The organism is Streptomyces aurantiaciflavus (assembly GCF_049808595.1).
Taxonomy (GTDB): Bacteria; Actinomycetota; Actinomycetes; order Streptomycetales; family Streptomycetaceae; genus Streptomyces.
The window spans coordinates 1-56,737 of record NZ_JBNCAQ010000032.1 but is presented as its reverse complement, the minus strand read 5'-3'; the positions used below and the strand labels follow the sequence as shown (position 1 = coordinate 56,737).

General features: G+C 70.9%; 54 protein-coding genes, 1 pseudogene and 2 riboswitches (1 of these 57 cut by a window edge). Of the genes and pseudogenes, 35 read left to right on the top strand and 20 right to left on the bottom strand.

What is annotated here, in order from left to right:
• Positions 1-94: the final stretch of a HesB/IscA family protein gene (locus tag ACPT94_RS31665; protein ID WP_006135694.1), read on the top strand. It extends 263 nt beyond the left edge of the window; the window shows 94 of its 357 coding nt (coding positions 264-357); its start codon lies beyond the left edge, outside the window; the stop codon is at positions 92-94.
• Positions 95-166: 72 nt separating this feature from the next.
• On the opposite strand, the gene ACPT94_RS31660 is transcribed toward ACPT94_RS31665, so the two are convergent.
• Together ACPT94_RS31660 and ACPT94_RS31655 are read right to left on the bottom strand one after the other, a co-directional pair.
• Complete coding sequence (locus ACPT94_RS31660; RefSeq protein WP_425247390.1) at positions 167-1,984, bottom strand: hypothetical protein; 1,818 nt, start codon at positions 1,982-1,984, stop codon at positions 167-169.
• 157 nt (positions 1,985-2,141) lie between these two features.
• A complete protein-coding gene (locus ACPT94_RS31655) occupies positions 2,142-2,351 on the bottom strand; it encodes a hypothetical protein (protein WP_360338729.1) in 210 nt (69 codons plus the stop codon).
• Between the two features lie 182 nt (positions 2,352-2,533).
• Here ACPT94_RS31655 and ACPT94_RS31650 point away from each other — a divergent pair, with 182 nt between their 5' ends.
• Entirely contained in the window at positions 2,534-3,508 is a 975-nt protein-coding gene (locus ACPT94_RS31650) for a carbohydrate kinase family protein (RefSeq protein ID WP_360338726.1), read from the top strand.
• Positions 3,509-3,536: 28 nt separating this feature from the next.
• On the opposite strand, the gene ACPT94_RS31645 is transcribed toward ACPT94_RS31650, so the two are convergent.
• The gene (locus tag ACPT94_RS31645; RefSeq protein ID WP_360338723.1) at positions 3,537-4,913 is read right to left on the bottom strand and encodes a cysteine desulfurase/sulfurtransferase TusA family protein; all 1,377 of its coding nucleotides are present in this window, start codon (positions 4,911-4,913) and stop codon (positions 3,537-3,539) included.
• A gap of 293 nt (positions 4,914-5,206) precedes the next feature.
• Between ACPT94_RS31645 and ctaC the strand changes: the two genes are divergently transcribed.
• From ctaC to ACPT94_RS31625, 4 genes are all read left to right on the top strand, one after another.
• The gene (ctaC, locus tag ACPT94_RS31640; RefSeq protein ID WP_360338721.1) at positions 5,207-6,166 is read left to right on the top strand and encodes an aa3-type cytochrome oxidase subunit II; all 960 of its coding nucleotides are present in this window, start codon (positions 5,207-5,209) and stop codon (positions 6,164-6,166) included.
• A complete protein-coding gene (ctaD, locus tag ACPT94_RS31635) occupies positions 6,163-7,893 on the top strand; it encodes an aa3-type cytochrome oxidase subunit I (protein ID WP_360338719.1) in 1,731 nt (576 codons plus the stop codon). Before ctaC ends, ctaD begins: the two co-directional genes overlap by 4 nt.
• Positions 7,890-8,288 (top strand): cytochrome c oxidase subunit 4, encoded by a 399-nt coding sequence (locus tag ACPT94_RS31630; protein WP_360338716.1) that lies wholly within the window; start codon positions 7,890-7,892, stop codon positions 8,286-8,288. Before ctaD ends, ACPT94_RS31630 begins: the two co-directional genes overlap by 4 nt.
• Positions 8,289-8,419: 131 nt before the next feature.
• A complete protein-coding gene (locus tag ACPT94_RS31625; protein ID WP_360338713.1) occupies positions 8,420-9,676 on the top strand; it encodes a L,D-transpeptidase in 1,257 nt (418 codons plus the stop codon).
• Between the two features lie 47 nt (positions 9,677-9,723).
• On the opposite strand, the gene ACPT94_RS31620 is transcribed toward ACPT94_RS31625, so the two are convergent.
• Positions 9,724-10,125, bottom strand: a complete 402-nt coding sequence (locus ACPT94_RS31620) for a response regulator (protein ID WP_425247389.1) — start codon at positions 10,123-10,125, stop codon at positions 9,724-9,726.
• A gap of 191 nt (positions 10,126-10,316) precedes the next feature.
• Between ACPT94_RS31620 and ctaE the strand changes: the two genes are divergently transcribed.
• The 6 genes from ctaE (at position 10,317) to ACPT94_RS31590 (ending at position 17,698) form a co-directional block, all read left to right on the top strand.
• On the top strand, positions 10,317-10,937 hold the full coding sequence (gene ctaE, locus ACPT94_RS31615) for an aa3-type cytochrome oxidase subunit III (RefSeq protein WP_360338707.1): 621 nt from the start codon (positions 10,317-10,319) through the stop codon (positions 10,935-10,937).
• Positions 10,938-11,002: 65 nt separating this feature from the next.
• A complete protein-coding gene (gene qcrC / locus ACPT94_RS31610) occupies positions 11,003-11,815 on the top strand; it encodes a cytochrome bc1 complex diheme cytochrome c subunit (protein WP_360338704.1) in 813 nt (270 codons plus the stop codon).
• Complete coding sequence (qcrA, locus tag ACPT94_RS31605; RefSeq protein ID WP_360338701.1) at positions 11,812-12,870, top strand: cytochrome bc1 complex Rieske iron-sulfur subunit; 1,059 nt, start codon at positions 11,812-11,814, stop codon at positions 12,868-12,870. The genes qcrC and qcrA overlap by 4 nt, the downstream gene beginning before the upstream one ends.
• Positions 12,867-14,489, top strand: coding sequence for a cytochrome bc1 complex cytochrome b subunit (qcrB, locus tag ACPT94_RS31600; protein ID WP_360338698.1), 1,623 nt, complete (start codon positions 12,867-12,869; stop codon positions 14,487-14,489). Before qcrA ends, qcrB begins: the two co-directional genes overlap by 4 nt.
• 140 nt (positions 14,490-14,629) lie before the next feature.
• On the top strand, positions 14,630-15,694 hold the full coding sequence (gene trpD / locus ACPT94_RS31595) for an anthranilate phosphoribosyltransferase (protein WP_360338695.1): 1,065 nt from the start codon (positions 14,630-14,632) through the stop codon (positions 15,692-15,694).
• A gap of 74 nt (positions 15,695-15,768) precedes the next feature.
• Positions 15,769-15,885, top strand: a riboswitch (SAM riboswitch).
• A 436-nt stretch (positions 15,886-16,321) separates the two neighbouring features.
• Positions 16,322-17,698, top strand: coding sequence for an aminotransferase class V-fold PLP-dependent enzyme (locus ACPT94_RS31590; protein ID WP_360338692.1), 1,377 nt, complete (start codon positions 16,322-16,324; stop codon positions 17,696-17,698).
• 43 nt (positions 17,699-17,741) lie between these two features.
• Here ACPT94_RS31590 and ACPT94_RS31585 read toward each other — a convergent pair whose 3' ends face one another.
• Together ACPT94_RS31585 and ACPT94_RS31580 are read right to left on the bottom strand one after the other, a co-directional pair.
• On the bottom strand, positions 17,742-18,023 hold the full coding sequence (locus ACPT94_RS31585) for an Lrp/AsnC family transcriptional regulator (RefSeq protein WP_360338689.1): 282 nt from the start codon (positions 18,021-18,023) through the stop codon (positions 17,742-17,744).
• Between the two features lie 229 nt (positions 18,024-18,252).
• Entirely contained in the window at positions 18,253-18,990 is a 738-nt protein-coding gene (locus ACPT94_RS31580; protein WP_360338686.1) for a rhomboid family intramembrane serine protease, read from the bottom strand.
• Between the two features lie 171 nt (positions 18,991-19,161).
• Between ACPT94_RS31580 and ACPT94_RS31575 the strand changes: the two genes are divergently transcribed.
• The 5 genes from ACPT94_RS31575 to ACPT94_RS31555 all read left to right on the top strand — a co-directional run bounded on the left by ACPT94_RS31575 (position 19,162) and on the right by ACPT94_RS31555 (position 24,607).
• A complete protein-coding gene (locus ACPT94_RS31575) occupies positions 19,162-19,401 on the top strand; it encodes a hypothetical protein (RefSeq protein WP_014672226.1) in 240 nt (79 codons plus the stop codon).
• Positions 19,402-19,438: 37 nt separating this feature from the next.
• Positions 19,439-20,782, top strand: coding sequence for an NYN domain-containing protein (locus tag ACPT94_RS31570; RefSeq protein WP_360338683.1), 1,344 nt, complete (start codon positions 19,439-19,441; stop codon positions 20,780-20,782).
• Positions 20,783-20,996: 214 nt separating this feature from the next.
• Positions 20,997-22,031, top strand: coding sequence for a C40 family peptidase (locus tag ACPT94_RS31565; protein WP_360338680.1), 1,035 nt, complete (start codon positions 20,997-20,999; stop codon positions 22,029-22,031).
• Between the two features lie 257 nt (positions 22,032-22,288).
• Positions 22,289-23,305, top strand: coding sequence for a C40 family peptidase (locus tag ACPT94_RS31560; RefSeq protein WP_425247388.1), 1,017 nt, complete (start codon positions 22,289-22,291; stop codon positions 23,303-23,305).
• Positions 23,306-23,413: 108 nt separating this feature from the next.
• On the top strand, positions 23,414-24,607 hold the full coding sequence (locus ACPT94_RS31555) for a hypothetical protein (RefSeq protein ID WP_360338674.1): 1,194 nt from the start codon (positions 23,414-23,416) through the stop codon (positions 24,605-24,607).
• On the opposite strand, the pseudogene ACPT94_RS31550 reads toward ACPT94_RS31555, so the two are convergent.
• Positions 24,608-24,745 (bottom strand): annotated as a pseudogene (locus ACPT94_RS31550) (PadR family transcriptional regulator); the annotation flags it as partial.
• A 68-nt stretch (positions 24,746-24,813) separates the two neighbouring features.
• On the opposite strand from ACPT94_RS31550, the gene ACPT94_RS31545 reads away from it, so the two are divergent.
• Together ACPT94_RS31545 and ACPT94_RS31540 are read left to right on the top strand one after the other, a co-directional pair.
• On the top strand, positions 24,814-25,956 hold the full coding sequence (locus ACPT94_RS31545; RefSeq protein WP_360338671.1) for a glycosyltransferase family 4 protein: 1,143 nt from the start codon (positions 24,814-24,816) through the stop codon (positions 25,954-25,956).
• 256 nt (positions 25,957-26,212) lie between these two features.
• Positions 26,213-27,835 (top strand): GMC oxidoreductase, encoded by a 1,623-nt coding sequence (locus tag ACPT94_RS31540; protein WP_489686599.1) that lies wholly within the window; start codon positions 26,213-26,215, stop codon positions 27,833-27,835.
• Between the two features lie 13 nt (positions 27,836-27,848).
• Here the strand turns inward: ACPT94_RS31540 and ACPT94_RS31535 are convergent, their stop codons facing one another.
• Complete coding sequence (locus ACPT94_RS31535; protein WP_360351549.1) at positions 27,849-29,645, bottom strand: AMP-dependent synthetase/ligase; 1,797 nt, start codon at positions 29,643-29,645, stop codon at positions 27,849-27,851.
• A 315-nt stretch (positions 29,646-29,960) separates the two neighbouring features.
• Between ACPT94_RS31535 and ACPT94_RS31530 the strand changes: the two genes are divergently transcribed.
• From ACPT94_RS31530 to ACPT94_RS31505, 6 genes are all read left to right on the top strand, one after another.
• Complete coding sequence (locus ACPT94_RS31530; RefSeq protein ID WP_360351546.1) at positions 29,961-30,758, top strand: metallophosphoesterase family protein; 798 nt, start codon at positions 29,961-29,963, stop codon at positions 30,756-30,758.
• Positions 30,759-30,898: 140 nt separating this feature from the next.
• On the top strand, positions 30,899-31,339 hold the full coding sequence (locus ACPT94_RS31525) for an SRPBCC family protein (RefSeq protein WP_425247387.1): 441 nt from the start codon (positions 30,899-30,901) through the stop codon (positions 31,337-31,339).
• A gap of 239 nt (positions 31,340-31,578) precedes the next feature.
• Entirely contained in the window at positions 31,579-32,751 is a 1,173-nt protein-coding gene (locus ACPT94_RS31520; protein WP_425247386.1) for an ArsA family ATPase, read from the top strand.
• Between the two features lie 57 nt (positions 32,752-32,808).
• The gene (locus ACPT94_RS31515) at positions 32,809-33,336 is read left to right on the top strand and encodes a DUF5304 domain-containing protein (RefSeq protein WP_360351538.1); all 528 of its coding nucleotides are present in this window, start codon (positions 32,809-32,811) and stop codon (positions 33,334-33,336) included.
• A gap of 142 nt (positions 33,337-33,478) precedes the next feature.
• Positions 33,479-34,432, top strand: coding sequence for an ROK family glucokinase (locus ACPT94_RS31510; RefSeq protein WP_360351536.1), 954 nt, complete (start codon positions 33,479-33,481; stop codon positions 34,430-34,432).
• Positions 34,433-34,585: 153 nt separating this feature from the next.
• Complete coding sequence (locus ACPT94_RS31505; RefSeq protein WP_425247385.1) at positions 34,586-35,401, top strand: endonuclease/exonuclease/phosphatase family protein; 816 nt, start codon at positions 34,586-34,588, stop codon at positions 35,399-35,401.
• A gap of 11 nt (positions 35,402-35,412) precedes the next feature.
• Here ACPT94_RS31505 and ACPT94_RS31500 read toward each other — a convergent pair whose 3' ends face one another.
• Both ACPT94_RS31500 and ACPT94_RS31495 read right to left on the bottom strand, forming a co-directional pair.
• The gene (locus ACPT94_RS31500; RefSeq protein ID WP_425247384.1) at positions 35,413-36,081 is read right to left on the bottom strand and encodes a hypothetical protein; all 669 of its coding nucleotides are present in this window, start codon (positions 36,079-36,081) and stop codon (positions 35,413-35,415) included.
• Positions 36,074-36,853 carry an alpha/beta hydrolase gene (locus ACPT94_RS31495; protein WP_425247383.1) on the bottom strand — a complete coding sequence of 260 codons (780 nt, stop codon included), beginning with the start codon at positions 36,851-36,853 and terminating at the stop codon, positions 36,074-36,076. The genes ACPT94_RS31500 and ACPT94_RS31495 overlap by 8 nt, the downstream gene beginning before the upstream one ends.
• Before the next feature lie 159 nt (positions 36,854-37,012).
• On the opposite strand from ACPT94_RS31495, the gene ACPT94_RS31490 reads away from it, so the two are divergent.
• The 4 genes from ACPT94_RS31490 (at position 37,013) to ACPT94_RS31475 (ending at position 40,950) form a co-directional block, all read left to right on the top strand.
• Positions 37,013-37,804, top strand: coding sequence for a lysophospholipid acyltransferase family protein (locus ACPT94_RS31490; RefSeq protein ID WP_425247382.1), 792 nt, complete (start codon positions 37,013-37,015; stop codon positions 37,802-37,804).
• Between the two features lie 72 nt (positions 37,805-37,876).
• Complete coding sequence (gene macS / locus ACPT94_RS31485) at positions 37,877-39,121, top strand: MacS family sensor histidine kinase (protein WP_360351521.1); 1,245 nt, start codon at positions 37,877-37,879, stop codon at positions 39,119-39,121.
• A gap of 47 nt (positions 39,122-39,168) precedes the next feature.
• Positions 39,169-39,816, top strand: coding sequence for a response regulator (locus tag ACPT94_RS31480; protein ID WP_360351518.1), 648 nt, complete (start codon positions 39,169-39,171; stop codon positions 39,814-39,816).
• Between the two features lie 105 nt (positions 39,817-39,921).
• Entirely contained in the window at positions 39,922-40,950 is a 1,029-nt protein-coding gene (locus ACPT94_RS31475) for a 6-phosphofructokinase (protein WP_360351515.1), read from the top strand.
• Between the two features lie 72 nt (positions 40,951-41,022).
• On the opposite strand, the gene ACPT94_RS31470 is transcribed toward ACPT94_RS31475, so the two are convergent.
• Positions 41,023-42,945, bottom strand: coding sequence for an anthranilate synthase family protein (locus ACPT94_RS31470; protein WP_360351513.1), 1,923 nt, complete (start codon positions 42,943-42,945; stop codon positions 41,023-41,025).
• 111 nt (positions 42,946-43,056) lie between these two features.
• Positions 43,057-43,113, bottom strand: coding sequence for a trp operon leader peptide (locus ACPT94_RS31465; protein WP_078912442.1), 57 nt, complete (start codon positions 43,111-43,113; stop codon positions 43,057-43,059).
• A 107-nt stretch (positions 43,114-43,220) separates the two neighbouring features.
• Between ACPT94_RS31465 and ACPT94_RS31460 the strand changes: the two genes are divergently transcribed.
• Complete coding sequence (locus ACPT94_RS31460; RefSeq protein ID WP_360351511.1) at positions 43,221-44,573, top strand: class II 3-deoxy-7-phosphoheptulonate synthase; 1,353 nt, start codon at positions 43,221-43,223, stop codon at positions 44,571-44,573.
• Between the two features lie 146 nt (positions 44,574-44,719).
• A complete protein-coding gene (locus ACPT94_RS31455; protein WP_360351509.1) occupies positions 44,720-44,971 on the top strand; it encodes a (2Fe-2S)-binding protein in 252 nt (83 codons plus the stop codon).
• A gap of 187 nt (positions 44,972-45,158) precedes the next feature.
• Here the strand turns inward: ACPT94_RS31455 and bfr are convergent, their stop codons facing one another.
• Positions 45,159-45,638, bottom strand: coding sequence for a bacterioferritin (gene bfr, locus ACPT94_RS31450; protein ID WP_360349198.1), 480 nt, complete (start codon positions 45,636-45,638; stop codon positions 45,159-45,161).
• Positions 45,639-45,813: 175 nt separating this feature from the next.
• On the opposite strand from bfr, the gene ACPT94_RS31445 reads away from it, so the two are divergent.
• Positions 45,814-46,446: a sulfite oxidase-like oxidoreductase gene (locus ACPT94_RS31445; protein WP_425247381.1), complete on the top strand. Its 633-nt coding sequence runs from the start codon at positions 45,814-45,816 to the stop codon at positions 46,444-46,446.
• A gap of 57 nt (positions 46,447-46,503) precedes the next feature.
• Here the strand turns inward: ACPT94_RS31445 and ACPT94_RS31440 are convergent, their stop codons facing one another.
• From ACPT94_RS31440 to thiO, 5 genes are all read right to left on the bottom strand, one after another.
• Complete coding sequence (locus ACPT94_RS31440) at positions 46,504-47,406, bottom strand: deoxyribonuclease IV (protein WP_360349203.1); 903 nt, start codon at positions 47,404-47,406, stop codon at positions 46,504-46,506.
• Between the two features lie 34 nt (positions 47,407-47,440).
• Positions 47,441-49,387: a Stk1 family PASTA domain-containing Ser/Thr kinase gene (pknB, locus tag ACPT94_RS31435; RefSeq protein ID WP_425247380.1), complete on the bottom strand. Its 1,947-nt coding sequence runs from the start codon at positions 49,385-49,387 to the stop codon at positions 47,441-47,443.
• A gap of 246 nt (positions 49,388-49,633) precedes the next feature.
• Positions 49,634-50,428: a thiazole synthase gene (locus ACPT94_RS31430; protein WP_360349209.1), complete on the bottom strand. Its 795-nt coding sequence runs from the start codon at positions 50,426-50,428 to the stop codon at positions 49,634-49,636.
• A 3-nt stretch (positions 50,429-50,431) separates the two neighbouring features.
• Complete coding sequence (thiS, locus tag ACPT94_RS31425) at positions 50,432-50,632, bottom strand: sulfur carrier protein ThiS (protein WP_360349212.1); 201 nt, start codon at positions 50,630-50,632, stop codon at positions 50,432-50,434.
• Positions 50,629-51,792, bottom strand: coding sequence for a glycine oxidase ThiO (gene thiO / locus ACPT94_RS31420; protein WP_425247379.1), 1,164 nt, complete (start codon positions 51,790-51,792; stop codon positions 50,629-50,631). The genes thiS and thiO overlap by 4 nt, the downstream gene beginning before the upstream one ends.
• Positions 51,790-51,901: riboswitch (TPP riboswitch) on the bottom strand. (Overlaps the previous gene by 3 nt.)
• Positions 51,902-51,953: 52 nt before the next feature.
• Here thiO and ACPT94_RS31415 point away from each other — a divergent pair.
• A complete protein-coding gene (locus ACPT94_RS31415) occupies positions 51,954-52,391 on the top strand; it encodes an avidin-fold protein (protein WP_425247378.1) in 438 nt (145 codons plus the stop codon).
• Positions 52,392-52,423: 32 nt separating this feature from the next.
• Positions 52,424-53,665 carry an NAD(P)/FAD-dependent oxidoreductase gene (locus tag ACPT94_RS31410; RefSeq protein WP_425247377.1) on the top strand — a complete coding sequence of 414 codons (1,242 nt, stop codon included), beginning with the start codon at positions 52,424-52,426 and terminating at the stop codon, positions 53,663-53,665.
• Between the two features lie 194 nt (positions 53,666-53,859).
• Here the strand turns inward: ACPT94_RS31410 and ACPT94_RS31405 are convergent, their stop codons facing one another.
• A complete protein-coding gene (locus ACPT94_RS31405) occupies positions 53,860-55,026 on the bottom strand; it encodes an IS630 family transposase (protein ID WP_425247161.1) in 1,167 nt (388 codons plus the stop codon).
• 31 nt (positions 55,027-55,057) lie between these two features.
• On the bottom strand, positions 55,058-55,900 hold the full coding sequence (locus ACPT94_RS31400; protein WP_360348910.1) for an oxidoreductase: 843 nt from the start codon (positions 55,898-55,900) through the stop codon (positions 55,058-55,060).
• Between the two features lie 68 nt (positions 55,901-55,968).
• Between ACPT94_RS31400 and ACPT94_RS31395 the strand changes: the two genes are divergently transcribed.
• The gene (locus ACPT94_RS31395) at positions 55,969-56,634 is read left to right on the top strand and encodes a DNA-binding response regulator (RefSeq protein WP_425247160.1); all 666 of its coding nucleotides are present in this window, start codon (positions 55,969-55,971) and stop codon (positions 56,632-56,634) included.
• The last annotated feature ends 103 nt before the right edge of the window (positions 56,635-56,737 follow it).

The following is a 56,737-nucleotide window of genomic DNA, read 5'->3' as shown; positions in this document are numbered from 1 at the left end:
CATCGACTTCGTGGACACGATCGAGAAGCAGGGCTTCACGATCGACAACCCGAACGCGACGGGCTCCTGCGCCTGCGGCGACTCCTTCAGCTGAGCCGTTCCTGATCGACGCGAAGGCGGCGGCCCCCTCCGAGGGGGCCGCCGCCTTCGCGTACGGGCAGCGGGGTTACCGCGGCAGCCGTGCCCCGGGCTTCTCCAGGGGGATCTCCCGGTTGTCCGAACCGACCACGGTCCGCCCGCCGAGCGGCTCGTCCAGCTGAACGGTCTGGTGGAACACCTTGGCGATCAGGATGCAGATCTTGTCGGGGTCGGTCGTCGCCGTCACGGTGACTTTCACCTCGTCCTCGCTCTCGACCGCCGTCGCCTTGTAGGCGGAGCACACCCCGCCCGTGAAGCTCACGGTCAGCTCCGTGCCCTCGGCCGTGTACCCGTCGACCTTCACATCACTGGTCCGCGTGCCGGAGGCCGGAGGGTCGGACGGCGTGGCCGCCGCGGGCGGGACCAGGTACTCCGGCTCGACCGCCGGATACGTCACCGTGTAGCCGTCCTCGGCCCCCTCGACCCGGAACAGCCAGGACGGCACGAGCACCTGCCGCCCGCCCGAGGCGTGCGGGGCGAGCCCGAACACCGCGTCCTCGACCGTGAGCGACTGCTTCTTCGGAAGATCCGTCGACCTGCCGCACGGGCTCTCCAGCCGGTCCTCCAGCGGCACCGGGCTCGCACAGCCCCCGATGCCCATCCGGTGGTCCGTCGCCCCCGGCGCCGCGTTCATCCGGTCCAGCGTCTCCTGCGCGCTCAGCACCGGGTACGTGTTCCCCTTCGCCGGCGTCTTCAGCTGCCCGCTCCCGCCGACGACCTCGCCCTGGGAGTTGACGGTGACGCCGGTCGTCCACCCGTAGGTGGGCAGGCCGCCGACCTCGGGGTCGGCGTTCACGACCCGCTGGGCGCCCATGACCTGGCTCGCGTCGATCTTGGCGTCGTCCTGGCCGACCGCCTTCAGGACCGGCGCCGCCGCCTTCTTCGCGGCCGCCTCACTCACCGGGTCGCCGGCCGGGGCCGCCGGATCCTGGACACAGACCTCGGCGCCGCCCTTGCAGGCGTCGGTGCCGGGCGCGTACCGGCTGAACGTCCACAGGCCGGGCGCCTGCTTGTTCACCCGCAGCACCGGGCCCGAGCCGTCCTTGCCGGAGCCGACCTTCCACTCCTGCCCCTCGGTGACCGGCGTCCCGTCGACACCCAGCGCGGCCGCCAGCCGGGCCACCTCGTCCTTCGTGATCTGGCCCTTCGCCCAGTACACGGGCGCGGAGTCGGGGCCGTCCGGAAGGGTGCCGTCGGCCCGGTAGGTCACCCCGTAGGGGTTCGGCTCACCGGGTGCGATGCCGTTCGTGGCGCCGCCGGAGGGGCTGCTGCGGTAGTCGTCGAGGACGAGCGCCGGGGGAGTGCCGTCCTTCGAGGGCGCCCCCACGCCCGAGCCGCCGCCCGAGCCGCCGGTCGTCTGGGCGGCGAGATAGGCGCCCCCGCCGCCCACGAGCAGCACGGCGGCGGCGACGGCGGCTATGAGGACGGGAGAGCGGCGAGGGGAACCGGAGGAGGACTCGTCGTCTTCGGTGGGGGCGGCAGCTGCGGGTTCCTCGGCCTCGGAGGGCTCGGAGGGCTCGGAGGTCACGGGGGTCTCGGAGTCCCCACCGGTCTCGGGGGCCTCGGAAGCCCGGGAAGCCGGGGACCCCGAGGCGGTCGACGACTCGGAGGCGGTCGACACCTCGGAGGCCGTGCCCTTCCCGGCGCTCTTCCCGGCGCTCTTCGCGCTCGCCTCGACGTCGTCCCCGGCGTTGGCCTCGGCGGTTTCCTCGGCCGTGTCCCGCGGAGACGTCTCCTCCGAACGGGACTGCTCCGAACGGGACTGCTCCGAACGGGTCTCCTCCGGCGTACCCCGGTCCTCCGGCCCGCGCGCGGTGTCGTCGTTGTCGGGTCGCTCGGTGTTCACCGCATCGCTCCTTCGGCTGCCCTGCTGTCGTACCTCACATCCCCTCGACGGGGGACAGCGATGGGACGCGGCGGGGGAGCGCACGGTTCCCTGCCGGGCGCTCCCCGCCGAAGAAAAGCCGAAGAAACCCGACGGACGGCGGAAGAAAGAGCGAGACTCAGTTGCCGTAGTCGGGCATCGCCTCCAGCATCCGCGCCGAGGCCGCCGGGACGGTCACCCCGTGGATCAGGGACGGCGGCACGGGACGGGAGGTGATCTTCTCCGGGGCGGTCCAGTGCGGAGCCATCCGGGCGCAGTCCCCACGCAGCGACGCCAGGTCGCCTTCGAGGTCGGCCGGAGCGGGGGCGTGGACCTTGAGGTTCGTCATAGCGGCACCGTACGCAGGGGCGAGGCCGCGAAGAAAGATCTACTATCGGGTAGTTTCGTCTGCTTCAGTGGCCCGGGTCCACCGGGTAGCGTGAACTGTCGATCCGTCCTCCCTTCTCCGGCCACCACCCTTCCAACGAGCGCTCTCGCGCACCCCTTTTGATTCACAGGAGAGTCCACGCCGTGCGCATCGCAGTCACCGGCTCCATCGCGACCGACCACCTCATGACGTTCCCCGGCCGTTTCGCCGACCAGCTCGTCGCGGACCAGCTCCACACGGTCTCGCTGTCCTTCCTGGTCGACAAGCTGGACGTACGGCGCGGAGGGGTCGGCGCGAACATCGCCTTCGGCATGGGCCAGCTCGGCACGAGCCCCGTCCTGGTCGGTGCCGCGGGCGCCGACTTCGACGAGTACCGCGCCTGGCTCGACCGGCACGGTGTGGACACCGAGTCCGTCCGCATCTCCGAGACGCTGCACACCGCCCGCTTCGTGTGCACCACGGACGCCGACCACAACCAGATCGGCTCCTTCTACACCGGCGCGATGAGCGAGGCCCGCCTCATCGAGCTGAAGACCGTCGCCGACCGCGTCGGTGGCCTCGACCTGGTCCTGATCGGCGCGGACGACCCCGAGGCGATGCTCCGCCACACGGAGGAGTGCCGCTCCCGGGGCATCCCCTTCGCCGCCGACTTCTCCCAGCAGATCGCCCGCATGGACGGCGAGGAGATCCGCATCCTGCTGGACGGCGCGACCTACCTCTTCTCGAACGAGTACGAGAAGGGCCTCATCGAGTCCAAGACCGGCTGGAACGACGAGGAGATCCTCGGCAAGGTCGGCCACCGCGTCACCACCCTCGGCTCGCGCGGCGTCCGCATCGAGCGGGCCGGCGAGGACCCCATCGAGGTCGGCTGCCCCGAGGAGGAGCGCAAGGCCGACCCGACCGGCGTCGGCGACGCCTTCCGCGCCGGCTTCCTCTCCGGCCTGGCCTGGGGCGTCTCCCTGGAGCGCGCCGCCCAGATCGGCTGCATGCTGGCGACTCTCGTCATCGAGACCGTGGGCACGCAGGAGTACCAGCTGCGGCGTGGCCACTTCATGGAGCGCTTCGCCACGGCCTACGGCGACGAGGCCGCCGCCGAGGTCCAGAAGCACCTGGGCTGAGCCGGCGCCGTTTCCGAACGGACAGTTCCTAGACGAGCCGGCGGACCACATAGGCCGAGCCCCGGTCCGCCGGCTCCTCACCCACGTACTCCTGCTCCCGCATCGCGCACCACGCGGGGATGTCGAGCCGGGCCGCCTCGTCGTCGGACAGGACGCGGACCGTGCCCCCGACCGGCACGTCCCCGATGACCTTCGCCAGCTCGATGACCGGGATCGGGCAGAGCTTGCCGAGGGAGTCCACGACCAGCTCGTCCTCCCGTACGACAGCCGTGGGCGTGGGCGCCCCCAGCTTCTCCCGCACCCCCGCCACCACCCCCGGCAGCACCTCGAGGAACCGCTCCACGTCCTCCTGAGCCGTCCCCGGCGGCAACGACACCCTCACATTCCCCTCACTCAGCACTCCCATGGCCCTGAGCACATGGCTCGGCGTCAGCGTGCTGCTCGTGCACGACGACCCGGACGAGACCGAGAAACCCTCCCGGTCCAGCTCGTGCAGCAGGGTCTCCCCGTCGACATAGAGACACGAGAACGTGACGATCCCGGGCAGCCGGCGTTCCGGATCCCCGACCACCTCCACGTCCGGCACCAGCCCCGGCACCCGCGCCCGGATCCGTTCCGTCAGCTCCCGCAGCCGTACCGCCTCGGCCGCCGCCTCCGCGCGCACCGCCCGCAGCGAGGCCGCAGCCGCCACGATCGCCGGGATGTTCTCGAACCCGGCCGCCCGCCCCGACTCCCGCTCGTCCACGGGCCCTTGGGGCGCGAACCGCACCCCCTTGCGCACCACCAGCAGCCCCACCCCGGACGGCCCGCCCCACTTGTGCGCACTCGCGGTCAGCAGCGACCAGTCACCCTCGACCCGCCCCCACCCCAGCGACTGCGCGGCATCCACCAGCAGCGGCACCCCCGCCTCCCGGCACACCTCCGCCACCGCCGCCACCGGCTGCTCGGTCCCCACCTCATGGTTGGCGGACTGCAGACAGGCCAGCGCGGTGTCCGCCCGCAGCGCACCCTCGTACGCCTCGACCGTCACCGCCCCCGTCCGCTCCACCGGCACCCGCGTGACGGCCCCGCCGTCCGCCTCCAGCACCTCCGCCGAATGGAGCACCGAGGAATGTTCGACGGATGACACGATCAGGTGGCGACCGACCCGCCGCCGCCCCGCCAACGCCCCCGCCACACCCGCGTGCACGGCCCGCGTCCCGGACGAGGTGAACACCAACTCGTCCCCCCGACACCCGACGGCCTCGGCCGCCGCCTCCCGAGCCGCGTCGAGCAACATCCGCGCCCTGCGCCCTTCCCTGTAGAGACGAGCGGGATCGGCCCAGCCCTCGTCGAGGGAGGCAGACAAGGCCTGACGGGCCACGGGATGAAGGGGAGCGGCGGAAGCAGCGTCGAAGTAGACCACACGGCAACGCTAAGCGCCCTGAAGGGGCGCGGGGAACTGCGCGACCGGCCCTCCACGCGTCCGCAGTCGCGAACGCACCCCGCGCTCCCCCCTCATGAGGCGCAAACCTGGCACACCCACCCCTTCGGGGTGACGGGCGGCGCGTATGCCACCCTCCCCGCGAGCCCCCGAAGGGCGTCGGCTAGGGTTTGGTCCGCATAAACATCCAAACCCCTGCCCGACGCAGGGCGGCGACCGACCAGCGAGAAGGCCGCAGCCAACACGCGCGGGCGAGACTCTCGGGAAGGCGCTACGTGAGTCCCAACGGCTCCGACCGCTCGCCGCGGCGCCCGATGCGGCGGAAGCTGCTGCAGGCAATGACCGCGGGCCTGGTCCTGGCGACCGCCACCGGTTGCACATGGGAGGACTTCCCCCGCCTTGGTATGCCCACCCCCACCACGGAAGAGGCTCCGCGGATCCTCTCCCTGTGGCAGGGATCCTGGGCTGCCGCGCTCGCCGTCGGCGTGCTGGTGTGGGGCCTGATCCTGTGGAGTGCGATCTTCCACCGGCGCAGCCGCACCAAGGTGGAGGTCCCTCCGCAGACGCGGTACAACATGCCGATCGAGGCCCTGTACACGGTGGTCCCGATCATCATCGTCTCGGTCCTCTTCTACTTCACGGCCCGCGACGAGTCGAAGCTGCTCAGCCTCGACAAGAAGCCCGACGTCACGGTCAACGTGGTCGGCTTCCAGTGGAGCTGGTGCTTCAACTACATCGAGAACGTCGACGGTTCCACCGGTGACGCGAAGACCGACGAGAACCTGGCCGCGATCCCGGACCGGTACAAGAAGGACTTCCCGGCCGACGCGGGCGGCGTCTACACCTGCGGCACCCCCGGTGAGCGGAACCCGCAGACCAACAACCCCGGGCCGACCCTCTGGCTTCCCGAGGGCAAGACGGTCCGCTTCGTCCTCACCTCGCGTGACGTCATCCACTCCTTCTGGGTGGTGCCGTTCCTGATGAAGCAGGACGTCATCCCGGGCCACACCAATGCCTTCCAGGTGACCCCCAACAAGGAGGGCACCTTCCTGGGCAAGTGCGCCGAGCTGTGCGGCGTCGACCACTCGCGGATGCTGTTCAACGTGAAGGTCGTCTCTCCCGAGCGCTACGAGCAGCACCTCAAGGACCTCGCCAAGAAGGGGCAGACCGGTTACGTTCCCGCGGGCATCGAGCAGACGAGCCACGAGAAGAACCGGGAGACGAACAACCTGTGAGCATCCTCAACGAACCCCAGGGTGCCGCGGCAGCAGGGTCCCACTATGCGGACGAGCTGCCGGTCCGGCGCCAGCGCCGCGGTGAAGTCGTCGTCAAGTGGCTGACCACCACCGACCACAAGACGATCGGCACGCTCTACCTCGTCACCTCGTTCGCGTTCTTCATCATCGGCGGCGTGATGGCGCTCCTGATGCGCGCCGAGCTGGCCCGCCCGGGCCTGCAGGTCATGTCGAACGAGCAGTTCAACCAGGCGTTCACGATGCACGGCACGATCATGCTGCTGATGTTCGCGACGCCGCTGTTCGCCGGCTTCGCGAACTGGATCATGCCGCTGCAGATCGGCGCGCCCGACGTGGCCTTCCCGCGGCTGAACATGTTCGCCTACTGGCTGTACCTGTTCGGCTCGCTGATCGCCGTCGGCGGCTTCCTCACCCCGCAGGGTGCGGCCGACTTCGGCTGGTTCGCCTACTCCCCGCTGTCGGACGCGGTCCGCAGCCCGGGCATCGGCGCCGACATGTGGATCATGGGTCTGGCCTTCTCCGGCTTCGGCACGATCCTCGGCTCGGTCAACTTCATCACCACGATCATCTGCATGCGCGCACCGGGCATGACCATGTTCCGCATGCCGATCTTCGTGTGGAACGTGCTGCTGACCGGTGTCCTGGTCCTGCTGGCCTTCCCGGTCCTCGCGGCCGCGCTGTTCGCCCTGGAGGCGGACCGCAAGTTCGGCGCCCACGTCTTCGACGCGGCCAACGGCGGCGCGTTGCTGTGGCAACACCTCTTCTGGTTCTTCGGACACCCAGAGGTGTACATCATCGCCCTGCCGTTCTTCGGCATCATCTCCGAGGTCATCCCGGTCTTCTCCCGTAAGCCGATGTTCGGCTACATGGGCCTGATCGCCGCGACGATCTCGATCGCCGGTCTGTCCGTGACGGTGTGGGCGCACCACATGTACGTCACCGGCGGTGTGCTGCTGCCGTTCTTCTCCTTCATGACGTTCCTCATCGCCGTCCCGACCGGCGTGAAGTTCTTCAACTGGATTGGCACGATGTGGAAGGGCAGTCTGTCCTTCGAGACACCGATGCTGTGGGCGACCGGCTTCCTGATCACCTTCACCTTCGGTGGTCTGACCGGTGTCATCCTGGCCTCGCCGCCGATGGACTTCCACGTCTCGGACTCGTACTTCGTGGTGGCGCACTTCCACTACGTCGTCTTCGGCACCGTCGTCTTCGCGATGTTCTCCGGCTTCCACTTCTGGTGGCCGAAGATGACCGGCAAGATGCTCGACGAGCGCCTCGGCAAGATCACCTTCTGGACGCTGTTCATCGGCTTCCACGGCACCTTCCTGGTCCAGCACTGGCTGGGTGCCGAGGGCATGCCGCGCCGGTACGCGGACTACCTGGCCGCCGACGGCTTCACCGCCCTGAACACGATCTCGACGATCAGCTCGTTCGTGCTCGGCCTGTCGATCCTGCCGTTCCTCTACAACGTGTGGAAGACGGCCAAGTACGGCAAGCCGGTCGGCGTCGACGACCCGTGGGGCTACGGCCGCTCCCTGGAGTGGGCGACCTCCTGCCCGCCGCCGCGGCACAACTTCCTCACCCTGCCGCGGATCCGCAGTGAATCCCCGGCGTTCGACCTGCACCACCCCGAGATCGCCGCGCTCGAGCAGCTCGAGCACGCCGGTGCCGGTGCCATCGCGGGCAGCAAGGAGGCCGGCAAGTGAAGATCCAGGGCAAGATGTTCGTCTGGCTGAGCGTCTTCGTCCTCGCCATGGCGGTCGTCTATGGCGTGTGGTCGAAGGAGCCGGCCGGTACCACGGCCCTCTTCCTGGCCTTCGGCCTGTGCATCATGATCGGCTTCTACCTGGGCTTCACCGCCAAGCGGGTCGACACCGGTGCACAGGACAACAAGGAGGCGGACGTCGCGGACGACGCCGGCGAGCTGGGCTTCTTCAGCCCGCACAGCTGGCAGCCGCTCTCCCTGGCCATCGGCGGCGCCTTCGCCTTCCTGGGGGTCGCGGTCGGCTGGTGGCTGCTGTACTTCGCCGCCCCGCTGATCCTCATCGGCATCTGGGGCTGGGTCTTCGAGTACTACCGCGGTGAGAACCGCACCCAGTGACACCCGCTGAACACGGCAGAGCCCGGACACTCCGTCAGGAGGGTCCGGGCTCCTGCTTTTGCCGGAAAGAACGTCACCCGTCCGTGTCTCCCGGCGCGCCGCCGTTGACATGGCTCCCTAGCGTGATCCCCATGAGCCACTCACCCCGCCCCCGCACCGTCGTCGGCTGCACGCTGCTGGTGATCGCCCTGGTCGAGGGCGCAACCGCCTGCGACTCGGACGGCAACCCGCTCGCCTCGCGTCCCTACGACGCGACGGACCAGGTCTCCTTCAACGGCCCCCGCGGCGAGGGCCGCAAAGCAGACCCGGACAAGCCCCTGGAGATCACCGCCCAGAAGTCCGGCGAACGCATCACGGACGTCACCGCCATGGACGCCGCGGGCCGCTACGTGGCCGGCGAACTCTCCGCCGACGGCAGCCGCTGGCACAGCACCGAGCCGCTCGCCGCCAACTCCCGCTACACGGTCCGCGTGAGCACCGAGAACAAGGACGGCGCCCCCGGCCGCCGGGTCCTCACCTTCGACACGGGCACGCCCACCACCAAGCAGCTCCTGACGGTGACGTTCGGCCCCCAGGCGGGCACCTACGGCGTCGGCCAGCCCGTCACCGCGGAACTGAGCCAGCCCATCAAGGACCCCGGCCAGCGCGCCGTCGTGGAACGCGCCCTCAAGGTCGACTCCGAGCCCTCCGTGCAGGGCGCCTGGCACTGGGTGGACGACAAGCAGCTCCACTACCGCCCGAAGGAGTACTGGCCGGCCCACACCGCGATCCGCGTCCACAGCAACCTGAACGGCATCAAGGTCGGCCACCGCCTGTGGGGCGGCGGGGCCAAGGACCTCGAACTCACCATCGGCGACCGCGTCATCGCCCTCACCGACGCCTCGGCCCACTCCCTGACCGTCTTCAAGAACGGCGAGGAGATCAAACGAATACCGGTGACCACCGGCAAGCCCGGCTTCGAGACCCGCAACGGGGTCAAGGTCGTCCTGGGCAAGGAGTACTTCGTACGGATGCGCGGCACCACCGTCGGCATCGCCGAGGGCTCGGCGGAGTCGTACGACCTGCCCGTCTACTACGCCACCCGCGTCACCTGGAGCGGCGAGTACGTCCACGCCGCCCCCTGGTCCGTCGGCTCCCAGGGCTACGCCAACGTCAGCCACGGCTGCACCGGCATGAGCACCGCCAACGCCGCCTGGTTCTTCGCGAACGTCCGCCAGGGCGACGTCGTCCAGGTCGTCAACAGCTACGGCCACACGATGGAGACCTTCGGCAACGGCTTCGGCGACTGGAACATCGACTGGGCGAAGTGGAGCACGGGCAGCGCCCTGACGACCGGCGAGCACAGGCCGGAGCAGGACACGTCCAGGCTCCGGCCCACGGCGACGTGAGAGACCCGGGCGCGCGGACCCGGGGCCCACGCCCGCCTCTTCTCCTCTCAGGCGCTCAGCAGCCGCTTGCGCCGCAGCAACGAAGCCAGCGCCCCCGCGAACTCCACCGGCTCCACGGGGAGCGTCACAGCCGCGTCGGCCCGGCTCCAGGTGGCCAGCCACGCGTCCTGGGGCCGCCCCATCAGCAGCAGCACCGGCGGGCACTGGAACACCTCGTCCTTGATCTGCCGGCACAGCCCCATACCGCCCATGGGCACGGCTTCGCCGTCCAGGACGACGACATCGATGCCGCCCTTGTCCAACTCCCGCAGAACGGCCGGAGGCGTCGCGCACTCGATGAACTCGACCAGGGGCGCGTCCGGAGCGGGCCGGCGGCCGGAGGCCAGCCGCACCTGCTCGCGGGTGGTGACGTCATCGCTGTAGACCAGCACCGTGGCGGTCGCCTGCATGGTTCCTCCGCGTCATTGGGTGTGGAACGTCCGGGTACCGATGAGGCGGATGCTACTCCCCTCAACAGCCTGTCAACACCTGCCGGAACACGCCTTCCGACCGGCTCCGATGGGCCATACGGGGACTACGGACAGTACGAACACTCCGAACGGCACCCCCCGGAGTGAGGGCGGGATAAGCGACCGACATAATGTCGGTCGTGGCGACAGCAACGACAGTAGAAACCGGGCACGCGCACCCGTCGGTCAATCGGCCGAACCTCACCAGCGTCGGAACGATCATCTGGCTGAGTTCCGAGCTGATGTTCTTCGCGGCCCTCTTCGCGATGTACTTCACCCTGCGATCGGTGACGGGTCCCGATCACTGGAAGGAAATGGCCGAGGCCCTGAACTTCCCGTTCTCGGCCACGAACACCACGATCCTGGTGCTCTCCTCCCTCACCTGCCAGCTCGGCGTGTTCGCCGCCGAGCGCGGTGACGTCAAGAAGCTCCGGGGCTGGTTCATCGTCACCTTCATCATGGGTGCGATCTTCATCGGCGGCCAGGTGTACGAGTACACCGAGCTGGTCAAGAAGGACGGGCTCTCGCTCTCCTCCGACCCCTACGGGTCGGTCTTCTACCTGACCACCGGCTTCCACGGCCTGCACGTGACAGGCGGTCTCATCGCCTTCCTGCTGGTCCTCGGGCGCACCTACGCGGCCAGGAGGTTCACCCACGAGCAGGCGACTGCCGCGATCGTCGTGTCCTACTACTGGCACTTCGTCGATGTCGTCTGGATCGGCCTCTTCGCCACGATCTACATGATCAAGTAGCCGGGCCCGATCCCGCACCCATCCCAGAAGCATCGACGCAGAAGATCCTGACACCGGGGTAATCCGTGAAAAAGCTCTCCGCACGACGACGCCATCCGCTGGCGGCGCTCGTCGTCCTACTCCTCGCGCTGGCATGCACCGGGGGGCTGTACGCCGTGTTCGCACCCGCGAGCAAGGCGAAGGCAGATGAAACCGCCCAGTCCCTGGCCATCGAAGAGGGCAAGAAGCTCTACGCCGTAGGCTGCGCCAGCTGCCACGGCACCGGCGGTCAGGGCACCTCCGACGGTCCGAGCCTCGTGGGCGTGGGCTCCGCCGCCGTCGACTTCCAGGTCGGCACCGGCCGTATGCCCGCGGCGACCTCCCAGGGCGCGCAGGTGCCGCGGAAGAAGGTCATCTACACGCAGGCCCAGATCGACCAGCTCGCCGCGTACATCGCCTCGCTCGGCGCCGGCCCGACCGTCCCGACCGAGGCCGAGTACGGTCCGGAGGGCGCGGACATCGCCAAGGGCGGTGAGCTGTTCCGCACCAACTGCGCGCAGTGCCACAACTTCACCGGCAAGGGCGGTGCCCTGACCCGGGGCAAGTACGCTCCGACCCTCGAGGACGTGGACCCGAAGCACATCTACGAGGCCATGCAGACCGGCCCGCAGAACATGCCCTCCTTCCCCGACACCACGCTGTCGGAGCAGAACAAGAAGGACATCATCGCGTACCTGAACGCGGTCAACGGAGATGAGACGGAGAGCCCCGGCGGTCTCGAACTGGGCGGCCTCGGGCCGGTCAGCGAGGGCCTGTTCGGCTGGATCTTCGGTCTCGGCGGACTGATCGCCGTCGCCGTGTGGGTCGCCGCCCGGACCGCAAAGGCCAAGAAGTCATGAGTAGCCAAGACATTCCAGAAGAGAACCTGCCCGCTGAGCAGGACCACGCGCACGGTGCGGTGGGCGTCGCGGACGAGAAGAACCCGTTCGCCGACCCCGGGCTGCCGCCCCACGAGCACCGGATGCAGGACATCGACGAGCGGGCCGCCAAGCGGTCCGAGCGTACGGTCGCCTTCCTGTTCACGGTGTCGATGCTGGCGACCGTCGGCTTCATCGCCTCGTACGTGGCGATCCCGCCGGACAAGTCGGTCTTCATCTTCCCGCTCGGGCACATCAGCGCGCTGAACTTCGCGCTCGGCCTGACGCTGGGTGCGGCCCTGTTCTGCATCGGCGCGGGCGCGGTCCACTGGGCCCGCACCCTGATGTCCGACGTGGAGATCGCCGACGAGCGTCACGCGATCGAGGCGTCGCCCGAGGTCAAGGCCAAGGTCATGGCCGACTTCAAGCAGGGCGCCAAGGAGTCCGCGATCGGTCGGCGCAAGCTGATCCGCACCACGATGTTCGGTGCGCTGGCCCTGTTCCCGCTCTCCGGTGTCGTGCTGCTGCGCGACCTCGGTCCGCTGCCCGAGGACAAGCTGCGCCACACGCTGTGGGCCAAGGGCAAGCTGCTCGTCAACATGAACACCAACGAGCCGCTGCGTCCCTCGGACGTCGCGGTCGGCTCCCTCACCTTCGCCAAGCCGGAGGGCCTGGAGGAGCACGACCACGACTTCCAGAACGAGATCGCCAAGGCCGCCCTGATGATCGTCCGGATCCAGCCGGAGAACATCAAGGACAAGCGCGAGCTCGAGTGGTCGCACGACGGCATCGTGGCGTACTCGAAGATCTGCACCCACGTCGGCTGCCCGATCTCGCTGTACGAGCAGCAGACGCACCACGTGCTGTGCCCCTGCCACCAGTCCACCTTCGACCTGTCCGACGGTGCCCGAGTGATCTTCGGCCCGGCCGGTCACGCCCTGCCGCAGCTGCGCATCGGCGTGAACGACGAGGGCTACCTTGAGGCGCTTGGCGACTTCGAAGAGCCCGTCGGTCCTGCCTTCTGGGAGCGCGGATGAGTAACAACGACGACCGCCGCAAGGCACCCGCGGGCGAGCGGGTCGCCGACTGGGCGGACGGCCGGCTGGGGATCTACTCCCTGGCCAAGGCCAACATGCGCAAGATCTTCCCGGACCACTGGTCCTTCATGCTGGGTGAGATCTGCCTCTACAGCTTCATCATCATCATCCTCACGGGTGTGTACCTGACGCTGTTCTTCCACCCGTCGATGAACGAGGTGGAGTACCACGGCAGCTACGTCCCGCTGCAGGGTCAGCTGATGTCCGAGGCGTTCAACTCCACGATGCACATCTCGTTCGACGTGCGCGGTGGTCTGCTCATCCGGCAGATCCACCACTGGGCGGCGGTCATCTTCCTCGCCGGCATGTTCGTGCACATGATGCGCGTCTTCTTCACCGGCGCCTTCCGCAAGCCGCGTGAGATCAACTGGCTGTTCGGCTTCCTGCTGTTCGTCCTCGGCATGTTCACCGGTTTCACCGGCTACTCGCTCCCGGACGACCTGCTCTCCGGCACCGGTGTCCGCTTCACCCAGGGCGCGATCCTGTCCGTGCCGATCGTCGGCACGTACATCTCGATGTTCCTGTTCGGCGGGGAGTTCCCGGGCGGCGACTTCGTCGCGCGGTTCTACTCGATCCACATCCTGCTGCTGCCGGGCATCATGCTCGGTCTCGTGGTCGGCCACCTGATCCTGGTCTTCTACCACAAGCACACGCAGTTCGCGGGTCCCGGACGGACCAACAAGAACGTCGTCGGCATGCCGCTGCTGCCGGTCTACATGGCCAAGGCCGGAGGCTTCTTCTTCCTGGTCTTCGGCGCCATCGCGGCCCTCGCCGGCATCGCGTCCATCAACCCGATCTGGGCCATGGGCCCCTACCGTCCGGACCAGGTGTCCACCGGCGCCCAGCCCGACTGGTACATGGGCTTCGCCGAGGGTCTGATCCGCGCCATGCCGGGCTGGGAGATCAACTTCTGGGGTCACACGCTCGTCCTGGGCGTGTTCGTCCCGCTGGTGCTCTTCGGTCTGTTCCTCGGTGTGATCGCGCTCTACCCGTTCATCGAGTCCTGGGTGACCGGCGACAAGCGCGAGCACCACATCCTGGACCGGCCGCGCAACGCCCCGACCCGCACGGCCTTCGGCGTCGCCTGGGTCACCGGCTACATGATCATGCTGGTCGGTGGTGGCAACGACATCATCGCCACCCACTTCCATCTGTCGATCAACGCGGTCACCTGGTTCGTCCGCATCGGCTTCTTCGTCGGACCGGTCCTGGCCTTCGTCATCACCAAGCGGATCTGCCTCGGCCTGCAGCGCCGCGACAAGGACAAGGTGCTGCACGGTCGCGAGACCGGCACCATCAAGCGCCTGCCGCACGGTGAGTACATCGAGGTCCACGAGCCGCTCAGCCAGGAGGCGCTGTACACGCTCACCGCGCACGAGCAGTACGCGCCGGCCGAGATCGGCCCGACGGTCGACGAGAACGGCGTCGAGCGCAAGGTGAAGCGTTCGGAGAAGGTCCGCGCCAAGCTGAGCAAGGCGTACTACGGCGAGGAGAGCCAGATCGCCAAGCCGACCGTCGAGGAGTACAAGGAGATCACGAGCGGCCACGGCCACCACTGATCACTGCGTCGCCACGCAACTGACGAAGGGCCCCGTCCGGTGTTCGGACGGGGCCCTTCGCCGTGCCCGCGGCTGGATAGGGTGGACCTGTTGAGACGCGTGTCCCGAAGAGCGGGACCGGACTGACCCAGGAGCGGCTTATGAGCGCTGTGACCCCCGCTGGAGGCGACACCGCGGCGGGCCGTTCCTGGCCCGAGGTGCTGAACGCCCTGCTGTACGGCCGCGACCAGAGCGCCGACGCGACGGCCTGGGCGATGGACCGGATCATGCGGGGCGAGGCCACCGACGCGCAGATCGCCGCGTTCGTGGTGGCCCTGCGCGCCAAGGGCGAGACCGTCGAGGAGATCAACGGGCTCGTGCGCGCGATGTACGAGCACGCGAACGTCATCGAGGTGTCGGGCCGTACGGTCGACATCGTCGGCACGGGCGGCGACGGCGCGAAGACGGTGAACATCTCCACGATGTCGGCGCTGGTGGTGGCCGGCACGGGCGCGAAGGTCGTCAAGCACGGCAACCGCGCGGCCTCGTCGGCGTCGGGCTCCTCGGACGTCCTGGAGAGGCTGGGCGTCAACCTGGACCTCACCCCCCAGCGGGTGGCCGAGGTCGCCGAGGAGGCCGGGATCACCTTCTGCTTCGCCGTCAAGTTCCACCCGGCGCTGCGTCACGCGGGCGCCGCCCGCGGCCAGTTGGGCATCCGGACGGTGTTCAACGCCCTCGGCCCGCTGACCAACCCGGCGAAGGTGCGCGCCCAGGCCGTCGGGGTCGCCGACCCGCGCATGGCACCGATCATCGCGGGCGTCTTCGCCGAACGCGGCAACTCCTCCCTGGTGTTCCGCGGCGACGACGGCCTCGACGAGCTGACGACGACGTCCACCTCCCGCGTCTGGACCGTCCGCGACGGCAAGGTCACCGAGGAGGCCTTCGACCCGCGGGACGTCGGCATCGAGCTCGTGCCGGTGGAGGCCCTGCGCGGTGGCGACCCGTCGTACAACGCCGAGGTCGCCCGCCGCCTCCTCGACGGCGAGACGGGCCCCGTACGGGACGCGGTCCTGCTGAACTCGGCGGCCGCGCTGGTCGCCCTGGACCCGACGGACGCACCGCTCACCGAGCAGCTGCGGGCCGGGATGGCGAAGGCCGCGGAGTCCATCGACTCCGGCGCGGCCAAGCGGGCGCTGGAGCGCTGGGTGACGGCCAGCAACGCGTAGGGCATCCGAGGTGCGGTCCCGCGATCCGGACACGAGTTGCGGGACCGCGATCACTTCACGTACGTTCCTGTTCAGGTCATGAGTGACAGTCATGAGGCCCCGGCCGACTGTCCGGCAACCCTCCGTCCGTGGCGGGGTGCCCCGGGTGAAGACCAGGTCGTGGGCAGCGAGGTCCACGGCAAGCGCGGACCCCTCGTACCACCAGGGGTCCTGGTCGTCGAGGAGCCTTCCGTGAGCAAGCGAATGCGCTAGGGCCTGTTGCGAAAGTGGCGTCGTCGCCCGAAGGGCGGCCGCGCGCCCGCCGCGGAGCGGCTGATGTCGCCGTCGGTGCGTGCTCTCGGCGTGCCGCTCGGAAGCCCTCGTACTGGGCGTACTCGGGCTTTCGGGCGGTGCGGCGAGTGGGGGCACCTCCCACGCCCTTCAGGCAGTGGGGGAGCGTGCCGGGCGTCGCGCGGCAGGCGCCACTTTCGCAACAGGCCCTAGGGCCGACAGCCCCCCGAAGGGGGGCCGCAGAGCCCCGCCTCCGCATCCCCTTTCACCTTTTCTCCCACGCTGAGCCGTGCCCGCGGTGTCTGCGCGTACGTGTGCTCGCGTGGTGAATCCGCCTGCCTTTCACGGGAGTTCACCATGTCCGTCTCCACCGCTGCCGCCACCCGCGCCATTTGTGCACCGCTGCCTGTTCTGGGCGGTAATGTCACCGTCCCGCTCGTCACGGGCGGCGAAGTCACCTACGCGGCGCTCGACTACGCGGCGAGCGCCCCCGCCCTCCAGCGCGTCTGGGACGACGTGGCGGCCTACGCCCCGTACTACGGCAGCGTCCACCGCGGTGCCGGCTACCTCTCCCAGCTCTCCACGGACCTCTTCGAGAACGCCCGCAGGACAGTCGCGGAGTTCCTCGACTGCCGAGCCGACGACCAGCTGGTCTTCACCCGCTCCACCACCGACTCCCTCAACCTCCTCGCCGCCGCGCTCCCCGCCGACTGCCAGGTCTTCGTCTTCGAGACCGAGCACCACGCCTCGCTGCTGCCCTGGAAGGACGCCCGGGTCACCTACCTCGACGCCCCCCGCACCCCGCGCCAGGCCGTCGAGACCCTGGAGCGCGCCCTCGCCGACCGCACCGCATCCGTTCAAGAGGGGTACGGTCCCGCCCTGGTCTGCGTCACCGGCGCCTCGAACGTCACCGGCGAGCTGTGGCCGGTGCGGGAGCTCGCCGCGGCGGCCCACGCCCACGGCGCCCGGATCGTCCTGGACGCCGCCCAGCTGGCCCCGCACCACCCCGTGAGCGTGCGCGACCTCGACGTCGACTGGGTCGCCTTCTCCGGCCACAAGCTGTACGCCCCGTTCGGCTCCGGTGTCCTGGCCGGCCGTGCCGACTGGCTGCGCGAGGCCGAGCCGTACCTGGCCGGCGGTGGCGCCAGCCGCAAGGTCACCCGGCGCGCGGACGGGGGAGTGGACGTGGAGTGGCACGAGAGCGCCGCCCGGCACGAGGCGGGCTCCCCGAACGTCATCGGCGCCTACTCCATCGCCGCCGCCTGCAAGGCGCTGACCGAGGCGGGCTTCGACACGCTCGTCGCCCGCGAGCAGTACCTGGTCGAGAAGGTGCGGGAAGGCCTCGCCGAGGTCCCCGAGGTGCGCGTCCTGTCCCTCTTCGGCGACGACGCCCCGCGCGTGGGCGTGATCTCCTTCGTCGTCGAGGGCTGGAACAGCTCCCACTTCGCCGCCGCCCTCTCCGCCGAGTACGGCATCGGCGTCCGCGACGGCCTCTTCTGCGCCCACCCCCTGGTCCGCACCCTCCTCGGCAGCGACCCGCAGACCCAGGGCGAGTGCGGCGCCCCCGAGGCGGCCCCCGGCGAGAAGTCCCTCAACGCGATCCGCGTGAGCTTCGGCGCGGGAACGCCGGACGAGCACGTCGAGCGTTTCGTGGGCGCCGTGAAGGAGCTGGTCCGGGACGGCGCCAGGTGGCAGTACCGCACGGAGGACGGCCGCTGCGTCCCGGCGGTGTGAGGCGCTCTTCTCCGGAGGCGGTGTTCAGACGGTGTTCAGACGGTCAGGAGTCCAGGCCGATCGCGAACGCCGCCTCCAGGTCGTGCTGCGAGTACGTACGGAAAGCGACGTGCGTGTCCGTCGCCTCCACGCCCGGAATCTTGCTGATCCGGCCGGGAATGACCTCCGCCAGCTCCTCGTGCTGCCGCACCCGCACCATGGCGATCAGGTCGTACGTCCCGGTCACGGAGAACACCTCGCTGACGGAGTCCAGCGCTGCGATCGACTCCGCGATCTCGGGAATCCGGTCCACGCTGGTCTTGATGAGGACGATCGCGGTGATCACGGCTGGTTCTCTCCCTCGGGGGCCGGAGCTGGGGCGGCCTTCACTTTAGGGCCTGTCCGGCGGATCATGCCGCGGACGCGGGGCTTGGCACGCCCATCTGCGGCGTTGTCGTCGGTTGCCGACTCCCCCACGCTCGGCTTCGCTCGCGCGGGAGGGGCCCCCATCGCGTCGACGCCCTCCTCCGCCTTGCAGCTGGACGCACCAAGCCCCGCTCACCCGCACCGATGAGTCACCGCCGGTTTCCTGCGACTTGATCCGCCGGACAGGCCCTCGTCGGACGGTCGAAGCGGGCCCACGCGTAGCCGAAGCCCAGGCCGAAGCCCAGCACGTGGGCCAGGTACGCCACGCCGGGCCCCTGCCCGGCCCGCCCCGCGGCCAGCCACTGCAGGGTCGCCCAGAAGGGCAGTACCACCCAGGCCGGGAAGCGCAGCGGCAGGAAGAAGAGGAACGGCAGGAGACTGGTCACGCGGGCCCGGGGGAACAGGTACAGGAACGCGCCGAGGACCGCCGAGATCGCCCCGGAGGCGCCGACCAGCGACTGCTCGGAGTCGGCGTTGGCGGCGGCGTAGCCCAGCAGGGCCAGGTAACCGCAGCCGAGGTAGAAGAGCGTGAACTGGACTCGGCCCATCCGGTGCTCGGTCATCGCCCCGAAGACGTAGAGGAAGAGCATGTTGCCCAGCAGGTGCACCCAGCTGCCGTGGATGAACAGGGCCGTCGCGGGGGTGAGGGCGGAGGGCGCAGAGCCCTCGAACAGGTCGGCCGGGATCACGCCCCACCGCCGGAAATAGGCCCGCTGCGCGGCCGGCAGCTCCTCGCCGGTGCCGTACGCCGGACTGAGGCCCGAGGCGGGGCCGATCACGAAGATCAGGCAGCACAGGGCGATCAGTCCGTAGGTCACCGGCGCCGAAGGGCGCCGGAGCGCTCGGCTCACGGCCCTGTTCACGGTCCCGTTCCAGTCCCTGATCATGGACACAGAGCATGACGTAACGGGACACACTCTCCCCGCCCGCCTCGCCGCCGTGGACGGGCGGGCGGCGAGTACCCGCCAGGCCGTAGGGTTACGAGCCACACACGGCGGGGAGCCTTGGGCGCGACCCGACGCTTGAAGACCGACACTAGAAGGAAGCGGACAGTCACGATGACGGTTCCCCTGCCGACCGCCACGACGCGGTGGCGCTGCACGCTCTGCGGCAACCTCACCCGGTTCGACGTGACGCGCTCGTCGAAGGTCGTCGAGTACGTGCACCTCGATCTCGCCGGTGAGCCGACGGTCGAGGAGCGTGAGGTGGTCAGTGAGACCATCGAGTCGGTGCGGTGCCGTTGGTGCAACGCCGTGGATCAGGTGGAACTCGTGGACAGGCCGGGCGCCGGCTCCTGAGGGGAGCGGGCCCCGCACAGCTAGTGGGGTGTGACGGATGGTGGAGAGCGCAGGCGGGGGGCCGGGCGACGGCGCCGCTGAGGTGCTCGACCGTCCGCTGCCCGACGGTGTGCGCCGCCGGGTCGTCCAGATCGTCTCGGACGGCTTCGGCGGTCTGACCGTCGGCGAACTGCCCGCCCAGTTGCGACAGTACGCCCGGTTCGCCCCGAATCGGCGGGCCAAGTTCGCGGGGAACGCGATGGCGGCCGCGCTGGAGACCGATCCGTTGTTCCGGCAGCGCATCGGGGAGAAGTTCAGAGAGGCTCAGCCGGAACTGGCCGGCGCCCTCGACTCCGGCTCGCCGCCCCCGGCCGCGGATCCGCTCGATGTGGCGGCCGCGGCCTACGTACTGCGGCCCACCGGCTGGGTCAAGCTGGTGACCGCCGCCGGCGAGGAGGCGCAGCGGGCGGACGCCGAGCGCGCCGACGAGGAGAGCCGGGCGGAGCTGGAGCGGCTGCGCGAGCAGCTCGCCCAGGCGCGGGAGCAGACCCGCGCCGAGAACGAACGGCTGCGCACCGAGCTGGAGGCGGCGAGGAAGGAGGCGGACTCGCTGCACCGCAAGCTGCGTTCGGCCCTCAGTGACGTCAAGCGCGGCGAGGCGGCCCTGCGCAAGGTGCAGGCCGAGATCGAGGCCGTACGGGCCGAGGGGCAGGCGCAGGTGTCCGCGGCCGAGAGCGATGCCCGGCGGCTCAAGGCGCGGCTCGGGGAGGCGGAGGCCGCCCTGGAGGCGACCCGGCGGGCGGCCCGCGAGGGGCGCAGCGTCGAGGACATGCGGGTGCGGCTGCTGCTCGACACCGTGCTGGACGCGGCCCAAGGGCTGCGCCGCGAACTGGCGTTGCCGCCCGTGTCGGTCCGCCCGGCGGAGACCGTGGACGCGGTCGAACCGGGACGAATGACCCCGAAGGACATCGCGGCCCGGGCGTTGTCCGAGGACGATCCCGCGATCCTGGACCAGTTGCTCGCGCTGCCGCAGGCGCATCTCGTCGTCGACGGCTACAACGTCACCAAGACCGGCTATCCGCAGATGCCGCTCGAGAAGCAGCGGCTGCGGCTGCTGGGGCAGCTCTCGCAACTCGCCGCGCAGACCGGCGCCGAGGTCACCTGTGTCTTCGACGGGGCCGAACTGGCCGCGCCGGTCCTGCTCGCGCCGCCGCGCGGGGTGCGGGTGCTGTTCTCCAAGCCGGGGGTCACCGCCGACGAGCTGATCCGCCAGCTGGTGCGCGCCGAGCCGCCCGGCCGGCCGGTCATCGTCGCCTCGACCGACCGTGAGGTGGCCGACGGGGTCGCACGGGCCGGGGCGCGACCCGTGGCTTCTGCGGTACTTCTCAAGCGGCTGACCTGAACGTCAACGTACAGGTCCAATGCCCGAATTGGCGTAAGTGTCACGCAACGTAGCGTCAACTTGGCATTACTGCTGGTGTGATAGTCGTAAAGAATGCATTGCGTCACAGACTTTTTTGGTGCGAGGATTTGAACTGATCACAGGATGGTCACTAGGGTCTGCCATCATCGAATCTCCGCACGAGTGATCACTCACAAGAAGGAGCTCGTCGTCCGTGGCGTCCCACCGTCGTCCCAAGCAGCCGAGCCGGGCACGCGTGACCGTGCTCACCACCGCCGCTGCCGCCGCTGTCGCCCTGAGTTCGCAGGCCGCCAACGCCGCGCCGAGCGAGAAGCCGAGCAAGGACGAGGTCAAGACCAAGGTCGACGAGCTCTACGAGCAGGCGGAGCAGGCCACCGAGAAGCTCAACGGGGCCAAGGAGAAGCAGGAGAAGCTCCAGAAGGAGATCTCCACCATCCAGGACAACGTCGCCCGCGGCCAGGAAGAGCTCAACGAGCTGCGCGACAGCATCGGTCTCGCGGCCGCCGCCCAGTACCGCACGGGCAGCATCGACTCCTCCCTCCAGCTCTTCCTGTCCTCGAACCCGGACGACTACCTGGACAAGGCGTCCACCGCCGACCAGCTCAGCGCCCAGCAGGTCGAGGCCCTGAAGAAGATCCAGGAGAAGCAGCGCCAGCTCGCCCAGGACCGCGCCGAGGCCTCCGACAAGCTCAAGGACCTCACGTTCACCCGCACCGAGCTGGCCAAGCAGAAGAAGGCGGTCCAGGGCAAGCTCGCCGAGGCGCAGAAGCTCCTCAACACGCTGACGGCCAAGGAGAAGGCCGCCCTGGCCGCCGCCGACGCCCGTGCCAGCCGCGACGCCGGCGAGCGCGTCGACCTCGGCAACACCGGCCCCGCCTCCGGCCGCGCCCTCGCCGCCTTCCAGGCCGCCCAGAGCAAGATCGGCTCGCCCTACGTCTGGGCCGCCTCCGGCCCGAACTCCTTCGACTGCTCGGGCCTGACCTCCTGGGCCTACGCCCAGGCCGGCGTCAAGATCCCGCGCATGTCCCAGGACCAGGCCAACGCCGGTACGCGCATCTACTCCCAGTCCGACCTCAAGGTCGGCGACCTGGTCATCTTCTACGGCGACCTGCACCACGTCGGCTTCTACGCGGGCAACGGCCAGATCCTGCACGCCCCGCGCACCGGCACGGTCGTGCGCTACGAGTCGATCAACAACATGCCGTTCCAGTTCGGCGTCCGGATCTGACCTCCCCGCGAGGTTCTCCCGCCCCACGCGAGCACGTTTCAAGATCAGGAACCTCGCGCCCGAACGGGCGAATCACAACCACGAGATGTGACCCCACGCCCCGCCGATGACCTGCGTCAGAGGCGGGGCGTCACTGTGCGTGAGCTCGGAGATCCTTTGGCCGGTCCCCGGTCCCGGGGCTACTGTCTGCCGCGTTTCCCCGGCTCCCGTGCCGAGGGGACTGCCTCTGTCCGCCAGTGGAAGGAGCGCGGCTTCCCGTGAGGTCCCATCGCCGCCTTGCACCGTCCGTGTCCGACCGGGGCGCCCTGTGCGTCCTGTCCGCCGCGGCCGCCGCCCTCGGCGCCCTGGCCACCGCCGTACCGGCCCCGGCCGCGCCGCACGACGACACCGGGGCCGAGGTGGGCCGTCTGTACGAGGAGGCCGAGAAGGCCACCGAGGCCTTCAACCAGGCAGGTGAGCGGGTCGGCACGCTGCGCCGGCAGGTCGGTGACTCCCAGGACCGGATCGCCCGCCAGCAGGCGCGCGTCAACGATCTGCGCGGCCGTCTCGGCACCCTGGCCGGCGCCCAGTACCGCTCGGGCGGCCTCGACCCGTCCCTCACACTGCTCTTCTCCGACGACCCGCGCGACTACCTCGACCGGGCCGTCGTCCTCGACCGGATCACCCTCCACCAGGCCGGCGAACTGAATGACCTTCAGGACGCCCTGCGCCAACTCGCCCAGGAGCGCGCCGAGGCCACCCGCAAGCTCGGCGAACTGGAGAGGAGCCGCAGGGCCGTCGCCCGGCACAAGCGGACCGTCGAGCAGAAGCTCGCCAAGGCCCGGCAGCTGCTCAACTCCCTGCCGTTCGCGGAGCGCGCCGCCTACGAGCGGGCCTCCCGCTCCGGCCGCCTCGACATGTCCGGCTTCGGGGACGCCTTCCCCGTCTCGGGCCGCGCGGCCGCCGCCGTGACCGCCGCCCGCTCCGCACTCGGCCGACCCTACGTATGGGGCGGCAACGGCCCCTCCGGCTTCGACTGCTCGGGCCTGATGCAGTGGTCGTACGCCCAGGCAGGCGTCTCCCTGCCGCGCACCTCGCAGGCCCAGGCACACGCCGGCCGGCAGGTCCCGCTCTCCCAGGCCCGTCCCGGAGACCTCGTCACCTACCGCTCCGACGCCAGCCACGTCGGCATGTACGTCGGCAACGGCCAGGTCATCCACGCCCCTTACCCGGGTGCGCCGGTGCGCTACGACCCGGTCGGGATGATGCCGATCTCGGCGGTGACGCGGCCCTGAGGGGCGGCGACGGCAGGTGCCGTTCCGCGTGCTGACGTGGCCCCGCCGGGGACCGCGCGGCGCGCGGGGCGGGTTCCGGTTCGGGCGGGGCACCGTACGATCGGGAGGATGGCTGGGCTGAGGCGGACGCGCGGATCCGGAGCCTTGGGGCTCGTGGTGTTGCTGCTCGTCCTTCTCGTGGGCTGCGGTGGGCGGCCCGCGACGGACAGGGCGACGGCGGACGTGCAGCGGGTGCTCGACCGGCGGGCCGCCGCGGTCCTGGCCCACGATCCGAGCGCCTACGCCGCCACCGGTGACCGCACCGGATACACCCGCGTGCGGGCCGTACCGCTGGCGGCCTGGTCGTACCGGGTCACCGCCGTCGACCGCGAGGGCGACACCGCCACCGCCGACGCCGAGCTGAGCTACCGGATAGCGGGCTACGACAGGGCGCCGGTGACCACGCCCCGCACGCTGGCCCTGAGCCGAGGCGCGGACGGGCAGTGGTCCGTGACCTCCGAGCGCCCCGCGAAGAAGGCCGGGGCACAGCTGTGGGACCAGGGCACGGTGGCCGCCGTCCGGGGCGCGCACAGTCTCGTCCTGGGCGTCGGGCAGAGCGGCACCCGGCTGCGGACCTTCGCGGACCTGGCCGACCGCGCGGTCCCGGCGGTCTCGCAGGCGTGGGGCACCGACTGGGCGCGGCACGTCGTCCTCCTCGTACCGAAGTCGCTGGACGGCATGGCGGCGCTGCTCGGCTCGCCCGCCTCCTCCTACCGGGGGATCGCCGCGGTCACCACGGGCGAGACGGGCGGCGCGGCCAAGACGCCCGCGGACCGGGTCATCGTCAACCCGGACGCGTACGCCGTGCTCGGCCCGGTCGGGCAGCAGGTCGTACTCACCCACGAGACCACCCATGTCGCCACCCGCGCCCACACCAACGCCGCCACCCCGCTGTGGCTGTCCGAGGGGTACGCCGACTGGGTCGGCTACCGCGGCACCGGGCGCACCCCGGCGCAGGCCGCGCCCGAGCTGCAGAACGCCGTCCGTCAGGGGCAGGTCCCGCAGGGGCTGCCCGCCGACGGCGACTTCGGGTTCTCCGGTGACGCCGACCGGCTGGCGCGGGCGTACGAGGACGGCTGGATGGCCTGCCGGATGATCGCGGAGCGGTGGGGCGAGGAGCGGTTGAAGGCGTTCTACCGGGCCGTCGGGGAGCACGGGAAGCGGGACGGGGCGGTCGAGGGCGCGATGCGGAGCGTGCTGGGGACGACGCTTGCGGACTTCACCGCCGCGTGGCGGCAGTACCTGCGCGACCAGCTCGGCTGATCAGCCGGCGCCCTCCAGCCGGGCGACCGCCTCGGTGAGCCACGCCCGCTCCGCCCCACCCGTCGCCCGCGCCACCCGCGGCATGCCCTGCCGGAACAGATCGCCTGCCTCCTCGGCCCGCACGGGCTCGCCCTCCCGCCGCAGCAGGGTGCTCAGCGGTACGGCCGGGCACACCCGTGAACACAGGTTGGATAGGGTCGGCCGCGATGCACAAGACCCTGATCGTGACGAACGACTTCCCGCCCCGCCCGGGCGGCATCCAGGCGTTCCTGCACAACATGGCGCTCCGTCTCGACCCCGAGCGGCTCGTCGTCTACGCGTCCACCTGGAAGCGCGGCCGGGAGGGGATCGAGGCGACGGCCGGCTTCGACGCCGAGCAGCCCTTCACCGTCGTACGGGACCGGACGACGATGCTGCTGCCGACGCCGGGGGCGACCCGGCGGGCCGTGGGGCTGCTGCGGGAACACGGGTGCACCTCGGTGTGGTTCGGGGCGGCGGCTCCGCTCGGGCTGATGGCGCCCGCACTGCGGAAGGCCGGCGCCGAACGCCTGGTGGCCACGACGCACGGCCACGAGGCCGGGTGGGCCCAGTTGCCCGCCGCCCGGCAGTTGCTGGGGCGGATCGGCGAGGCCACGGACACGATCACCTACCTCGGGGAGTACACGCGCTCGCGGATCGCGACCGCGCTGAGCGCCGAGGCGGCCGGGCGGATGGTGCAACTGCCGCCGGGCGTCGACGAGAAGACCTTCCATCCCGGCTCCGGCGGCGACGAGGTCCGCGCACGGCTCGGGCTCACCGACCGGCCGGTGGTGGTGTGCGTCTCGCGGCTCGTACCGCGCAAGGGCCAGGACACACTGATCCGGGCCATGCCCCGGATCCTGGCCGCCGAGCCGGAGACCGTGCTGCTGATCGTCGGCGGCGGACCCTACGAGAAGGACCTGCGGCGACTGGCGCACGAGACGGGCGTCGCGGGCTCCGTCCGCTTCACCGGATCCGTGCCCTGGTCGGACCTGCCCGCCCACTACGGCGCCGGGGACGTCTTCGCCATGCCCTGCCGCACCCGCCGGGGCGGACTCGACGTCGAGGGACTCGGCATCGTCTACCTGGAGGCATCCGCGACCGGACTGCCCGTCGTCGCCGGCGACTCCGGCGGCGCTCCCGACGCCGTGCTCGACGGCGAGACCGGCTGGGTCGTACGGGGCGGCGCCCCCGAGGAGGCCGCCGAGCGGATCGTGGCCCTGCTCGGGGACGCGGAACTGCGCCGCAGGATGGGGGAGCGGGGCAGGCAGTGGGTGGAGGAGAAGTGGCGGTGGGACCTGTTGGCGCAGGGGCTCGAGAAACTGCTGTGAAGGGCCGTTTCAAAGGTCCGGGCAAACCCCGTCCCGTGCACTAGTGCCGCGACAGGCAACGTTCGCCCCGTCGCGACGCCCGGCACGCCCTCTCGCCGCACCGGCCGAAAGCCCAAGTACATCCAGTACGAGGGCTTCCGGCCGGCACACCGAGAGCACGCACCGGACCCCGCTCCTCAACGGGCAAACGTTGCCTGCCGCGGCACTAGGCGGAGCGGCAAAATCCGCACATGCTGCGCACATGACAGCAAAACTGATGCAGCATCAGCTGACAAGACGTCAGATCCTCGGTATGGCCGCCCTCCAGACGGCGGCCACCCTCGGCTTCACCCGTGTCGGTCTCGGCTCCGCCCGTGCCGCCGAGCCCGCCGCGGTCGACTCCGCCCCCGCGATCGTCGTCGGCTCCGGCTACGGCGCCGCCGTGGCCGCCCTCCGCCTCGGCCAGGCCGGCATCCGCACCCTGGTCCTGGAGATGGGCCGGCTGTGGAACACCCCCGGAGCCGACGGCAAGATCTTCTGCAACACCGCCAACCCCGACCAGCGCTCCATGTGGTTCCGCACCCGCACCGAGGCGCCCCTGGCCACCTTCCTGTGGCTGGACGTCGTCAACAAGGACATCAGCCCGTACCCCGGCGTCCTGGACCGCGTCCACTTCGGCGACATGTCGGTCTTCCTGGGCCGTGGCGTCGGCGGAGGTTCCCTGGTCAACGGCGGGATGGCGGTCACCCCGCTCCAGTCCTACTTCGCCGAGCAGTTCCCGGCCGTCGACGTCACCGAGATGTACTCCACGTACTTCCCGCGCGCCCGCGCCATGCTCGGCGTCAACACGATCGACCCCGCCTGGTTCGAGTCGACCGAGTGGTACCGGTTCAGCCGGGTCTCCCGGAAGCACGCGGCGAACGCCGGCCTGAAGACCACCTTCGTGCCCAACGTCTACGACTTCGGCCACATGCAGCGCGAGGCCGCCGGGACCGCCACCAGGTCGGCCCTGGGGCAGGAGGTCATCTACGGCAACAACCACGGCAAACGCAGCCTCGACAAGACGTACCTGGCCTCCGCCCTCGGCACCGGGAACGTCACCGTCCACACCCTGGAGAAGGTGACGTCGGTCAGCCGGGCGGGCGACGGCACCTGGGTGCTGACCGCCGACCGCATCGACGACACCGGCGCGGTCGTCGAGACCAAGCAGTACGGCTGCACCTACCTCTTCCTCGGCGCCGGCAGCGTCGGGACCAGCGAACTCCTGGTCAGGGCAAGGGAAACGGGCACGCTGCCGGCGCTGGACGCGAGCGTCGGGACCGGCTGGGGGCCCAACGGCAACGTGATGCTCGGGCGGGCCAACCACCTGTGGGACACCGTCGGCGCCAACCAGTCGACCATGCCGGTGATGGGCATCGACGACTGGTCCAACGCCTCGAACCCCGTCTTCGCCGAGATCGCCCCGCTGCCGACGGGCCTGGAGCACTGGGTCAGCCTCTATCTGGCGATCACCAAGAACCCGCAGCGGGCGTCCTTCACGTACGACAGCGCCACGGGCGGTGTGAAGCTCGGCTGGACGGCGGCGCAGAGTGCCGTCTCCGTCGCCATGGCGAAGAAGCTGTTCGACCGGATCAACTCGGCCAACTCGACGATCTACCGGTACGACCTGTTCGGCTCGTCCAACAAGGTCTTCGCCGACGACTTCACCTACCACCCGCTCGGCGGCTGCGTGCTGGGAAAGGCGACCGACAACCACGGCCGGGTGAAGGGGTATTCCAGGCTGTACGTCACCGACGGCTCGCTGGTGCCCGGCAACATCGGGGTGAACCCCTTCGTCACCATCACCGCGCTCGCCGAACGCACGATGGCGCGGGTCCTCGCCGAGGACACCGCGCCATGAGCCGACTCGGGTACTACTTCGCGTAGATCGCCTCGATCTCCGCCGCGTAGTCCTTCGCCACCACGTTGCGCTTGAGCTTCAGCGACGGGGTGAGATGGCCCGAGTCCTCCGTGAACTGGGAGGAGAGAATGCGGAACTTCCGCACCGATTCCGCCTTCGACACCGCGGCGTTGCCGTCGTCGATCGCCGACTGGATCGCGGCCAGCAGGTCCGCGTCCTCGCGCAGCGACGCCGCGGTGGAGCCCGCCGGCTTGCCGTGCTCGGCGGCCCAACGGCCCAGGAACTCCTCGTCGATGGTGACCAGCGCGCCCACGAACGGCCGCCCGTCGCCCACCACCATGCACTCCGCGACCAGCGCGTGCGCCCGGATGCGGTCCTCGATCACGGCCGGGGCGACGTTCTTGCCGCCCGCGGTGACGATGATCTCCTTCTTGCGGCCGGTGATCCTGAGGTAGCCGTCCTCGTCGAGGGTGCCGATGTCACCGGTGTGGAACCAGCCGTCGGCCAGCGCCTCCGCGGTCGCGCCGGGGTTGTTCCAGTACTCCTTGAACAGGTGCTCGCCGTGCAGCAGCACCTCCCCGTCGTCCGCGATCCTGACGACCGAGCCCGGCAGCGGCTGACCGACCGTGCCGATCTTCTGCCGGTCCCAGGGGTTGAACGCGGTGGCGGCACAGGACTCCGTCAGGCCGTAACCCTCCAGGACGGTGAAGCCGATGCCGCGGAAGAAGTGGCCCAGGCGCTCGCCCAGCGGGGCGCCGCCGGAGATCGCGTACTCGCCCCGGCCGCCGAGGACCGCGCGGAGCTTGCTGTAGACCAGCCGGTCGAAGACCTTGTGCTTGATCTTCAGCCCGATCGACGGGCCCGACGGGGTGTCCAGCGCCTTGCTGTACGCGATCGCGGTGTCCGCCGCCTTGTCGAAGATCGCGCCCTTGCCGTCCGCCTGCGCCTTGGCGCGCGCCGAGTTGTAGACCTTCTCGAAGACGCGCGGCACGCCCAGGATCAGCGTGGGCCGGAAGGCCGCCAGCTCGTCGGTGAGGTTCTTGATGTCCGGGACGGTGCCCAGCTTGATCGGCGCCATCATCGGGGCGATCTGCACCAGGCGGCCGAAGACGTGCGCGAGGGGGAGGAACAGCAGGACGCTGCACTCGCCGGTGCGGAAGAGCGGACGGAGCCGCTCGACGACGTTCCCGCACTCGGCGAAGAAGCTGCGGTGGGTGAGGACACAGCCCTTGGGGCGCCCGGTGGTGCCGCTCGTGTACACGATCGTCGCCGGGTCGTCGGCCTTGGCCAGCGAGCCGCGCTCCTCGACGGCCTGGTCGGAGACGTCCTGGCCGAGCCGCCCGAGCTCCTCCACGCCCCCGGCCTCGATCTGCCAGACGTGCTTGAGGGCGGGCAGCGTGTCACGCACCGACTCGACGGCGGCGGTGTGGTTGTCCAGCTCCACGATGACGGCGGTCGCGCCCGAGTCGGAGAGGATCCACTGCACCTGCTCCGGCGAGCTGGTCTCGTACACCGGCACGGTGACCCCGCCCGCGCACCAGATCGCGAAGTCGAGCAGCGTCCACTCGTAGCGGGTGCGCGACATCAGGCCGACCCGGTCGCCGGGCTGGACGCCGGAGGCGATGAGGCCCTTGGCCGCGGCGTGCACCTCGGACAGGAAGGCCGTGGCAGTGACGTCCTGCCAGACACCGCCCACCTTGCGGGCGATGACGGCGACGTCAGGGTGCTGCGCGGCGTTTCTGCGGACGATGTCGGTCAGATTGCCGTCCGCAGGGACCTCGTACAAAGCCGGAAGGCTGAACTCGCGCAAGACTGCTGCTCCTCATAGGGCGCCGGCGCCACGACGTTGTGTGATGCGACGGTGCGGTCCCAGGCTCGGGCAGTGCTCCGGGGGTCGCCAGGGGGCCGCGGGCCCGCTGGTTGAAATCCTGAGCACGACTGGACTGCCCGGACGTTACCCGCCGGTATGGCTTCTTCGACAGGGGGTCCCGGCGAGATGTTCGCTGCGTCACACAGATTGGTGTCTTCCTGGCGCACAGTAGTTCATCCACTTACTGACTGGCCAGTAACCGCAGGGGCGGCCGCCACTGTTCACGTATGCCGCACAGGCCTACCCTTGATCGCCATGGCATCCACACCGTCCGGAAACCGCAGGACACGCATCCATGTGGTCAGCGACGTGCACGGCAACGCGCGCGACCTGGCCCGGGCCGGGGAGGGCGCCGACGCCCTGGTCTGTCTGGGCGACCTGGTGCTGTTCCTGGACTACGCCGACCACTCCCGTGGCATCTTCCCCGACCTCTTCGGCGTGGAGAACGCCCACCGGATCGTCGCCCTGCGCACGGCCCGCCGCTTCCAGGAGGCGCGGGAGTTCGGCGCACGGCTGTGGGCGGGCGTCGGCGACGACCGGGCGACGGTGATCGAGCAGGCGGTGCGCAAACAGTACGCCGAGATGTTCGCGGCCTTCCCCACACCGACGTACGCGACCTACGGCAATGTCGACATGCCGCCTCTGTGGCCGGAGTACGCCGGGCCGGGGACGACCGTGCTGGACGGGGAGCGCGTGGAGATCGGGGGGTGGGTCTTCGGCTTCGTCGGCGGCGGCCTGCGCACGCCGATGCGGACCCCGTACGAGATCAGCGACGAGGAGTACGCGGCGAAGATCGAGGCCGTGGGTGAGGTGGACGTGCTGTGCACGCACATCCCGCCCGAGGTGCCGGAACTCGTCTACGACACGGTCGCGCGCCGCTTCGAGAGGGGGAGCCGGGCGCTGCTGGAGGCGATCCGCCGCACCCGCCCCCGGTACTCGCTCTTCGGCCACGTCCATCAGCCGCTGGTACGGCGGATGCGGATCGGCGCCACCGAATGCGTGAACGTGGGGCACTTCGCGGGGTCGGGAAAGCCCTGGGCACTGGAGTGGTGAGCGCTGGTGCGGGGCCGCGGTGTGCCACGGGGTGAAGGCGGCAGGTCGGCCGCGCGGTAGCCTTCACGCTGCACACTCGTGCGCACGCACGCGCACGGTGACCTCTTCTCTACCGGCCCGCATCTGGAGGAGCCACGGCGATGGCGGAACACACCAGCTCGAGCATCACGATCGAGGCGGCACCGGCCGACGTCATGGCGGTCATCGCCGACTTCGCCCGCTACCCGGACTGGACCGGCGAGGTGAAGGAGGCGGAGGTCCTCGCGACCGACGCGGCGGGGCGCGCCGAGCAGGTGCGGCTCGTCATGGACGCCGGGGCGATCAAGGACGACCAGACGCTGGCGTACACCTGGACCGGCGCGAACGAGGTGTCCTGGACGCTGGTGAAGTCCCAGATGCTGCGGTCGCTGGACGGCTCGTACATCCTCAAGCCGGCGGGGGCCGGCTCCACCGAGGTCACCTACCAGCTGACGGTGGACGTCAAGATCCCGATGCTGGGCATGATCAAGCGCAAGGCCGAGAAGGTCATCATCGACCGAGCACTGGACGGCCTGAAGAAGCGGGTCGAGTCGGGGCGGTAGTTCGGCACCCGGCGTCGATGCGGGCCGGCTGGGGGCCGACGCCCCCAGAGCCCCGCTCCGGTCCTGAACGAGCCTCGTCCTCGAACTCCCCCCGCGGCTGCGGGCAGTCCGCCTCCTCCGGTGCCTCAAGGGCCTGGGAGGCACCCTGCCGGCGCCGGGCTGCGCGACCCACCCCCGGCACCAGCCCGCGGTCACCGGCAAACAGGGGTCAACCCCCGCGTCCGTTACCGTTCACCCTCATGCGCACCCTCCTGATCACCGGCCCCGGCGGCAGCGGCCGTACGACCGTCGCCGCGGCCACTGCCCTCGGGGCGGCCCGTGCGGGCGTCAAGACGCTCGTCCTCAGTGCCGACCGCACCGACACCCTGGGCACGGCGCTCGGCGTCAGGACGGGCGCGACCCCCGTACGGGTCACCCCGGCCCTCACCGCCTGGCGCCCCGACACCGCCGCCGGTTTCCGGGACGACCTCGCCGGCTTCCAGGACCGTGCCTCCACCGTCCTCGACCTGCTCGGCGCCTCCCGGCTGGACCCGGAGGAGGTCACCCCGCTCCCCGGCGCGGAGGAACTCACCCTCCTGCGCGCCCTGCGGGACGCCGCCCTCGCCGACGGCGACGATCCACACGAGCTCCTCGTCGTCGACCTGCCCCCCACCCCGCAGGCCCTCGCCCTCCTCGCCCTCCCGGAGGAGCTCCGCCGCTACCTGCGCCGTCTGCTCCCGCCGGAACGGCAGGCCGCCCGTGCCCTGCGGCCGGTGCTGGGGCGCCTCGCTGGCGTCCCCATGCCCGCCGAGTGGCTGTACGAGACGACCGCCCGCTGGGACATGGAGCTGGCCGCCGTCGAGGCCGTCCTCGCCGACCCGCACACCGCCGTTCGCCTCGTCGCCGAACCCGGACCGGCCGGTGACGACGCCCTGCGCGACGCCCGTCTCGGCCTCGCCCTGCGCGGCCTGTCCGTCGAGTCCCTCGTCGCCAACCGCGTCCTGCCGGAGGAGGCGGCCGACGGCGGTCTCCTCTCCGGGCTGGTGACCCAGCAGCGCAAGTCCCTGGTGGAGTGGGGCGAGGCGCGCACCGTCGCCCACCTCGGCCGCGACCCCCGCGGCGAGGACGACCTCACCGCGCTCGCCGTGCCCGGCGTCAACCCGGCCGTTCCCCCCGTCGAGTGGCCCGTGGCCGACCGGCTGGCGGACGACGGCGTGCTCGTGTGGCACATCCCCCTGCCCGGCGCCATACGGGACGACCTCGACCTCATCCGGCGCGGCGACGAGCTCCTCGTCACCGCCGGGCCGTTCCGCCGGATCGTCCCGCTGCCCTCCGCCCTGCGCCGCTGCACCGTCGCCGGCGCCGCCCTGCGCGAGAACGAACTGCGCGTCCGGTTCGCGCCGGATCCCACGCTGTGGCCGCGGACACGGTGAACGACGTTCCGCCGTTCGGGTAACGTCGTAAGGACGAGCCGTAGTCAGGAGTCCGTCATGAGCGAAGAGCTCCCCCCGTCCGACGCGTGGGGGTCCCCCCGCTCGAGCGGGGCCGAGAGTGGGGGAGAGCAGGAGGCTGTCGGCGAGGAGCCGCGCGCGACCGACGCCGACGCCTGGGCCACCGCCTGCGCCGAGGACCTGGAGGCGGAGAAGGCCCGCCGCCGCGCCCAGCACGGACCGCCGCCGGGTTCGGCCGCCGAGGAACTGCGCAAGCTCGTCGACACCGTCGCCGACAAGCTCTCCGGGCTGCAGTCCCCGCTGTTCGGCGCGGTCGCCGGGCCCGCCGCCCAGCAGGTGGTCCGCCAGGTCGTCCAGCAGGCCAGGGCCGCCGTCGAACCGGTCATCGAACGCAACCCCGACGTCTTCGACCACCTGGCCGCCGCGGGCAACGAACTGCTCGCCGCGTACCGCTCCGCCGTCCAGCACCAGGAACAGCGCTGGACGACCCGGGACGACAAGGACCGCGCCGAGCGCGGCGACGGCGACGAGGGCACCGGCCCCGGCCAGCGCATCGACCTGGACTGACGCCCCCTCCCTCACCCCGGCCGCGCTCACGCGCGTCATGTCGCCTTCGGCGGGCCCGCCCACCGGTCGGACGACGGGACCTCGACGGCAGGGCCTCGGGTACGGTTGGCCGTAGCGGGGCTCGACCGAAACTGAGGGATTCATGGGACTCACCATCGGCGTCGACATCGGCGGCACGAAGATCGCGGCCGGCGTGGTCGACGAGGAAGGCAACATCCTCTCGACCTTCAAGGTGCCGACCCCGGGCACGCCCGAGGGCATCGTGGACGCCATCGCCTCGGCGGTGGAGGGTGCGCGCGCCGGGCACGACATCGTGGGTGTGGGCATCGGCGCCGCCGGCTACGTCAACCGTCAGCGCTCGACGGTCTACTTCGCGCCCAACATCGACTGGCGCCAGGAACCGCTGAAGGAGAAGGTCGAGGCGCGCGTCGGCCTCCCGGTCGTCGTGGAGAACGACGCCAACGCAGCGGCCTGGGGCGAGTACAAGTTCGGCGCGGGCAAGGGCCACCGCAACGTCATCTGCATCACGCTCGGCACCGGCCTCGGCGGCGGCATCATCATCGGCAACAAGCTGCGCCGCGGCCACTTCGGCGTGGCCGCCGAGTTCGGCCACATCCGCATGGTGCCGGACGGCCTGCTCTGCGGCTGCGGCTCCCAGGGCTGCTGGGAACAGTACGCCTCCGGCCGCGCCCTCGTCCGATACGCCAAGCAGCGCGCCAACGCCACCCCCGAGCGCGCCGAGGTCCTGCTGGGCTTCGGCAACGGCACCCCCGACGGCATCGAGGGCAAGCACATCTCCATGGCAGCCCGCCAGGGCGACCCGGTCGCCGTCGACTCCTACCGCGAGCTCGCCCGCTGGGTCGGCGCCGGCCTCGCCGACCTCGCCTCCCTCTTCGACCCCTCCGCCTTCATCGTCGGCGGCGGCCTCTCCGACGAGGGCGATCTGGTCCTCGACCCCATCCGCAAGTCGTACAAGCGCTGGCTCGTCGGCGGCAACTGGCGCCCGGTGGCGGATGTGATCGCCGCACAGCTGGGCAACAAGGCCGGCCTGGTCGGCGCGGCGGACCTGGCGAGAGAGCCCGATCCGATCATGTGACGCTCACTTCTCGGGCAGCGGGACTGCACCGGCCCAAGGGGGCGCGGGGCTGTGTGACCATGCGGCTTGGCCGCGTGGGCGCGACAAGCCACAACGAACCGGCAGACGCGCACAGGCCTCGCGCCTCGAGCCATCGGGCGTACATTGATCCGCATGGCGCTGCTCCCTGAGTCCCGCACAGACCCCGACGGTTCAGCCCTCATCCGCGTACTGAGCTACAACATCCGCTCGATGCGCGACGACACCCAAGCGCTGGCAAGGGTGATCACCGCCTGCGCCCCCGACCTGGTCCTCATCCAGGAAGCCCCCCGCTTCTTCCGCTGGCGCAAGAAGCTCGCCCGCCTCGCGGCCGCCTCCGGCCAGGTGATCCTCACCGGCGGCGGCACAGCCGCAGGCCCGGCCGTCCTCTGCTCGCTGCGCGCCACCGTCGAGCGCGCCGAGGACGTGCTGCTGCCCCTCACCCCGGGACACCACCGGCGCGGTTTCGCCACCGCCGTCGTCCGCTTCTCCGGCGCCCGGCTCGGCGTCCTCAGCTGCCACCTCGGCCTGGACGGGGACGAGCGGTACGAGCAGGGCGGGATGCTCCTCGACCGGCTCGCCGCGATGGGCGTGGAGCACGCGGTCGCGGGCGGCGACCTCAACGAGGGGCCCGACGGACGGACCTTCGGCCGTCTGACGGAGACCCTCCAGGACTGCCGGGCGACTGCCCCCTGGGGTGCTGAACACACGTTCCCGGCCACCGCGCCGAACCGCCGTATCGACGGGATCTTCGTGACCAAGGGAGTGGAGGTACTGGGCTGCGGGGTGCCTCCCGCACTCTCGGCTTCGGTCGAGGGGGAGGGACCCCCACGGGGCGAGGACCCCCCTGGTCTGCCCGGGATCACCGAAAGCGACCTGAGGGCGGCCACGGACCACCTTCCGGTCCTCGCCGCCCTCAGAATCCCCGTGGGCCAGGGCCTGTTGCCCTAGGGCAACAGGCCCTAGACGACCGCTCCCCGACCCGGATCGCCGTCGTCCTCGTCGTCCGACCGCATCCGCATCACCAGCGTGGCGAAACCGCCGAGGAAGCCGCCGATGCCGACCGTCGCCAGCCACCAGGTCATCTCCCAGCCGAACACGACCGAGAGCAGGAGCAGGACGGGACCGCCGATCACCCCGAGCCAGGCGAACTTGGCCGTGGTGTCGGCGGCGGGCAGCGGGGGCGGCTCGGGCGGGACGAAGTGGCCCTCGTCGTCCTCGTCGAAGTCCGCCTCGGACGGCTCGGGGGTCGTGTAGTCGCGCGGGCCGACGCCGGGCGCGAAGGAGACGGAGCTGCCGAGCGGCCCCGCCGGCTTCCGCTCGTCGCCGGGCTCCTTCCCCGCGCCCGAGGCCGAACCCGAGCCGGAACCGCTGTCGGAACCGTCCTCGTTGGTCTCCGCCTCCAGCAGCGCCAGGTCCTCGACCGACTTGAACGGCTTGGCGCCCGGCGGATCCGCCGGCTCCTCGCCGTACCCCGCGACGATCGCCGCCCACGCGGCCTCCTCGTCGAAGGGCACGCTCTGCTCCTCCGGCTCACGGTCGCGGCCGCCCTCGCGGCCGTCCGCCTGCTCGCGGTCCTCGCGGTCCTCGCGCTCCTCGCGGTCCTCCCGGTCGGAGTCGTGCTCAGCCACCTGCCGTCGTCCCTTCCTTGCCGACACTGGGTGCGAGCCGGCCGATGAACGCGAGACTCTCCTCGAAAATCCGGTCCGCGTCGTGGTCCAACGTCGCCACGTGATAGCTCTGTTCCAGCTGAATCTCGGTCACGTCCGTCGACGACACCCGGCTGAGGACCCGGGCCGAGTCGGCGGCCGGCACGACATGATCCCGCACGCTGCGCAGAAGCAGCAGCGGCTGGGTGACCTGCGGCAGCTCTCCGTCGACCCGCCGCAGGAAGGTCCGCAGGGAGTGCGCCGCGTGCAGCGGCACCCGGTCGTACCCGGTCTCCAGGACGCCCTCCTTGGCGATGTCGCTCCGGATCCCCTTCGTCGTCCGCACGAGGTGGCGGGCCACCGGAAGGGCGTAGGCGGACAGGCCGTGCACCTTGTTCGCCGGGTTGACGAGCACGACCCCCTCGACGCCCTCGCCGTGCTTCGCGGCGAGCCGCAGCGCCAGGGCGCCGCCCATGGACAGCCCGGCGACGAAGACCTTCGCGCAGCGCTCGCGCAGGACGCGCAGCGCGCGGTCCACCTCCGCGTACCAGTCGGGCCAGCCGGTGAGCGCCATGTCCTCCCAGCGGGTGCCGTGCCCCGGCAGCAGGGGAACGGAGACCGTCAGGCCGTGCCCGGACAGATACCGCGCCCAGGGGCGCAGCGACTGCGGGGAACCGGTGAAACCGTGGCAGAGGAGGACCCCGACCTCCCCGCCGTCATGGCGGTACGGCTCGGCTCCAGGAAGGACCGGCACCTTCGGTCTCCTGTCTTCGTCTGGTCATGGTGGGAGGGACGTGTGGTTCACCGTACGCGACCGCACCGACACCGACCAGGGCCGTCGGAGCCTTGGGCGGCGCTCCGGGATATGGTCTGATCTACAGATACAGGAGGCACTCGGTTGTTGTACGGCGCGATGAAGGTTTCCGTCGGGGGGCCGCTGAAGATGATCTTCAGGCCCTGGGTGGAAGGCCTGGAGAACGTTCCCGCCGAGGGCCCCGCGATCCTGGCGAGCAACCACCTCTCCTTCTCGGACTCGTTCTTCCTGCCCGCGGTCCTGGACCGCAAGGTGACGTTCATCGCGAAGGCCGAGTACTTCACCACGCCCGGCGTGAAGGGCCGGCTCACGGCGGCCTTCTTCAAGGGCGTCGGTCAGCTCCCGGTGGACCGTTCCGGCGCGCGCGGCGCGGGTGAGGCGGCGATCAGGAGCGGGATCGAGGTCCTCGAACGCGGCGAGCTGTTCGGCATCTACCCGGAGGGCACCCGCTCGCCCGACGGCCGCCTCTACCGCGGCAAGCCCGGCGGCCTCGCGCGCGTGGCCCTCGCCACCGGCGCGCCCGTCGTCCCGGTCGCCATGATCGACACCGAGAAGATCCAGCCGCCCGGCAAGGTGATGCCGAAGGTGATGCGGCCCGGCATCCGCATCGGCAAGCCGCTGGACTTCAGTCGCTACCAGGGCATGGACCACGACCGCTTCGTGCTGCGCGCGGTGACCGACGAGGTCATGTACGAGATCATGAAGCTCTCCGGCCAGGAGTACGTCGACATGTACGCGACCGCCGCCAAGCGGCAGATCGCGGAGGCCGCGAAGGCCGAGAAGGAGGCGGGCAAGGCCGCCAGGGAAGCGGAGAAGGCCGCGCAGGCGGCGCTCGCGCAGGCCGAGAAGGACCAGGCGAAGAAGGAGAAGCCCGAGAGACCGGAGTCCTAGACAGGGCAGTCTGGGGCGACAGGCCGGTCCGGGGCCGGTGCCGGGGGCGGGGCCACAAGAGAACGGGGGCACATGGCCAGGCGTGAGAAAGTCATGCGGATGTCGGTCGAGCAGCCGCTGTGGCGTGCGCTCACCGCCTACCGGGTGCTGACCATGCTCTACGCGGTCGGCCTGTTCGTCTCCGCCTACGGCGACTACGACCGGCCCGGCATCGCCATCGCCTACTACGTCGTCCTGTGCGTCTGGACACTCGCCACCCTGCCCCGCGTGCAGAACGCGGCCGCCTGCACCAAGCGCTTCCTCGCCGCCGACCTCGCCGTCGCGCTCACCGGCATCGTCCTCACCCCGCTCGCGGTCGACGACCAGCACATCCTGGACGGCGGCCCCACCCTGCCGTCGATATGGACCGCCGGCTCGGTCCTCGCGTACGCCATCAAGGGCGGCTGGCGCTGGGCCGTGTTCGCCTCCACCCCCGTCGCCGTCGCCAACCTCCTCGAGCGCGGCGCCCCGGCCCGCGACACCGTCCACAACGTGATCCTCGTCTGGGTCGCCTCCATCGCCATCGGCTACGTCGTCGAGGTCGCCCGCGCCTCCGAGCGCACCCTCGCCCGCGCCCTGGAGATCGAGGCCGCGACCCGGGAACGGGAGCGGCTCGCCCGGGACATCCACGACAGCGTGCTGCAGGTGCTGGCCATGGTGCAGCGGCGGGGCGCGGTCATCGGCGGCGAGGCGGCGGAGCTGGGCCGGATGGCCGGCGAGCAGGAGGTGGCGCTGCGCACGCTGGTCTCCGGCGGCCTCGTGCCCGTCTCCCGGGTGTCGGAGGACGAGGCCGAGGGGGCCGTCGTACGTCTGGTGGAGGAACCCGACGACGCGGCCGACGACGGGCCGGTGGACCTGCGCTCGCTGCTCGCGCCCTTCGCCGCCGCGCGGGTCAGCCTCGCCGAGCCGGGCGCCCCGGTGCTGCTGCCGCCGCCCGCCGCGCGGGAGCTGGCCGCGGCCGTCGGGGCCGCGCTGGACAACGTACGCAAGCACGCGGGGGAGCAGGCGCGCGCGTGGATCCTGGTCGAGGACGAGCCCGACGCGGTGATCGTCACCGTACGGGACGACGGGCCCGGCATCCCGGAGGGGCGGCTCGCGCAGGCCGAGGGCGAGGGGCGGCTCGGGGTCGCCCTGTCGATCCGGGGCCGGCTGCGCGACCTCGGCGGCAGCGCGGAGCTGCTCTCGACGCCGGGGCAGGGCACGGAGGTCGAACTGACCGTGCCGAAGAAGGACACGAAGGACACGAAGGACCCACGGGGGAAGGCAGACACGCGATGAGCGAAGAACAGGGTGGGCCCGCGGGGGGCCGCGGTCCGATCAGGGTCATGGTGGTCGACGACCACCCCATGTGGCGCGACGCCGTCGCCCGGGACCTCACCGAGTCCGGCTTCGACGTCGTCGCCACCGCCGGTGACGGCGAGCAGGCGGTGCGCCGCGCCAGGGCCACCACGCCCGACGTCCTCGTCCTGGACCTGAACCTGCCCGCCAAGCCGGGCGTCCAGGTCTGCAAGGAGGTCGTCGCCGCCAACCCGGCGCTGCGCGTCCTCGTCCTCTCGGCGAGCGGCGAGCACGCCGACGTGCTGGAGGCGGTGAAGTCCGGCGCGACCGGCTACCTGCTGAAGTCGGCGTCCACGGAGGAGCTGTTGGACGCGGTCCGGCGCACGGCCGTCGGCGATCCGGTGTTCACCCCCGGCCTCGCCGGCCTGGTCCTCGGCGAGTACCGCCGCCTCGCCTCCGAGCCCGCGCCGGCGGCCGGCACCGACGAGCCGGACGCACCCCGGCTGACCGACCGCGAGACCGAGGTGCTGCGCCTGGTCGCCAAGGGCCTGAGCTACAAGCAGATCGCCGAACGCCTCGTCATCTCCCACCGCACGGTCCAGAACCACGTCCAGAACACCCTCGGAAAGCTCCAGTTGCACAACCGGGTCGAACTCGTCCGGTACGCCATAGAGCGCGGCCTCGACGACGAGTAACCCCCCGGCATTTCACGGGAATTGCACCTCCCGGGGCATACCTGTGTGACCTGGATCACCATTACCGTGACCTTCGTCAGGCAACCGCGGCGAAGGGACACGTCCATGCGCGTCGGAGTACTGACCGGAGGCGGCGACTGCCCCGGCCTCAACGCCGTCATCCGGGCCGTCGTCCGCAAGGGCGTCCAGGAGTACGGCCACGACTTCGTCGGCTACCGGGACGGCTGGCGAGGCCCCCTCGAAGGGCGGTCGGTCCCTCTCGGCATCCCCGCCGTCCGGGGCATCCTGCCCCGCGGCGGCACCGTCCTCGGCTCCTCACGGACCAACCCCCTCAAGGTGGAGCACGGCATCCGCCGGATCAAGGAGACCCTCGCCGAGCAGCGGGTCGAGGCCCTCATCACCATCGGCGGCGAGGACACGCTCGGCGTCGCCGCACGCCTGTCCGACGAGTACGGCGTCCCCTGCGTCGGCGTGCCGAAGACCATCGACAACGACCTGTCCGCCACCGACTACACCTTCGGTTTCAACACGGCGGTCGGCATCGCCACGGAGGCCATCGACCGCCTGCACACCACCGCCGAGTCCCATATGCGCGTCCTGGTCGTCGAGGTGATGGGCCGTCACGCCGGCTGGATCGCCCTCCACTCCGGCCTGGCCGGCGGCGCCAACGTCATCCTCATCCCCGAACAGCGCTTCGACGTCGAGCAGGTGTGCGCCTGGGTGACCTCCCGCTTCCGGGCGTCGTACGCGCCGATCGTGGTCGTCGCCGAGGGCGCGATGCCGAAGGACGGCGACGTGGTCCTCAAGGACGAGTCCCTGGACCCCTTCGGGCACGTCCGTCTCTCCGGTGTGGGGGAGTGGCTGGCCAGGGAGATCGAGAAACGCACCGGCAAGGAGGCCCGCACGACGGTCCTCGGGCATGTGCAGCGCGGCGGCACCCCCAGCGCCTTCGACCGCTGGCTCGCCACCCGCTTCGGACTGCACGCCGTCGACGCCGTCCACGAGGGCGACTTCGGCACGATGGTCGCCCTGCGCGGCACGGACATCGTCCGCGTCCCGCTGGCCGAGGCGACGGCCCGGCTGAAGACCGTCGACCCGAAACTGTACGCGGAGGTGGGGGTGTTCTTCGGCTGACGGCCGGATGAGCCGGCCTGTCCTCACGGGGCGTCGACCGGATCGCCGACGCCCCGTGAGGAACGTCCCGCACTACAGCGCGGGCCGCCGCTCGGACAACGCGCCGGTGCCCCGCAGCTGCCCCACCAGCTCCCGCACCACGGCGGCCCCGTTCAGCGTCAGCACCGACTCCGGATGGAACTGCACCCCCGCGACCGCGTTCCTGGGCGCGTCTCCGGCGCGACCCGGCCTCCGCAGCGCATGCACCTCCCCGTTCTCCGCACGGCTCACCTCCACCCCGCGCGCGGTCAGCTCCCGCAGGGCGTCGTCGTCGCACCGCGCCACGAAGCTGTTGTAGAACCCGACGGTCTCCGGCCTCCCGAACAGGTCGATCACCGTCTGCGCCCCCTGGTACGGCACCTCCTTCCGCACGATCTCCAGCCCCAGCTCCGCCGCGATCAGCTCATGCCCGAGACACACGCCCAGCACACCGTGCCGGTGCTCCCGCAGCACCCGCCCGGTCAGGTCCCGCAGGAACCGCATCTTCGGGTCGGCCGGATCGGACGGGTCACCGGGGCCGGGGCCCAGCACCACCGGACCCTCGTGCGCGAGCACCGCCTCCCGCAGCCCCGGCTCGTCGTACCGCCGGACCGACACCTCCAGGCCGGCCGACCGCAGCACGTGCGCGAGCATCGCCGTGAAGGTGTCCTCGCCGTCGACGACGAGAGCGTGCCCGCTCAGCTCCTGCGACCGCTCCTGCATCCGCAGCCAGAACGGCGCCAGCGAGGCCCGCCGCCCGTCCAGCGCCGCCTGCACCCGAGCGTCGTCGGCGAGCCGGGGCAGCGTCCCCTCCTGCCGCGGCCGTCCGGGCCGTACGCCCAGCGCGGCCAGCACGCCCGCCGCCTTCGCGTGCGTCTCCGCGACCTCGCCCGCCGGATCCGAACCGCGTACCAGCGTCGCCCCGACCGGCACCCGCAGCCGCCCGGACGCGTCGATGTCGGCGGTGCGGATGAGGATGGGGGAGTCGAGGGTCTGCGCCCCGCCCGAGTCCCGCCCGAGCAGCGCCAGCGCCCCCGCGTAGTAGCCACGCCCCACACCGTCGCGCCCGAGGGGCTCGTACCGCTCGATGACCCGGCAGGCGTTCTGCACCGGCGAGCCGGTGACGGTGGCCGCGAACATGGTCTCCTTCAGCACCTCCCGCACGTCCAGCGAGGACCTGCCGCGCAGCTCGTACTCGGTGTGCGCGAGATGGGCCATCTCCTTCAGGCGCGGCCCGATCACCACCCCGCCCATGTCGCCGACGGTGCACATCATCTTGAGCTCCTCGTCGACCACCATCGACAACTCCTCGATCTCCTTGCCGTCGGCGAGGAAGTCCAGCAGATGCTCGGGCGTCGGCCCCTGCGCCGGATAGCGGTACGTCCCGCTGATCGGGTTCATGACGACGGTCCCGCCGGACATCCGCACATGCACCTCGGGGCTCGCGCCGACCAGCGTGCGCTCCCCTGTATGCACCACAAACGTCCAATACGCCCCCCGCTCCCCCTCCAGCAGCCGCCGGAACAGCGCCAGCGCGTCGGCCCTGGAGAAGCCGGCGATCTCCCCCTCGTACGTCCGCCGGATGACGAAGTTGGCGCCCTCGCCCCGCCCGATCTCGTCCCGCAGCACCCGGTCGACGATCTGCGCGTACTCCTCGTCGCCGACGTCGAAGCCGCCGCCCTCGACCCGCACCTCGTGCGAGGGGAGCTGCTCCAGGGCCTCGGTGAGCGGGATCTCGTACCGCTCCTCGGGGATCAGCACGGTGAGCGGGGTGCCGTCGTCGCGGACGTCGAAGCCGCGCTCGCGGATCTGGCGGAAGGGGACGAGTGCGAGGCCCTCGTCGGGGAGGTCGGCGAGGCGCTCGTGGTCGGCGACCGGGCCGAGGAGCAGTTCGACCGTGTGTTCGTCGTGGCCGGGGGTGCGGCGGCGGAGCAGGGCGAAGGGGCGGGGGTCGTGCAGCAGGTCCAGCAGATTCATGGGTCCGTGATCCCTCTCGATCTTCTCGGTCTTCTTGACGGAGAGGAACGACCCCGGAAACACCGAAGGCCGCCCCTCGGGCGGCCTTCGCGAAGTCTTGCGTACGCGCAGTCAGTGGGCCGCCGGATGAGCGGTCCACCACCAGTTCTGTGTCGACAGCGCGAACATGCGACGCACCCTACCCCATGGATTACGCCCTCACAGGTGAGCGAGAGACCGTCTCACCTGTCGAGCCGCGGGAAAATCACTCGACGCGACCCCGTAATGTGGGAGGCGTGACCGTGAACGCTAAGACCAGCCCGAGCGCTGGCAACACCTGGCGAAACCTGCCCGCGGCGCAGCAGCCCGAGTACCCCGACGCCGAGGCTCTGCGCGCAGTGATCGCGGACCTCGAGTCGTATCCGCCGCTCGTCTTCGCGGGCGAGTGCGACCAGCTGCGCGCCCGGATGGCGGCCGTCGCCAAGGGCGAGGCGTTCCTCCTTCAGGGTGGCGACTGCGCCGAGGCCTTCGACGCGGTGTCCGCCGACCACATCCGCAACAAGCTGAAGACGCTGCTCCAGATGGGCGCCGTGCTGACGTACGCCGCGTCCGTGCCCGTGGTGAAGGTCGGCCGGATCGCCGGCCAGTACTCCAAGCCGCGTTCCAAGCCGACCGAGACCCGCGACGGCGTGACGCTCCCGGTGTACCGGGGCGACTCCGTCAACGGCTTCGACTTCACCGAGGCCTCCCGCATCCCGGACCCCGAGCGGCTGAAGCGGATGTACCACGCGTCCGCCTCCACGCTGAACCTGGTGCGCGCCTTCACCACCGGTGGCTACGCCGACCTGCGGCAGGTCCACGCCTGGAACCAGGACTTCGTGAAGTCGTCCCCCTCCGGCCAGCGCTACGAGCAGCTCGCCCGCGAGATCGACAACGCGCTGAACTTCATGCACGCCTGCGGAACGGACCCGGAGGAGTTCAAGACCGTCGAGTTCTACTCCTCGCACGAGGCGCTGCTGCTCGACTACGAGTCGGCGCTCACCCGCGTCGACTCGCGCACCGGCCGGCTGTACGACGTCTCCGCGCACATGGTGTGGATCGGCGAGCGCACCCGGCAGCTGGACCACGCGCACGTCGAGTTCGCCTCGAGGATCAGCAACCCGATCGGCATCAAGCTCGGCCCGACGACGACGGCCGAGGAGGCGCTGCAGTACATCGAGCGCCTCGACCCGGAGCGGGAGCCGGGCCGGCTCACCTTCATCGTCCGCATGGGCGCCGACAAGGTCCGCGACAAGCTGCCCGAGCTGGTCGAGAAGGTCACCGCCTCGGGCGCGACCGTGGCCTGGGTGACCGACCCGATGCACGGCAACACCTTCGAGGCGGCCTCGGGCCACAAGACCCGCCGCTTCGACGACGTGCTCGACGAGGTCAAGGGCTTCTTCGAGGTCCACAAGGCCCTCGGCACCCACCCCGGCGGCATCCATGTCGAGCTGACCGGTGACGACGTCACCGAGTGCGTGGGCGGCGGCGACGAGATCTTCGTCGACGACCTCCACCAGCGCTACGAGACGGCCTGCGACCCGCGGCTGAACCGCAGCCAGTCGCTCGACCTGGCGTTCCTCGTGGCGGAGATGTACAGGGACCAGTAACGGTTCACCTGTTACCAGGCGCGCACTGGGGCGCGGATCACATCCGATCCGCGCCCCACGCACTTTTGCGGCCCCCGCACCCCGGGTAAGGTTAGGTTTGCCTCACCGATCATCGGGACGGCGCTCCTTATCGATCCCGGCGGGAGGTGAACCGCGTGTACGTCTGCAGTTGCTTCGGCGTCACCGAGCAGCAGGTCAAGAAGCACGCGGAGGACGGTGCCTGCACCCCTCGCCAGATAGCGTCGGCCTGCAAGGCCGGCACGGACTGCGGCTCCTGCGTCCGCCGGATCCAGGCGATCCTGGGCAGGGGCGCGTGCCCCCGCCGCGAACTGGCCGACCAGGGCAAGCCGGTGCTCACCGAGCTCGACGAGTTCGACGAGCTCGAGGAAGCGGCCTAGGGCCTGTTGCGAAAGTGGCGTCGTCGCCCGAAGGGCGGCCGCGCGGCGTCCGGTGCGTGCTCTCGGCGTGCCGCCCGGAAGCCCTCGTACTGGGCGTACTCGGGCTTTCGGGCGGTGCGGCGAGAGTGCGTGCCGGGCGTCGCGCGGCAGGCGCCACTTTCGCAACAGGCCCTAGCCCGGCTCCGGCTCAGCTCTCCGGCTGCTCGATCAGCTGCGCGAGGTACAGTGCCTCGCCGAGCTTCTCCAGCAGGTCCAGCTGGGTGTCGAGGTAGTCGATGTGGTGCTCCTCGTCCGCGAGGATCGACTCGAAGATGTTCGCCGACGTGATGTCGCCCTTCTCGCGCATCACCTTGATCCCGCGCCTGAGGCGGTCGATCGCCTCCACCTCGATCTGCCGGTCGGCCTCGAACATCTCCCTGACCGTCTGCCCCACCCGCACATGGAACAGTCGCTGGTAGTTCGGCAGGCCCTCCAGGAACAGGATCCGGTCGGTGAGCACCTCGGCGTGCTTCATCTCGTCGAACGACTCGTGCCGCGTGTACTTCGCGAGCTTCGTCCAGCCGAAGTTCTCCTGCATCTTGGCGTGGAGGAAGTACTGGTTGATCGCGGTGAGCTCGCCGGTGAGCTGCTCGTTGAGAAACTCGATGACCTCGGGGTCGCCCTGCATCGCAGAGGCTCCTTCCACGTGGGGGATCGGGGAGGTTGCCGCCGCATGATTTCACCGGTGCGGAAGATCGTCCAGTAAGTGCGTACTTAGTAAGTTAGTCCATGCTTAGTGCGAGTTGTCCGATTTCGGACATGGCTGGTCATCTGCACCGCCCCGGGTCTGTCAGGATGGAGTCATGGGTCATCCGGTGGAGCGAGAATCAGGAGAAGCAGCAGCGTCCGAGCTTCCGCCGGGGCAGCGACTGCAGCGGGGCTGGCCTGTCACACACTACGGCCCGGTCCCCAAGTTCCGTCCAGAGCGCTGGGAGTTCCGCGTCTTCGGCGCCACCGCCGACGGCGAGAAGCACTGCTGGACCCACGACGAGTTCACGGCCCTGCCGTACACCACCGTCGTGGCCGACCTGCACTGCGTGACGAAGTTCAGCATGCTCGGCGCCGAGTGGGGCGGCATCCCCGCCCGCACCATCCTGGAGATCGCTCCGCCCGCCGACGACGTCACCCATGTGATGGTGTGGGCGGAGTACGGCTTCAGCTCCAACCTGCGTCTGTCGGACTTCGCCTCCGACCGCACCCTCTTCGCCACCCACAAGGACGGCGAACTCCTCACCGCCGAGCACGGCTTCCCCCTCCGCCTGGTCGTCCCCCACCTCTACGCCTGGAAAGGCCCGAAGTGGGTCCGCGGCGTCGAGTACATGACCGCCGACCGCCGAGGCTTCTGGGAGGAACGCGGCTACCACAACATCGGCGACCCCTGGAAGGAACAGCGCTACTCCTACCAGGAGGAACCGGGGGAGGGACCGGAGCTCTGAAGCGCGGGGGTGGCATCGGCCGGCAACCGCAGCGCCGGTCACGACGCGCGCCCCGGCTCAGTCGTCCCGGAGTTTCTTCAGACGGGCCACGTCCGCCGCGTGGCCCTCCTTGCCGCCGGGGGTCTCGATGACGAGGGGGACGCCCGCGGTGGCGGGGTGGGTCATCAGGGCGCGGAACGGGTCCTCGCCTATGTGGCCGGCGCCGATGTTCTCGTGGCGGTCCTTGTGCGCGCCGACCACGTCCTTGGAGTCGTTGGCGTGGATCAGCTTCAGCCGGCCCTCGCCGACCGTGTCCACCAGCAGGTCGAGGGTCTGGTGCATGCCGGACGGGCCGGTCAGGTCGTGGCCCGCCGCGAAGATGTGGCAGGTGTCCAGGCAGACGCCGAGCTTCGGATGGGCGTCCAGCGCCTCGAAGTAGGGCCCGAAGTCCCAGGTCCGGGAGCAGAGCGAGGCACCCTGCCCGGCGGTGGACTCCAGCAGCAGATACGGATCGTCGTCGTGGGCCAGCTCGTCCAGCAGCGGCAGCAGGTGCTCCCGGACCTGCTTCAGCGCCACGGACCGCTCCCGCCCGCCCGTCGCGCTCCCGGTGTGCACGACCACGCCCAGCGCACCGATCTCGCGCCCGCGGCGCAGCGAGTGCCGCAGCGACTCCACCGACTTCTCGACCGTGGCCTCGGTGTGCGAGCCGAAGTTGATCAGGTACGGCGCGTGCACATAGGCCGGGATCGACTCCGCCGCGCACGCCTCCCGGAACGCCTCGTCCTGGCGGGGATTCCCGGCGGGGGTGGCCCAGCCGCGCGGGTTGGCGACGAAGACCTGGACCGTCTCGGCCTTGAGGTCATGGGCGTACGTCAGCCCCACCGAGTGCAGGCCGCCCGCCACCGGCACATGACCGCCGACGGGGTTGCGGGAGGGGAAGGGGGAGGCGAGGCTGGGGGCGCCGGACTGCTGACCTGTCACCCGTTCAGGGTGTCATGGCCCGAGGCCCGCCCGGTCACCGGATGGTGATCGTGATCGTCGACCCCTTCGGCGCCGTCTCGCCGCCCTCCACGGACTGGCTCTTCACGGTGTCGCCGAACAGACCGAGCAGCCCGCGGTCCTCCTTGACCTTGAAACCGGCCCCTTCCAGCGCGGCCTTGGCGTCGTCGATGCTGTCGCCGACCACGTCCGGGACCTCCACCATCTCCGGGCCCTTGGACAGGGTCAGCGTCACCGTGTCGCCCTCGGCGGCCTGCTTGTCCGGCCCCGGCGACTGGAGGGCGACCTGCCCCTTGTCGAACTCGGAGTTGACCTGCTCGGTGGAGACCGTCACCTTCAGGCCGGCCCCCTGCAGCTCGGCCCTGGCGTCGGCGAGGTCCTCGCCGGTGACGTCGGGTACGTCAACGGGGCGGCCCTTGCTGACGACGAGGGAGACCGCCGAGCCCGCGCGCCGCTCCGTGCCGGCCTCGGGGCTGCTGCTGATCACCGCCCCCTTGGCGATGTTCTCGCTGAACGCCTGCGTGACCAGTCCCGGCTGCAGCCCGTCCTCCTTCAGCTGCGCCCTGGCCTTGGCCAGCCGCAAGCCCTTCAGATACGGCACCCTCACGGTCTCCGGGCCGTCGGAGACGACGAGCGCCACGGCGTCGTTCTTGCGGATGCGGGCGCCGGGCCCCGGATCGGTGCTGATGACCGTGCCGCGCCTGACGGTGTCGCTGTACTGGTGCTTGATCGCCCCGACCTCGAGCCCGGCATCCTCCAGCCGCTGCTCGGCCCGCTCCTGCGTCTGCGTCAGGAGCGCCGGGACCTTGGTGAACTGTCCGGAGTTGATGTACCAGACGCCCACGCCGAGGCCGAGCACCAGCAGGACGGCGGTGACGATCGCCAGCACCCCGCGCCGGGGCCGCCCGGAGCGGCGCCGCGGCGGGAGCGGAGGCAGGGGAGGCTCCGCCGCGAACCGGGACGTCCGGTTCATGGCGTCCTCGCCCAGCGGTTCCTCGTCCTCGTTGACGGGCAGCGGCCGGGGCACCGTCAGCGAGCGCGGGATCACACTCGTCCGGTCCTCGGCGTTGTCGTGCTCCGCGGAACGGGCCTGCGGGGGCAGCGCGTCCAACTGCTCCTCGTCGAGTGCGCCGCGTGCCTCCCGCACCTGCGCGAGCAGCGCCACCGCGTCGTGCGGCCGTACGCCCGGGGTGCGGGCGGTGGCCGAGGCGACCAGCTCGTCCAGCTCGTACGCCAGACCGGGCACGGCGGCCGAGGGCGGCGGGACGTCCTCGTGGAGGTGCTTGTAGAGCACGATGGCGGGGGAGTCCCCCTCGTGCGGCTTGTCGCCGGTGAGCATCTCGTAGAGCACGACCCCGCACGCGTACACGTCCACGCGGGCGTCCGCGGTGCCCTGCTCGATCTGCTCGGGCGCGAGGTACGAGACGGTTCCGAGGACGGCGCCGGTGGTGCTGGTGACGGTGTCCACGGACCGCACGAGCCCGAAGTCGGCGACCTTGACCCGCCCGTCGTCCCCTATCAACACGTTCTCGGGCTTCATGTCCCGGTGCACGAACCCGGCCCGGTGCGCGGCACCGAGCGCGGCGAGCACCGGCTCCAGGATGTCCAGCGCGGCCCGCGGCTGCAGCGCCCCGCGCTCGCGCAGCACGTCCCGCAGGGTGCAGCCGGCGACGTACTCCATGGCGAGGTAGACGTACGACCCGTCGGCCCCTTGGTCGAACACCTGCACGACGTTCGGGTGCGCGAGCCGGGCGACGGACTTGGCCTCCCGGATGAAGCGCTCGACGAACGAGGCGTCGGTCGCGAGCGCCGGGTGCATCACCTTGAGCGCGAGGACCCGGTCGAGGCGGGTGTCCACGGCCCGGTAGACCGTGGCCATCCCGCCGACCGCGATCCGCGCGTCCACGCGATAACGCCCGTCGAGCACCTGCCCGACCAGAGGGTCCTGAAGGGTCGTGTCCACGCACGCGAGTGTACGAGCCCCCACGGACACCCCCACCTCCCCGACCACCATCGAAGCGGGACTGCAGCGCACCTGTGACGTGACACATGGGGGCGGGGCGTGGGGGTGGGGGAAGCGGACGTGGTTCGGTGCGGGTGCGGCGTGGTGGCCGCCGATGGTGCTCGGCCCCCGCGGGCGACGTTCACCTCTTGTCCGAGGGAAACCGGTGGTGCGTGGGTGGGAGAGGGGGCCGGAGTGGACGGACGTTCAGAACGCGGGGCGCTCCGGGTCCAGCACGGCCAAGCCCTCCGCAGGAGACGACGCCTCGGCGAAGTAACGGCGGGGGATCCGCCCCGCCAGCCGGGCCAGCCTCCCCGCCTCGACGCCGGCCCGCATGGCCAGCGCCATCCGCTCGGGATCCGCCGCCCGCGTCACCGCCGACGCCAGCATCACCCCCGTACACCCCAACTCCATCGCCAACGCCACATCCGACGCCGTACCGGCCCCCGCGTCCAGAATCACCGGCACACGCGCGTGCTCGACGATCAGCTGGAAGTTGTGGGGGTTCCTGATCCCCAGGCCGGAGCCGATCGGGGACCCCAGAGGCATCACCGCGGCGCAGCCCACGTCCTCCAGCTTCCGCGCCAGCACCGGATCGTCGTTGGTGTACGGCAACACCGTGAACCCGTCGTCGACCAGCGTCTCGGCCGCGTCGAGCAGTTCGACCGGGTCCGGCAGCAGCGTCCGCTCGTCGGCGATGACCTCCAGCTTGATCAGATCGGTGCCCAGCGCCTCGCGCGCGAGCCGCGCCGTCAGCACCGCCTCCCCGGCCGTGAAGCACCCCGCCGTGTTCGGCAGCACACGGATGCCCAGCCGCTCCAGCACCGACAGCACCGAGCCGTGCACAGCGGGGTTCACCCGCCGCATCGCGACGGTCGTCAGCTCGGTCCCGGACGCGACCAGCGCCCGCTCCAGCACCTCCAGGCTGGGCGCACCGCCCGTACCCATGATCAGGCGGGACGAGAACGTCGTACCGCCGAGGACGAAGGGATCGTCGGCCATGGCTCAGCCTCCCTGGACGGCCGTGAGGACTTCCACGCGGTCCCCCTCGGAGAGGGCGGTCGCGGACCACCGCGCGCGCGGGACGACGGTCTCGTTGAGCGCGGCGGCCACCCCGGAGGGCGCCGCGGTCAGGGACCGTACGACGGCGTCGAGGGCGGTCCCGGCCGCGACCTCCCGCCGCTCACCGTTGACGGAGATGTTCATGCGGGCTGCTCCGAGAGTGCGGCGGCGGCGAAGCGCCGGGGCGTGAAGGGACGGGCCTCGTCGGGGAGCTCACCGGTCGCCAGGACATGCGCCAACGCGTCACCGGTCACCGGCGTGAGCAGCACACCGTTGCGGTAGTGCCCGGTCGCCAGCAGCAACCCGTCCAGCCCGGTCGGCCCGAGCAGCGGCATGTTGTCGGGCGACCCGGGACGCAGCCCCGCGCGGGTCTCCGTCAGCGGCAGCTCGGTGATCCCGGGCACCAGCTCGTGCGCGTCCCGCAGCAACTCGTACACGCCCCCCGCCGTCACCGTCGTGTCCCAGCCCAGCTCCTCGCTCGTGGCGCCGACGACGAGCTCGCCGTTCTCCCGCGGCACCAGGTACACATGGCTGCCGCGCACCACGGCCCGCACCGTCCGGCTCAGAAACGGCGCGTACCGCTTCGGCACGGTCAGCCGCAGCACCTGCCCCTTCACCGGCCGCACCGGCGGCAGCACCTCGTCCGGCACCCCCGCGAGCCGTCCGCTGAGGCTGCCCGCCGCGAGCACCACCTGCCCCGCGCCGAGCGCCGTACCCGCGCGCGTGAGGACCCCCGCCGCCCGGCCGGCCACCACGGACAGCCGCTCGGCCCACGTCCGGTGGAAGACCACGCCCGCCCGCTCGCACGCGGTCACCAGCGCGCCGGCCAGCCGTCGCGGATCGATCTGGTGGTCGCCGTCCACCCGCAGCCCACCGCGCACCCCGGGCGCGAGCATCGGCTCCAGCCGTCGGCACTCGCGCCCGGACAGCCACTCCGACTCCAGCCCGGACTGCCGTTGCAGGGCGTGCAGTTCACGCAGATGCGCGCGGTCGTCGGCGTCCAGCGCGACCGCGAGCGTGCCGGAACGGCGGTAGCCGAGATCATGGCCGGTGAGGTCGGTCAGCTCGGCCGCGAAGGCCGGGTAGAGGCGGGCCGACGCGAGGTTCAGACCGAGCAGCGTCTGTTCGCCGTGGTGCAGTTCCGTGACGGCGGCCAGCATCCCGGCCGCCACCTGCGCGGCCCCGCCGCCCGGTTCGGGGTCCACCACCGCCGTGGCGAATCCGCGCTGCGCGGCCCGCCACGCCGTGACGAGCCCGATGATGCCGCCCCCTACGACGAGGACGTCGGACGTACGTGAGGACATGGGCGTCCAGCCCCTCCCTTCGCCGGCATGACCCGGATCAGGTTCGTACGGTCGGAGGCCGCCAGCCTCCCTCTCAGCCCGGTGCGTCCGGGCTCCCGCGAGTGCTCTACGTTGGCCACCCTAGCCCGACGCCGGATGTCTCAGTAAGGGAGCCTCCGCCTGTGCCACGCCCGCCCGTCCCCCGCCACCACCCTGGAACGAGGGGCTTCGCCCGGCCCCGCAGATCTCTCGACGGCCTCGTCCTCGCCCCGGTCGCCGACCAGGCCCCGGGCCAGGTCGGCACCCGCACCCGCTTCACGTACCACGAGCGGGACGGTGTGATCTGGGCCGACTACACGGGCGGCGACGTCGTACGCGGGCATCTGGTGGGTACGCGGGAAGGAGACCGGCTCGACTTCCGGTACGTCCAGCTCAAGCACGACGGAACGACGTCCTGCGGGCACTGTGTCTCGACGGTCGTGGAGCTGCCCGACGGACGTGTGCGCCTCGACGAGACGTGGGAGTGGGAGTCGCAGCCGGGCAGCGGTACCAGCGTGGTGGAGCAGGTCGACGAGTCGTCGCCGGGCGGTGTGGAGCAGGTCACGGAGCACGACGGCTGACTGACGATTCGTCAGTTGTCTAAGGTGATCAGGTGAGTGAGCAGACGCGGGAAGAAGGCAGGTCACCGGTGCGGCGCGTGGTCGTCGTCGGCGCGGGCATGGCCGGTGTGCAGACCGCGGTAGCCCTGCGCGAACAGGGCTACCGCGGCACGGTGACCCTGATCGGCGCCGAACCCCACCAGCCCTACGACCGGCCGCCGCTGTCCAAGGCCGTCCTGCTCGGCAAGGCCGAGGGCTCCGCCTTCGACGTCGACTTCGAGAGCCTCGACATCGAGATCCGCCTGGGCAGCGAGGCCCTCGGCGTGCGCCCCGCCGACCACGAACTGGACACCGAGACCGGCCCCGTCCCGTACGACGTCCTCGTCCTCGCCACCGGTGCCGAACCGATCCGGCTGCCCGGCGCCGAGGGCGTGCCCGGCGTCCATCTCCTGCGCACCCTGGACGACGCCGAACGGCTGCGGCCGGTACTCGCCCGGCAGCACGACATCGTGGTCGTCGGCGCCGGCTGGATCGGCGCCGAGTTCGCCACGGCCGCGCGCGAGGCGGGCTGCGCGGTCACCGTCGTCGAGGCCGCCGACCGTCCGCTGGCCGGCGCCCTGCCCGCCGAGGTCGCCGCCCCGATGACCGCCTGGTACGCCGACAGCGGCACCGAACTGCGCACCCACACGCGCGTGGAGCGCGTAGAGCCCGGCGCGGTCGTCCTCGACGACGGCTCGCGGCTGCCCGCCGACGCCGTCGTCGTCGGCATCGGCGCCCGCCCCGCCACGGCCTGGCTGGCCGGCTCCGGCATCGAGCTGGGCACGCACGGCGAGGTCGTGGCCGACGCCCAGCTGCGCACCTCCGTGCCCGACGTGTACGCGGTCGGCGACTGCGCCTCCTTCCCTTCGGGGAGGTACGGCGAGCGGCTCCTCGTCCACCACTGGGACAACGCCCTCCAGGGCCCGCGCACGGTCGCCGCGAACATCCTGGGCGGGGCCACCGGCGAGCCCCCGGCGGTCTACGACCCGGTGCCGTACTTCTGGTCCGAGCAGTTCGGCCGCTTCGTCCAGTACGCCGGCCACCACGCCGTGGCCGACCGCATGGTGTGGCGCGGCGACCGGTCCGGCCCCGCGTGGACGGTGTGCTGGCTGCGCGAGGACCGCCTCGTGGCCCTGCTGGCCGTCGGCCGACCGCGTGACCTGGCCCAGGGCCGCCGCCTGATCGAGGCGGCCCGGCCCATGAACCCGGAGGCCCTCGCGGACCCGTCCCGCCCCTTGAAGAACGCGACTGCTTGAGGGACGCGCGTGCGGCACACCAGGGGAGCGGGGCCGTGACCCGTGCGGCTCCGCCGCGAGGGGGGTCCCTCCCGCTCGAGCGGAGCCGAGAGGGGGAGCGACCGGCCGCGACGGCGCCGCACCCGGACGACGACCCATCGCGGCCCGCCCGGCGGAGCGCTTAGTGGTCGCACTGGTAAGTCCTTCAGGGGTGCTCATGCTGCCAGCGCAACGGAGGCTTCTTCTTGGTGATCGGCGGTGTACCGGTCGAGCCTGGCGAGCAGATCGTCCAGGTCGGAGGTGGTGAACTTCCACTGGAACGGCTGTGCCGTGGCGTTGTAGCGGTCTTCGAACGCTCGGAGCCGGTCCTCGACTTCGGTCAGGTCGGTGAAGTCGTTGGGTGAGACGACCTTGCGCTGCACGACGGAGAAGTAGATCTCTACCTGGTTCAGCCAGGAGGCGTGCACTGGGGTGTGGACCAGCACCGCGTTCGGGAACGCGGCGGTCTGCCGGTCGGCGGCCTTCTTCCCACGGTGGGAGGAGCCGTTGTCCACGATCCAGAACACGCGCTTGGCACTGGCATAGGGCTCCTGGTTCATGACCCGGGTGACCAGGGCCATGAACGGGTCGATGCCGGTCCTGGGCTCAGTGCGGCCGAACACTGTCGCGTGGTGAACGTCGTAGGCGACCAGGTAGGACAGTGCGCCGCCGCGGCCATAGGTGTGGTTGACGCGCATCGCGCGGGCCTGGCCGGGGGCGAGGGTGGGGTGGCAGCGGCAGCGGGCCTGGATGGAGGTCTTCTCGTCGGCGCTGATGACGAACTCGTCCGCGCCGAGGGGTTCGCCGTTCCAGGTGCGGGCGTACAGGTCCAGAACGCGCTCGGCCTTGGGACGGAAGTCGGGGTCGGTGACAAAGATCCAAGAGCGGTGCTGCCAGGGCTTGAGTGCGTCCCGCGCGAGCCAGCGGCGCACGGTGGAGGCCGACAAGGAGGGCGCGATGCCGCGCTTTACGGCCTCGCGGGCCAGTTCGGGGGTGGTCCAGCGGGACAGTGGCGCGCCGGTCTCGGCGGGCAGCTGGCAGGCGAGGGCCTTGACCTGGGTAGCCTGCAGCGAGGTGAAGGTGGGCGGGCGTCCGGTGCGCTTACGGTCGGCCAAGCCGGGCATGCCCTGCTCAGCGAAGCGGCTCCGCCAAGTGCGCACGGTGTCTACGTGCACACCAACCCGCTCGGCTATCCGCGCGTTCGGCAGCCCGCGGGCCGCGTGCAGCACGATCTGTGCGCGCACCCGCAGCCGGTGCTCGGTCTTGTGGCCCCTGGCTGCCTTCTTCAACCGGTGCAGCTCGGTATCGGTCGGGGATATCGGGCGGGCGGTGGCAACGGGCATGGCAGGCAAGCCGATTTCCGGAGCCGCCCAGTCAACCTCGCAGGTCAGACAGGTCCTGGTCGCTGAGACTGAGATCGTTCGCGGCGAGGTTCTCCTCTAGGTGATCGAGTGAACCAGTGCCCGGAATCGCCAGCAGCGAGGGCGAGGTCGCCAGCAGCGAGGCGAGGTGCACCTGCGTGGCGGTCGCGCCCAGGCGAACTGCCACCTTGTCCAGCCGTTCGGTGTCCAGCGGACTGACACCACCGCCGAGCGGAAAGTACGGCACGTACGCGATACCCGCTTCCTCGCATTCCGCCAGCAGCCCCATGTCACCTGTGTGACGGTTCTGCACCGCCGCGACAGGCGCGATCTCCCGGGCCTCGGCGAACTGGAAGGCGTCGACGTTACTGACGCCCAGGTGCCGGATCAGCCCCTCCGCGCGGAGCTCGGCCAGCACCGCGAAGCGTTCGGCGATCGCCTCGCCGCCTGGCCCGGTCATCCCGCCCACCCGCAGATAGACCAGGTCGAGCCGGTCCAGCCCAAGAGAGCGCAGGTCCGCCTCGACCAAGCCGCGCAGCTGATCAGGCGTCGCCTGCCCACTGGGCACACCGTCTGGCGTGGGCAGTGGCCCGACCTTCGTCGCGATCACCAGATCGTCACGGTACGGGGACAGCGCCCTACGGATAAGCTCGTTGGCCCGCACCGTACCCCTGCGGTAGAAGTCGGCCGTGTCGATGTGGTTCACGCCCAGTTCCACGGAGCGCCTGAGCACCGCGATGCCGTTCTCAGGATCTCGTGGCGGGCCGTCAAAGGTGTTTGCTGCCAGGCGCATCGCGCCGAAGCCGAGCCGGTTGATGGTCAGGTCCCCGCCGAGGGAGAAGGTCTTGATCGTCATAAGGCTTATGGTGTCCACCGCCATGACGTCCCTGCGAGCTTGTGGCAGCTTGCTGCCAGACTTGAGGTATGCGGAACGAGCAGGTGTTCTCCGTCCGAGGGGACACAGAGCTGATCGAGCGTGCCGGCCATCTCTTCGAGTCCGCGCAGGCCGAGTTCCTGTGCGCCGCCCGAGACCTCAAGACCTTCTCGCAGCCACAGGCCAGGGCCGCGATCCGCAACCGGATGCGCGCTGCGCACTCCCCGGACTTCATCCCTCGCAAGCTGCTCAGCCCGGTCGCGCTCGCTGACGAGGAGGCCCGCGCGCATCTACGGCTGGTGCAGAACAAAGGAGCTCTCGTCCGGATCAGCGGCTCGCGACTGCCGCACGAGACCATCATCATCGACCGGCGGGTGATGATCCTCGCCGGCGCAGAGACCCCTACCGGCCGCGAATACACCGTGACGACGTCGCAGATCCTGGTCGACGGCGTCCACTCGCTGTTCCAAGCGATCTGGGACACCGCCGTCGGTCCCGACACGTATCTGCGGAAGAACATCCCCCACCTCGATGCTGACGGCCGCGTGATCCTCAAAGCCCTCGGTTCGGGACTCACCGACGAATCAGCCGCCAAACAGCTCGGCCTTTCGCTACGCACCTACCGGCGGCGCGTGGCCGAACTGATGGTCAAGCTAGAGGCCAACTCCCGCTTCCAGGCCGGGCTGCGCGCGGGTGAGCTGGGGCTACCCCGCTGAGACCATAGTCATCACACCCCTGCAGGGTCTGTACACCTGAGCACCTCGGTATACGTAAACAACCGTCGCGTCAACCCCCGAATAACTTCCGGAGCCGACCACT

Coding starts and splice junctions, on each gene's coding strand:
- ACPT94_RS31655 (WP_360338729.1), bottom strand. CDS start 2,351: ATGACGAACCTCAAGGTCCACGCCCCCGCTCCGGCCGACCTCGAAGGC.
- ACPT94_RS31625 (WP_360338713.1), top strand. CDS start 8,420: ATGAGCCACTCACCCCGCCCCCGCACCGTCGTCGGCTGCACGCTGCTG.
- ACPT94_RS31620 (WP_425247389.1), bottom strand. CDS start 10,125: ATGCAGGCGACCGCCACGGTGCTGGTCTACAGCGATGACGTCACCACC.
- ctaE (WP_360338707.1), top strand. CDS start 10,317: ATGTCGGTCGTGGCGACAGCAACGACAGTAGAAACCGGGCACGCGCAC.
- qcrA (WP_360338701.1), top strand. CDS start 11,812: ATGAGTAGCCAAGACATTCCAGAAGAGAACCTGCCCGCTGAGCAGGAC.
- qcrB (WP_360338698.1), top strand. CDS start 12,867: ATGAGTAACAACGACGACCGCCGCAAGGCACCCGCGGGCGAGCGGGTC.
- trpD (WP_360338695.1), top strand. CDS start 14,630: ATGAGCGCTGTGACCCCCGCTGGAGGCGACACCGCGGCGGGCCGTTCC.
- ACPT94_RS31590 (WP_360338692.1), top strand. CDS start 16,322: ATGTCCGTCTCCACCGCTGCCGCCACCCGCGCCATTTGTGCACCGCTG.
- ACPT94_RS31580 (WP_360338686.1), bottom strand. CDS start 18,990: ATGATCAGGGACTGGAACGGGACCGTGAACAGGGCCGTGAGCCGAGCG.
- ACPT94_RS31575 (WP_014672226.1), top strand. CDS start 19,162: ATGACGGTTCCCCTGCCGACCGCCACGACGCGGTGGCGCTGCACGCTC.
- ACPT94_RS31570 (WP_360338683.1), top strand. CDS start 19,439: ATGGTGGAGAGCGCAGGCGGGGGGCCGGGCGACGGCGCCGCTGAGGTG.
- ACPT94_RS31555 (WP_360338674.1), top strand. CDS start 23,414: ATGGCTGGGCTGAGGCGGACGCGCGGATCCGGAGCCTTGGGGCTCGTG.
- ACPT94_RS31545 (WP_360338671.1), top strand. CDS start 24,814: ATGCACAAGACCCTGATCGTGACGAACGACTTCCCGCCCCGCCCGGGC.
- ACPT94_RS31540 (WP_489686599.1), top strand. CDS start 26,213: ATGCAGCATCAGCTGACAAGACGTCAGATCCTCGGTATGGCCGCCCTC.
- ACPT94_RS31530 (WP_360351546.1), top strand. CDS start 29,961: ATGGCATCCACACCGTCCGGAAACCGCAGGACACGCATCCATGTGGTC.
- ACPT94_RS31525 (WP_425247387.1), top strand. CDS start 30,899: ATGGCGGAACACACCAGCTCGAGCATCACGATCGAGGCGGCACCGGCC.
- ACPT94_RS31520 (WP_425247386.1), top strand. CDS start 31,579: ATGCGCACCCTCCTGATCACCGGCCCCGGCGGCAGCGGCCGTACGACC.
- ACPT94_RS31515 (WP_360351538.1), top strand. CDS start 32,809: ATGAGCGAAGAGCTCCCCCCGTCCGACGCGTGGGGGTCCCCCCGCTCG.
- ACPT94_RS31510 (WP_360351536.1), top strand. CDS start 33,479: ATGGGACTCACCATCGGCGTCGACATCGGCGGCACGAAGATCGCGGCC.
- ACPT94_RS31505 (WP_425247385.1), top strand. CDS start 34,586: ATGGCGCTGCTCCCTGAGTCCCGCACAGACCCCGACGGTTCAGCCCTC.
- ACPT94_RS31490 (WP_425247382.1), top strand. CDS start 37,013: ATGAAGGTTTCCGTCGGGGGGCCGCTGAAGATGATCTTCAGGCCCTGG.
- macS (WP_360351521.1), top strand. CDS start 37,877: ATGGCCAGGCGTGAGAAAGTCATGCGGATGTCGGTCGAGCAGCCGCTG.
- ACPT94_RS31480 (WP_360351518.1), top strand. CDS start 39,169: ATGGTGGTCGACGACCACCCCATGTGGCGCGACGCCGTCGCCCGGGAC.
- ACPT94_RS31475 (WP_360351515.1), top strand. CDS start 39,922: ATGCGCGTCGGAGTACTGACCGGAGGCGGCGACTGCCCCGGCCTCAAC.
- ACPT94_RS31470 (WP_360351513.1), bottom strand. CDS start 42,945: ATGAATCTGCTGGACCTGCTGCACGACCCCCGCCCCTTCGCCCTGCTC.
- bfr (WP_360349198.1), bottom strand. CDS start 45,638: ATGCAGGGCGACCCCGAGGTCATCGAGTTTCTCAACGAGCAGCTCACC.
- ACPT94_RS31445 (WP_425247381.1), top strand. CDS start 45,814: ATGGGTCATCCGGTGGAGCGAGAATCAGGAGAAGCAGCAGCGTCCGAG.
- ACPT94_RS31430 (WP_360349209.1), bottom strand. CDS start 50,428: ATGGCCGACGATCCCTTCGTCCTCGGCGGTACGACGTTCTCGTCCCGC.
- thiS (WP_360349212.1), bottom strand. CDS start 50,632: ATGAACATCTCCGTCAACGGTGAGCGGCGGGAGGTCGCGGCCGGGACC.
- thiO (WP_425247379.1), bottom strand. CDS start 51,792: ATGTCCTCACGTACGTCCGACGTCCTCGTCGTAGGGGGCGGCATCATC.
- ACPT94_RS31405 (WP_425247161.1), bottom strand. CDS start 55,026: ATGCCCGTTGCCACCGCCCGCCCGATATCCCCGACCGATACCGAGCTG.
- ACPT94_RS31400 (WP_360348910.1), bottom strand. CDS start 55,900: ATGACGATCAAGACCTTCTCCCTCGGCGGGGACCTGACCATCAACCGG.
- ACPT94_RS31395 (WP_425247160.1), top strand. CDS start 55,969: ATGCGGAACGAGCAGGTGTTCTCCGTCCGAGGGGACACAGAGCTGATC.